The sequence below is a fragment of the Umboniibacter marinipuniceus genome (assembly GCF_003688415.1).
GTDB lineage: Bacteria > Pseudomonadota > Gammaproteobacteria > Pseudomonadales > DSM-25080 > Umboniibacter > Umboniibacter marinipuniceus.
In genome coordinates this window covers 515,406-572,848 of sequence record NZ_REFJ01000001.1, presented here as the reverse complement: position 1 = coordinate 572,848, position 57,443 = coordinate 515,406, and the positions used below count along the sequence as shown (strand labels likewise).

56 protein-coding genes (2 of these 56 cut by a window edge) are annotated in these 57,443 nt (G+C 49.7%); 23 read left to right on the top strand and 33 right to left on the bottom strand.

The window, feature by feature from the left end:
• Positions 1-1,003, top strand: partial view of an NADH:flavin oxidoreductase/NADH oxidase family protein gene (locus tag DFR27_RS02645; protein WP_121875900.1) — the 3' portion only. The gene continues 305 nt to the left of window position 1, outside the view; the window shows 1,003 of its 1,308 coding nt (coding positions 306-1,308); the start codon falls outside the window, past its left edge; the stop codon is at positions 1,001-1,003.
• Positions 1,004-1,083: 80 nt separating this feature from the next.
• Here DFR27_RS02645 and htpX read toward each other — a convergent pair whose 3' ends face one another.
• The 5 genes from htpX to DFR27_RS02620 all read right to left on the bottom strand — a co-directional run bounded on the left by htpX (position 1,084) and on the right by DFR27_RS02620 (position 4,607).
• Positions 1,084-1,959 carry a protease HtpX gene (gene htpX, locus DFR27_RS02640; RefSeq protein ID WP_121875899.1) on the bottom strand — a complete coding sequence of 292 codons (876 nt, stop codon included), beginning with the start codon at positions 1,957-1,959 and terminating at the stop codon, positions 1,084-1,086.
• Positions 1,960-2,067: 108 nt separating this feature from the next.
• Positions 2,068-2,499, bottom strand: coding sequence for a nuclear transport factor 2 family protein (locus tag DFR27_RS02635; protein WP_170150756.1), 432 nt, complete (start codon positions 2,497-2,499; stop codon positions 2,068-2,070).
• 32 nt (positions 2,500-2,531) lie between these two features.
• Positions 2,532-3,053, bottom strand: coding sequence for a DsrE family protein (locus tag DFR27_RS02630; protein WP_211327538.1), 522 nt, complete (start codon positions 3,051-3,053; stop codon positions 2,532-2,534).
• A 366-nt stretch (positions 3,054-3,419) separates the two neighbouring features.
• Positions 3,420-4,256 (bottom strand): glutathione-dependent disulfide-bond oxidoreductase, encoded by an 837-nt coding sequence (yghU, locus tag DFR27_RS02625; protein WP_121875897.1) that lies wholly within the window; start codon positions 4,254-4,256, stop codon positions 3,420-3,422.
• A gap of 78 nt (positions 4,257-4,334) precedes the next feature.
• Positions 4,335-4,607, bottom strand: a complete 273-nt coding sequence (locus DFR27_RS02620) for a hypothetical protein (protein ID WP_147434503.1) — start codon at positions 4,605-4,607, stop codon at positions 4,335-4,337.
• A 37-nt stretch (positions 4,608-4,644) separates the two neighbouring features.
• Here DFR27_RS02620 and DFR27_RS02615 point away from each other — a divergent pair, with 37 nt between their 5' ends.
• From DFR27_RS02615 to DFR27_RS02600, 4 genes are all read left to right on the top strand, one after another.
• Positions 4,645-6,390 carry a DUF4153 domain-containing protein gene (locus DFR27_RS02615; RefSeq protein WP_121875895.1) on the top strand — a complete coding sequence of 582 codons (1,746 nt, stop codon included), beginning with the start codon at positions 4,645-4,647 and terminating at the stop codon, positions 6,388-6,390.
• 73 nt (positions 6,391-6,463) lie between these two features.
• Positions 6,464-7,027 carry a hypothetical protein gene (locus tag DFR27_RS02610; RefSeq protein ID WP_121875894.1) on the top strand — a complete coding sequence of 188 codons (564 nt, stop codon included), beginning with the start codon at positions 6,464-6,466 and terminating at the stop codon, positions 7,025-7,027.
• Positions 7,028-7,089: 62 nt separating this feature from the next.
• The gene (locus DFR27_RS02605) at positions 7,090-7,731 is read left to right on the top strand and encodes a site-2 protease family protein (protein WP_121875893.1); all 642 of its coding nucleotides are present in this window, start codon (positions 7,090-7,092) and stop codon (positions 7,729-7,731) included.
• Positions 7,728-8,216, top strand: a complete 489-nt coding sequence (locus DFR27_RS02600; protein WP_121875892.1) for a mechanosensitive ion channel family protein — start codon at positions 7,728-7,730, stop codon at positions 8,214-8,216. The genes DFR27_RS02605 and DFR27_RS02600 overlap by 4 nt, the downstream gene beginning before the upstream one ends.
• Here the strand turns inward: DFR27_RS02600 and DFR27_RS02595 are convergent.
• From DFR27_RS02595 to DFR27_RS02585, 3 genes are all read right to left on the bottom strand, one after another.
• Positions 8,209-8,574 (bottom strand): sensor histidine kinase, encoded by a 366-nt coding sequence (locus DFR27_RS02595; RefSeq protein WP_170150755.1) that lies wholly within the window; start codon positions 8,572-8,574, stop codon positions 8,209-8,211. The two genes, DFR27_RS02600 and DFR27_RS02595, sit on opposite strands and share 8 nt — an antisense overlap.
• A complete protein-coding gene (locus DFR27_RS12560) occupies positions 8,535-9,377 on the bottom strand; it encodes a hypothetical protein (protein WP_170150754.1) in 843 nt (280 codons plus the stop codon). Before DFR27_RS12560 ends, DFR27_RS02595 begins: the two co-directional genes overlap by 40 nt.
• Before the next feature lie 472 nt (positions 9,378-9,849).
• Positions 9,850-10,080, bottom strand: coding sequence for a glutaredoxin family protein (locus tag DFR27_RS02585; protein ID WP_147434502.1), 231 nt, complete (start codon positions 10,078-10,080; stop codon positions 9,850-9,852).
• Positions 10,081-10,194: 114 nt separating this feature from the next.
• Between DFR27_RS02585 and DFR27_RS02580 the strand changes: the two genes are divergently transcribed.
• A complete protein-coding gene (locus DFR27_RS02580) occupies positions 10,195-10,473 on the top strand; it encodes a DUF3081 family protein (RefSeq protein ID WP_121875888.1) in 279 nt (92 codons plus the stop codon).
• 69 nt (positions 10,474-10,542) lie between these two features.
• Here DFR27_RS02580 and DFR27_RS02575 read toward each other — a convergent pair whose 3' ends face one another.
• Both DFR27_RS02575 and DFR27_RS02570 read right to left on the bottom strand, forming a co-directional pair.
• The gene (locus DFR27_RS02575; protein WP_121875887.1) at positions 10,543-13,074 is read right to left on the bottom strand and encodes a zinc-dependent metalloprotease; all 2,532 of its coding nucleotides are present in this window, start codon (positions 13,072-13,074) and stop codon (positions 10,543-10,545) included.
• A 187-nt stretch (positions 13,075-13,261) separates the two neighbouring features.
• The gene (locus tag DFR27_RS02570; RefSeq protein WP_121875886.1) at positions 13,262-13,477 is read right to left on the bottom strand and encodes a TIGR02450 family Trp-rich protein; all 216 of its coding nucleotides are present in this window, start codon (positions 13,475-13,477) and stop codon (positions 13,262-13,264) included.
• Positions 13,478-13,689: 212 nt separating this feature from the next.
• Between DFR27_RS02570 and DFR27_RS02565 the strand changes: the two genes are divergently transcribed.
• Positions 13,690-14,061, top strand: coding sequence for a DUF3127 domain-containing protein (locus tag DFR27_RS02565; protein WP_121875885.1), 372 nt, complete (start codon positions 13,690-13,692; stop codon positions 14,059-14,061).
• Positions 14,062-14,159: 98 nt separating this feature from the next.
• On the opposite strand, the gene nhaD is transcribed toward DFR27_RS02565, so the two are convergent.
• On the bottom strand, positions 14,160-15,389 hold the full coding sequence (gene nhaD, locus DFR27_RS02560; RefSeq protein ID WP_245962586.1) for a sodium:proton antiporter NhaD: 1,230 nt from the start codon (positions 15,387-15,389) through the stop codon (positions 14,160-14,162).
• Between the two features lie 273 nt (positions 15,390-15,662).
• On the opposite strand from nhaD, the gene DFR27_RS02555 reads away from it, so the two are divergent.
• From DFR27_RS02555 to DFR27_RS02540, 4 genes are all read left to right on the top strand, one after another.
• Positions 15,663-16,973, top strand: a complete 1,311-nt coding sequence (locus DFR27_RS02555; protein ID WP_121875884.1) for a DcaP family trimeric outer membrane transporter — start codon at positions 15,663-15,665, stop codon at positions 16,971-16,973.
• A 56-nt stretch (positions 16,974-17,029) separates the two neighbouring features.
• Positions 17,030-18,058, top strand: coding sequence for a glutaminase A (gene glsA / locus DFR27_RS02550; RefSeq protein ID WP_121875883.1), 1,029 nt, complete (start codon positions 17,030-17,032; stop codon positions 18,056-18,058).
• A gap of 70 nt (positions 18,059-18,128) precedes the next feature.
• The gene (locus DFR27_RS02545; protein WP_121875882.1) at positions 18,129-18,596 is read left to right on the top strand and encodes an SRPBCC family protein; all 468 of its coding nucleotides are present in this window, start codon (positions 18,129-18,131) and stop codon (positions 18,594-18,596) included.
• A 184-nt stretch (positions 18,597-18,780) separates the two neighbouring features.
• Positions 18,781-19,458 (top strand): DUF3313 family protein, encoded by a 678-nt coding sequence (locus tag DFR27_RS02540; protein WP_170150753.1) that lies wholly within the window; start codon positions 18,781-18,783, stop codon positions 19,456-19,458.
• A gap of 105 nt (positions 19,459-19,563) precedes the next feature.
• Here DFR27_RS02540 and DFR27_RS02535 read toward each other — a convergent pair whose 3' ends face one another.
• The 4 genes from DFR27_RS02535 to DFR27_RS02520 form a co-directional block, all read right to left on the bottom strand.
• Entirely contained in the window at positions 19,564-20,709 is a 1,146-nt protein-coding gene (locus DFR27_RS02535) for an ABC transporter permease (RefSeq protein ID WP_121875880.1), read from the bottom strand.
• The gene (locus DFR27_RS02530; protein ID WP_121875879.1) at positions 20,706-21,635 is read right to left on the bottom strand and encodes an ABC transporter ATP-binding protein; all 930 of its coding nucleotides are present in this window, start codon (positions 21,633-21,635) and stop codon (positions 20,706-20,708) included. The genes DFR27_RS02535 and DFR27_RS02530 overlap by 4 nt, the downstream gene beginning before the upstream one ends.
• Positions 21,628-22,590: an HlyD family secretion protein gene (locus tag DFR27_RS02525; protein WP_121875878.1), complete on the bottom strand. Its 963-nt coding sequence runs from the start codon at positions 22,588-22,590 to the stop codon at positions 21,628-21,630. Before DFR27_RS02525 ends, DFR27_RS02530 begins: the two co-directional genes overlap by 8 nt.
• A gap of 110 nt (positions 22,591-22,700) precedes the next feature.
• Positions 22,701-23,198, bottom strand: a complete 498-nt coding sequence (locus DFR27_RS02520) for a putative 4-hydroxy-4-methyl-2-oxoglutarate aldolase (RefSeq protein ID WP_121875877.1) — start codon at positions 23,196-23,198, stop codon at positions 22,701-22,703.
• A gap of 204 nt (positions 23,199-23,402) precedes the next feature.
• On the opposite strand from DFR27_RS02520, the gene msrA reads away from it, so the two are divergent.
• Positions 23,403-24,656, top strand: a complete 1,254-nt coding sequence (msrA, locus tag DFR27_RS02515; protein WP_121875876.1) for a peptide-methionine (S)-S-oxide reductase MsrA — start codon at positions 23,403-23,405, stop codon at positions 24,654-24,656.
• Here the strand turns inward: msrA and DFR27_RS02510 are convergent.
• Entirely contained in the window at positions 24,653-25,099 is a 447-nt protein-coding gene (locus DFR27_RS02510; RefSeq protein WP_147434501.1) for a hypothetical protein, read from the bottom strand. The two genes, msrA and DFR27_RS02510, sit on opposite strands and share 4 nt — an antisense overlap.
• Before the next feature lie 121 nt (positions 25,100-25,220).
• Between DFR27_RS02510 and DFR27_RS02505 the strand changes: the two genes are divergently transcribed.
• Entirely contained in the window at positions 25,221-26,351 is a 1,131-nt protein-coding gene (locus DFR27_RS02505) for a PQQ-dependent sugar dehydrogenase (protein WP_121875874.1), read from the top strand.
• A gap of 3 nt (positions 26,352-26,354) precedes the next feature.
• Positions 26,355-28,304 (top strand): TonB-dependent receptor, encoded by a 1,950-nt coding sequence (locus DFR27_RS02500; protein ID WP_121875873.1) that lies wholly within the window; start codon positions 26,355-26,357, stop codon positions 28,302-28,304.
• 4 nt (positions 28,305-28,308) lie between these two features.
• Here the strand turns inward: DFR27_RS02500 and DFR27_RS02495 are convergent, their stop codons facing one another.
• The 3 genes from DFR27_RS02495 to DFR27_RS02485 form a co-directional block, all read right to left on the bottom strand.
• Entirely contained in the window at positions 28,309-29,589 is a 1,281-nt protein-coding gene (locus DFR27_RS02495) for a sensor histidine kinase (protein ID WP_121875872.1), read from the bottom strand.
• On the bottom strand, positions 29,570-30,262 hold the full coding sequence (locus DFR27_RS02490; RefSeq protein ID WP_121875871.1) for a response regulator transcription factor: 693 nt from the start codon (positions 30,260-30,262) through the stop codon (positions 29,570-29,572). The genes DFR27_RS02495 and DFR27_RS02490 overlap by 20 nt, the downstream gene beginning before the upstream one ends.
• 82 nt (positions 30,263-30,344) lie before the next feature.
• On the bottom strand, positions 30,345-31,796 hold the full coding sequence (locus DFR27_RS02485) for a DUF4397 domain-containing protein (protein ID WP_121875870.1): 1,452 nt from the start codon (positions 31,794-31,796) through the stop codon (positions 30,345-30,347).
• Positions 31,797-32,088: 292 nt separating this feature from the next.
• Here DFR27_RS02485 and DFR27_RS02480 point away from each other — a divergent pair, with 292 nt between their 5' ends.
• From DFR27_RS02480 to DFR27_RS02465, 4 genes are all read left to right on the top strand, one after another.
• Positions 32,089-32,757 carry a lysoplasmalogenase gene (locus DFR27_RS02480; protein WP_121875869.1) on the top strand — a complete coding sequence of 223 codons (669 nt, stop codon included), beginning with the start codon at positions 32,089-32,091 and terminating at the stop codon, positions 32,755-32,757.
• Positions 32,758-32,839: 82 nt separating this feature from the next.
• The gene (locus DFR27_RS02475; RefSeq protein ID WP_121875868.1) at positions 32,840-33,139 is read left to right on the top strand and encodes a hypothetical protein; all 300 of its coding nucleotides are present in this window, start codon (positions 32,840-32,842) and stop codon (positions 33,137-33,139) included.
• Between the two features lie 7 nt (positions 33,140-33,146).
• A complete protein-coding gene (locus DFR27_RS02470) occupies positions 33,147-33,617 on the top strand; it encodes an arsenate reductase ArsC (RefSeq protein WP_245962585.1) in 471 nt (156 codons plus the stop codon).
• 105 nt (positions 33,618-33,722) lie between these two features.
• The gene (locus DFR27_RS02465) at positions 33,723-35,627 is read left to right on the top strand and encodes a S9 family peptidase (protein WP_121875867.1); all 1,905 of its coding nucleotides are present in this window, start codon (positions 33,723-33,725) and stop codon (positions 35,625-35,627) included.
• 125 nt (positions 35,628-35,752) lie between these two features.
• On the opposite strand, the gene DFR27_RS02460 is transcribed toward DFR27_RS02465, so the two are convergent.
• From DFR27_RS02460 to DFR27_RS02440, 5 genes are all read right to left on the bottom strand, one after another.
• Entirely contained in the window at positions 35,753-36,373 is a 621-nt protein-coding gene (locus DFR27_RS02460) for an LON peptidase substrate-binding domain-containing protein (protein WP_121875866.1), read from the bottom strand.
• A 58-nt stretch (positions 36,374-36,431) separates the two neighbouring features.
• On the bottom strand, positions 36,432-37,667 hold the full coding sequence (gene kynU, locus DFR27_RS02455) for a kynureninase (RefSeq protein ID WP_211327537.1): 1,236 nt from the start codon (positions 37,665-37,667) through the stop codon (positions 36,432-36,434).
• Entirely contained in the window at positions 37,657-38,532 is an 876-nt protein-coding gene (locus tag DFR27_RS02450; RefSeq protein WP_121875865.1) for an alpha/beta hydrolase, read from the bottom strand. Before DFR27_RS02450 ends, kynU begins: the two co-directional genes overlap by 11 nt.
• A gap of 102 nt (positions 38,533-38,634) precedes the next feature.
• Positions 38,635-39,069 carry an acyl-CoA thioesterase gene (locus DFR27_RS02445; protein ID WP_121875864.1) on the bottom strand — a complete coding sequence of 145 codons (435 nt, stop codon included), beginning with the start codon at positions 39,067-39,069 and terminating at the stop codon, positions 38,635-38,637.
• Positions 39,062-40,234 carry an iron-containing alcohol dehydrogenase gene (locus tag DFR27_RS02440; RefSeq protein WP_121875863.1) on the bottom strand — a complete coding sequence of 391 codons (1,173 nt, stop codon included), beginning with the start codon at positions 40,232-40,234 and terminating at the stop codon, positions 39,062-39,064. The genes DFR27_RS02445 and DFR27_RS02440 overlap by 8 nt, the downstream gene beginning before the upstream one ends.
• Before the next feature lie 135 nt (positions 40,235-40,369).
• Between DFR27_RS02440 and DFR27_RS02435 the strand changes: the two genes are divergently transcribed.
• The gene (locus DFR27_RS02435) at positions 40,370-41,512 is read left to right on the top strand and encodes a 3-hydroxyacyl-CoA dehydrogenase family protein (protein WP_121875862.1); all 1,143 of its coding nucleotides are present in this window, start codon (positions 40,370-40,372) and stop codon (positions 41,510-41,512) included.
• A gap of 269 nt (positions 41,513-41,781) precedes the next feature.
• Positions 41,782-44,223 carry a TonB-dependent receptor gene (locus DFR27_RS02430; protein ID WP_121875861.1) on the top strand — a complete coding sequence of 814 codons (2,442 nt, stop codon included), beginning with the start codon at positions 41,782-41,784 and terminating at the stop codon, positions 44,221-44,223.
• Between the two features lie 111 nt (positions 44,224-44,334).
• On the opposite strand, the gene DFR27_RS02425 is transcribed toward DFR27_RS02430, so the two are convergent.
• From DFR27_RS02425 to DFR27_RS02405, 5 genes are all read right to left on the bottom strand, one after another.
• A complete protein-coding gene (locus tag DFR27_RS02425) occupies positions 44,335-45,309 on the bottom strand; it encodes an NADPH:quinone oxidoreductase family protein (RefSeq protein ID WP_121875860.1) in 975 nt (324 codons plus the stop codon).
• Positions 45,310-45,416: 107 nt separating this feature from the next.
• Positions 45,417-46,595: an acetyl-CoA C-acyltransferase gene (locus DFR27_RS02420; RefSeq protein ID WP_121875859.1), complete on the bottom strand. Its 1,179-nt coding sequence runs from the start codon at positions 46,593-46,595 to the stop codon at positions 45,417-45,419.
• A 12-nt stretch (positions 46,596-46,607) separates the two neighbouring features.
• Complete coding sequence (locus DFR27_RS02415; RefSeq protein ID WP_121875858.1) at positions 46,608-47,531, bottom strand: SDR family NAD(P)-dependent oxidoreductase; 924 nt, start codon at positions 47,529-47,531, stop codon at positions 46,608-46,610.
• Positions 47,532-47,564: 33 nt separating this feature from the next.
• Positions 47,565-48,035, bottom strand: a complete 471-nt coding sequence (locus DFR27_RS02410; RefSeq protein WP_121875857.1) for a MaoC family dehydratase — start codon at positions 48,033-48,035, stop codon at positions 47,565-47,567.
• 141 nt (positions 48,036-48,176) lie between these two features.
• Positions 48,177-49,406: an acyl-CoA dehydrogenase family protein gene (locus tag DFR27_RS02405; RefSeq protein WP_121875856.1), complete on the bottom strand. Its 1,230-nt coding sequence runs from the start codon at positions 49,404-49,406 to the stop codon at positions 48,177-48,179.
• A gap of 400 nt (positions 49,407-49,806) precedes the next feature.
• Between DFR27_RS02405 and DFR27_RS02400 the strand changes: the two genes are divergently transcribed.
• Complete coding sequence (locus DFR27_RS02400) at positions 49,807-50,694, top strand: alpha/beta fold hydrolase (RefSeq protein ID WP_121875855.1); 888 nt, start codon at positions 49,807-49,809, stop codon at positions 50,692-50,694.
• Between the two features lie 42 nt (positions 50,695-50,736).
• A complete protein-coding gene (locus DFR27_RS02395; RefSeq protein ID WP_121875854.1) occupies positions 50,737-51,585 on the top strand; it encodes an SDR family NAD(P)-dependent oxidoreductase in 849 nt (282 codons plus the stop codon).
• 106 nt (positions 51,586-51,691) lie between these two features.
• Here the strand turns inward: DFR27_RS02395 and DFR27_RS02390 are convergent, their stop codons facing one another.
• The 4 genes from DFR27_RS02390 to DFR27_RS02375 all read right to left on the bottom strand — a co-directional run bounded on the left by DFR27_RS02390 (position 51,692) and on the right by DFR27_RS02375 (position 57,039).
• Positions 51,692-52,837, bottom strand: coding sequence for an acyl-CoA dehydrogenase family protein (locus DFR27_RS02390; protein WP_121875853.1), 1,146 nt, complete (start codon positions 52,835-52,837; stop codon positions 51,692-51,694).
• 28 nt (positions 52,838-52,865) lie between these two features.
• Positions 52,866-54,287 (bottom strand): MFS transporter, encoded by a 1,422-nt coding sequence (locus tag DFR27_RS02385; protein WP_121875852.1) that lies wholly within the window; start codon positions 54,285-54,287, stop codon positions 52,866-52,868.
• Between the two features lie 134 nt (positions 54,288-54,421).
• Positions 54,422-55,135: a Crp/Fnr family transcriptional regulator gene (locus DFR27_RS02380; protein WP_170150752.1), complete on the bottom strand. Its 714-nt coding sequence runs from the start codon at positions 55,133-55,135 to the stop codon at positions 54,422-54,424.
• A gap of 107 nt (positions 55,136-55,242) precedes the next feature.
• A complete protein-coding gene (locus DFR27_RS02375; RefSeq protein WP_121875850.1) occupies positions 55,243-57,039 on the bottom strand; it encodes an acyl-CoA dehydrogenase in 1,797 nt (598 codons plus the stop codon).
• A 141-nt stretch (positions 57,040-57,180) separates the two neighbouring features.
• Here DFR27_RS02375 and DFR27_RS02370 point away from each other — a divergent pair, with 141 nt between their 5' ends.
• A protein-coding gene (locus DFR27_RS02370; RefSeq protein WP_121875849.1) for a helix-turn-helix domain-containing protein crosses the window boundary here: on the top strand, positions 57,181-57,443 show its beginning. Its footprint extends 565 nt past the window's final position; the window shows 263 of its 828 coding nt (coding positions 1-263); it begins with the start codon at positions 57,181-57,183; its stop codon lies off the right edge, out of view.

The window sequence follows — 57,443 nt, the reverse complement described above, 5'->3', positions numbered from 1 at the left end:
CTGGGCACAAATTAGCCACGCAGGTAGGCAAACACAACGAAACATCAACCCTAAACCGAAAGCACCTTCGGCGGTAAAACTCGGGGTTCCTGGCGGACAATTCGGCCTGCCTGAACCCATGAGCATCGAAACCATTCAATCGGCCATACAAGGTTATGCCCATGCTGCAAAGGTTGTAGTGGATGCTGGCTTCACCGGGGTACAAATTCACGCGGCACACGGCTATCTCATTTCACAGTTCCTCAGCCCACGCAGTAATCTTAGGAAAGATCAATACGGCGGTTCACTAGAGAATCGTGCGCGCTTTCTTTTGGAGGTTGTTTCGGCTACGCGAGCGGCAATCGGCCCAAACATACCGGTTTCAGTTAAACTCAATAGCGCGGATTTTCAGCGCGGCGGGTTCAACTTTGAAGATAGCCTCGTGGTACTAAAATGGCTAGAGGCCGCAGGCGTCGATCTAGTAGAAATCTCTGGCGGTACTTACGAACAACCCAAACTGCTTGGCATACAAGGTATTGAAGATGAAGCTCCACAGGCCGTGGCTACATCTACTAAGGCCCGAGAGGCCTACTTCGTCGACTTTGCAAAAGCCATGCAATCTGAGGTCACTATCCCCCTTATGGTAACCGGAGGTTTCAGAAAACGCGCCGTGATGGAAGCCGCTTTAGAGGACGGTAGCGCCGATATCATTGGTTTAGGTCGCCCACTCTGTGTGGTCGCCGACTCACCTAAACAACTTTTAGCGGGCAGAGAGGAATTGGATCGTTTTGAGCAATCGCTCTCGCTACTGCCTCAGTGGCTCAAATTTCTTGAGCGTATAACAACGATCCGAGCCATCGCCAGCTTTGCCGTTCAGTATTGGTACTACCGTCAAATAGCCGCTATTGGTGAGAACGGTGAAGCGGATAAAGATTTGAGTGTTTGGACAGCAACCAAATGGCTGCTAAAACAGCAGAGCGATTGGATAAAGCGCCGAAAAGCGCTGCTGTCGAAGCAAGACTAGCGCCAGGAAGGTGTGTTACCAGCCAGCAACAAAAAGAGCGAGCTTAACCGCTCGCCCTTGCAGAGACTAAATAGCGTAAACTAAGCGCGGTAAGCGCCAGCATTCAATGCCGCTATGCGCTTATCTAATGGCGGATGGCTCATCAGTAGTTCCGTCAACGTTTTCTTACCATTAATCCCAAAGGCCATTAATGTGCTGTCGAGTTGAGACTCTTGACTGGTCTTTAAACGCTGCAGCGCTGCAACCATCTTATCCTTACCCACCAACGAGGCCGCGCCTGCATCCGCATGGAATTCACGGTGGCGGCTGTACCACATGGTGAGAAAACTGGCGAAGAAGCCAAGTACTAACTCAAGCACCATGGTAACCCCGAAGTAAACGAGCCAATTGGTGCCTCCTTGCTGCCCGTTGCCGTTTGAAGCCACGATATTCGCGACAATTCTAGCTAGGAACATCACGAATGTGTTCACCACACCTTGCATGAGTGTCATGGTGACCATATCGCCATTGGCAATATGACTGACTTCGTGGGCAAGTACTGCTTCGGCTTCATCTTGGGTCATGGCACGCAGCAAACCGGTGGACACGGCAACCAGAGAATCATCACGCTTAGCGCCAGTCGCGAAGGCGTTGATATCAGGCGCGTCGTAAATGGCTACCGTTGGCATGCCAATGCCAGCCTGTTTTGCTTGACGTTCAACCGTGCCGAGCAGCCAGCGTTCAGTATCATTGCGCGGCGCTTTGATTACCTGCCCGCGAACCGAGCGCAGCGCCATTGACTTCGACATCAAGAGCGAAATGAACGCCCCGCCAAAACCGAAGACTGCCGCCAAAATCAGTAGGCCAGATAAGCTACCTGGCTGAAGATCTGTGGTTGCGTAGATAATATTCAACACCAAGCTCAGTAATAGTATTACTGCTAAGTTGGTGGCTAGGAACAAAGCTGTGCGTTTCATCGTTACCTCGAATTATTTCTGATGACTGTCATCAACATCTACAGTCTAAGGACTAAAGTAGCGATAAATTAACTTGGGTAGCATTAGGAATAATGCGGATATGCACTGCTATTCGGCCGCCTTGGTTGCCTGCCATGCCGTAGCGTGCCAATTACCGTCTTGCTTGATCAACACTCCGGTATTGAAGTATCGCTGGGACGGTGTTTGAGACGCCTTCGAGTCATATAGCGTGAGTTCGAAGGTCAATACCACAGCATCGCCAAAGCTTCTAACAGTCACATTCTCAGCACCATACCACACCGTGCTTTCGTCCGACGCGGCGTTGCTGTCACGCATTCCATCAATAATGGTAGCCTTACCGAAACGAGTACCTGATGAACTCGTGTAAATTAGCTCGTCTGCCCAAAACTCGTTGTGTACCTCTACATCATTCACACCATTCAAAAACCAATTCAAGCGAGCTTCAACGTCACTCTCTACCGAAGCATTCACTCCACTCGCTACGCTAAGCCATACCAAAGCGATGAAACATTTAGCCATGTTATACATATCTATTGAACCTCAATTTTCAATTAAAAAGGGTTTAGCGTGTAACCATCCTGCTGGAGCTGAGCGTGAGCGGCCATGGCCGACAGTGCCATCTCCACACCGGGGATAAGTTGCTCCTGAGTCACACCTAAGTGAGTAGCAGATTGCCCACAAACAATGACACGAACACCCTGTTCGATAAGCGCCAAAATTAACGGCGCCGAACCATTCGCTTCACCTGTGCGCTGTTGATAAACAGTGTTACGTTGAACATCGTAGGTAGCCGAACCATGAATGACGACCGCAAGCTGAATACGATCTTCGCTAACGCCATGCCCCAGCAGCATATTATTCATTCTTGCGGCAGAATTAATATACGGTGAGAAACTACCCGTTTCCGCGCTATCCGCCACATCAAAAGCTACCCGAAAGTTCACCTCTTCAGCAATTGGCTGAGCAAGATCGATTTCATAGTACCGGCCAAACTCCTCAATAGCCCCAGCTGATACTTGACCACTCATTACTATGCATAGGGCGAGGATTGAGATATTAAATCTGAGCTTCATGTCCACTCCTTTGATTGAAGAGTTGATGATTCACCTACCGGTGCATCCCATATGACCAACAACTTTTAGTGAACCATTAGCATAACGCTGGATTAGGCCGTGTGATAGCCCAGCTGACATAAAAAAGCGCCAACCAGAAACTGATTGACGCAAGGAGTATGAATGAAACTTGGGACAAACTAAAAAAAGAGCGGAGCGATCCTTGCCCCTCTTAGCAATGCGGAATCCTTACCACACTGTTAAATTAGCATAACCCATTAGATTCAAATGAAACTATAGCCAATGGCTTACAAAGGGCCGTACCGGACAGTACTGACATCACCACTCTCATCCTTAGCCTATGGTGTTGCTAACGCTTACGATGTCTCAGCGAAAGTCTGCTGAGCTATGTCTTTCCAGTACGCGCGTTGCTTCATCACCCCACGCTCTGTTAACCCGCGTGCCGCGTTGAACCGCAGGACGCGCGGCGATCTCATCTGCCCAGCGTTTAACATGCTTGTACTCATGAACGCTTAAAAATTCTGCGGCGCTATACAAACCACCTTGAACTAGCACACCATACCAAGGCCAAATGGCCATATCGGCAATGGTGTACTCATCTCCGCATAGAAACTGGTTGGCCGCTAGCTGTTTATCTAGTACGTCTAGCTGACGCTTAACCTCTAACGTGTAGCGGTCAATGGGGTACTGAAATTTCTCTGGGGCATAGGCATAAAAATGACCAAACCCGCCGCCTAAGAACGGGGCGCTTCCCATCTGCCACATTAGCCAGCTCAAACACTGAGCGCGCTGTTCCGGGTGAGTAGGAATAAAAGCGGAGAACTTCTCTGCCAGGTGAATCATCATGGCCCCTGATTCAAAAATACGGAATGGCTCATCGCCGCTTTTGTCAATCAACGCCGGGATTTTCGAGTTAGGATTAATTGCTACAAAGTCTGAGCCAAATTGTTCGCCTTCCATGATGTTTACGGTGTAAGCATCGTATTCGGCATCCTTGAAGCCCGCTTCCAATAATTCCTCAAAAAGCACTGTGACCTTCACGCCATTTGGCGTAGCGAGCGAGTACAACTGAAAAGGGTTATTCCCCTGGGGTAGCTCGGCGTGGTGAGTGGCTCCCGAAATAGGCCGATTAATGCTGGCAAACTTGCCGCCATTCTCAGCGTCCCACTGCCACACTTTTGGAGGGGTATAATTGTTGCTCATAATGATGGTCCTTTGAATATTTGTCATTGAAACATAAGGGCTCAAGGCGAAGAGTTAAAGAGCTGCTGCGGTAATTCCCTAGCAATATTGGTTAGTGTAGGCAATATTAGCGATGGGTGGATAGTTAGCGATGGGTGGATAGTTAGCGATGGGTGGATAGTTAGCGATGGGTAGATAGTTAGCGATGGGTAAATAGTTAGCGATGGGTAAATAGTTAGCGATGGGTAAATAGTTAGCGATGGGTAAATAGTTAGCGAGCGGGGAAAGACTATCAAGCTCTGTCACCCATCCTAGCGCTCGCCCAACCATTGCGCTGTATTCCCAAGTACCTTCGCCACTCCCACACGCCATGATGATTTATGGCGAATTCTGATACTTTAAGATCTTGATGTACCCCTCCCTGAAAGAGCAGTACACTGAAAATAAACAGGATTTGATCATGGCATCAACGGCAAAAATTCTCTCAGTTATCGCAATAATCCAAGGCTTAGCTGTACTCGCGTTGAAGCGATCCATAGAGGCTGAGAGTTGGCTGGTGACGATTCCTAGCCTCCATGTAGCGCTTTGGACAATGGTGCTCACCATCCCGTTGCTAAGCTATTTACTGCTAGATAGCCACAATTGGCGTAGAAGTATTAAGCCCATTGGATTCTCCGGCCTGGTTTTTGGTTTGCTTGGCGCCTACACAGGCTATGAAATGGGTCCTTACAAGGCGTTCCCGGTAGATTCTATCCTCATCATCTACATCATCTGTATCTTCCTCCTTAGCTTTAAGGTTTCAGTGTTCTGTCGCACACGGTGGCTGAACGGCACGAATGATTATTCTATGCTCTTGAAATTTTCATGGCGCCACGCCTTCCTAGGAGCTGGAAGCCTATTGTTCACAGGCGTTTTATGGCTGGTGCTCGCTTTGTGGGCGGGCATCTTCAATATAATTGGCATCGACTTCTTCGAAAAACTCTTTTACAAAGACTGGTTCGCGTTACCAGTAACCACAGTTTCTCTGGCCTCGGGCATCCTAATCTTCAGACAAATCGACACCCTAATTGATACACTTACCCGCTTCTTTCGTGTGCTATTGCAATACTTGTTACCGCTACTCGCTGCCGTGTCGGCTATGTTCCTCTTATCACTCCCCTTCACCGGGATGTCATCCCTTTGGGGGAACGGCTTTGGCACTTCTCTCGTGCTGTGGATGAACGCACTACTCCTGTTTTTTTGCAACGCGGTGTTCCAAGGAGATAGCGCTCCAATTTACCCAAGCTGGCTCCGAAAACTGCTCGCTATCATGTTACTTTCGCTGCCAATTCTTAGCCTACTTGGCGCCTATGGAATGTGGTTAAGAATTGACCAGCACGGCTGGACGATCGCCCGCTTTTGGGGGGTAATTACTACACTATTTTTACTCTTATTCAGCCTTGGCTATGGCCTGTTAATTAGTCGCTATCGCGTAACCTGGACACAACATCTTGGTAGGGTCAATGTGCCTATGGCCTGGATACTCTGCAGCGTACTCGTTACGGTAAACTCTCCGCTCATTAACCCTCGAGCCCTTGCGCTTGAAAGCCAGCTCAGTCGCGCGGCCCCGAGTGACCAACTTAAAAACACTGACTGGAAATACATCCACCGCCATCTTGGCCGAGTTGGCGACCAAACAATTGATACGGTGCTGTCGAACAACCCTCAGCTGACTCGAGATGAGTTGCTACAGTTAAATGGCGAAAATAATCTGCTAGTCTCTGAGCGCATCGTTCTGTTGGGAGGGCTCCCGGAACTACCTACCAACCTCGTCACTGCGTTGAATGCTCACTTTCAACCCTCGGCAATGCGATTATTTGTAGCGAAGGTGGCATCGACACCTGACAATCCGGAACGCTTTCTCGCTGCCAATGAATCCGGTTATAACTGGACTGAGATCGTGTTAATGATACCCACCGATAAAGGAGACTATATTGTTGAGCCTTTAGAGAAGACCTGCGCCATGACTGAAGAGCGTCTCATCAAACTCCTAGAGGTCAGTGAGATTGAGTCCGACGTTGAGCAGCGTGAGATCATCAGAGTTGGAGAGTTAATTCTTCAACGCCAACATAACGTAAACAGCTCATGCTCCAACACCGATGACTTGGCGGAGTAGCGTGTTAACCAAGATAGATTGCACGCTCTTGTGGTGGTAAGCTTGAAACTATCATTTGAACAGGGATAGCTAAATGACACATCAACACCGCCCAACTTGGGTCACGCTCGTGGGAATTTTGACCCTTATTTTTGGCTTATTTTCGCTATTAGGTGCGGCCCAGGAAATCGCCGTCCCCCGCTTCCTCGATATGCAGCAGGAAGTGGTGATGCACGTCGAAGAGATGGCTCAAGAGAGTGCAGCAGATGGAAGTGCTGAAATTGATATTACCGTTGATGGCGAGCAAACAACCGTAGATGTTGATGAGATTATGGTTTTTGTTGTGCACCTTTTTGATGTCCCCGAATGGTTCGAAGACTGGGCTTTTAGTATTGGTATCATGAGCCTGGCCATTGCATTGCTCTACTGTATTGCCGGTATCATCCTGCTAATGGCCAACGAAATTTCGTTACCAATATTTTATACGGCTTTGACATTATCAATGCTGTGGGAAATTTTTCGAATAGCCATCTTCGCCCAAACGGAAGCACCGCTTCTGCTGATGCAGATTCCGATATCAGTTCTCAGCCTGCTTCTGGACACCATACTACTGGTAATTGTCTTGGCGGCTAACAAAACAAGTTTCGCCAGAATTTAGTCACCAATTCGCAAGCTGAGCTTGCACCATCGCAACTGTTAGCCATAGGAACCCACCGCAGTATGTATCAGCTTATTCTTGAGGGGCACTACAGTATTTTTCTGTTGATTGTTGTGGCGCTAGTGGTCTCACTCACTTTCCATGAGTTTGGGCATGCCGCCATGGCTAAATTTTACGGTGACGATACGGCACAAAAGCAGGGGAGATTGACCCTCAACCCCGTTGCTCACATTGATCCACTTGGGCTGCTGATGGTTGTTATTTTGGGCTTTGGCTATGCGAAACCAGTTCCCACCAACCCCCGCAACTATACCTCTGGATGGGCGCAACTCTGGATTGCAGCGGCCGGACCGTTGATGAACTTACTCATCGCCTTCATCACTGTAAATGTCTTTATGCTAGCCATTCAGGGGGAATGGGCCTGGGCTCAGGGGGAGGGGCCGCAGTATTTCTTCATTTACCTTGCTACCATTAACCTCATTTTGATGATCTTTAACCTTATTCCCCTCGGCCCTTTGGACGGACATTATATTGCTCCGTATCTACTGCCTTCGGGATTACGTAAGCCCTATGTGCTGTTCAATGCACGTTATGGATCAATGTTATTCTTAGGTCTTATTATTTTGAGTGTCCTCGGCGTACCGGTGTTTAGCTACGTTTGGCAGCTGGGGCAATTTTTACTCCCGCTACTGGTGATTGTATGAATGCTTGGATTTCCGCAGCCGTTATCTTTGCTGCATTTATTGTTTTGAGTCTGATCTTCAGAGCGATATTTAATCGTTTAGGGCGGCACAGCGATGCGTCCACCAGCGAAGTTTTCAGGTTACTTGCTAACTCGCAACAGACTATTTTGATATTCATCGGTTTGGTACTGGCGCTCTCTGAGCTCGGATTCGATATTTCAGCGTTAGTCGCTGGCTTGGGTTTAACGGGCTTTGCGGTGGGCTTAGCGTTGAAGGACGCTATTTCAAATTTAGTATCGGGGATGATGCTGGTAGTTTATAAAACCATCGAACTCGGTAATGTGATTGAGCTATCAGGCGTAAGGGGTGAGGTGATCAATATCAACTTACGTTACATCACGCTGAATGTTGAAGGGGTACATCATTTAATCCCTAACGCGATATTACTCAACAGCAAATTAGCCATTATTGATCCGAAGACAACACTTTCTTCGCAAGCTACTTAGGTAGCCAGATTGAGACCCGTAAACCGCCCTCTTCCCGGTTGCAAAGATTGAGCACACCGTGATGGGCTTCGACAATCTCTCGAACTAACGTTAAGCCAATTCCTGAGCCACGCTGTTTAGTGGAATAGAAGGGAATGAAAGCTTGCGCTAGCACATCATCCGACATGCCCTTGCCGCTATCAAGCACATTGATTTCTACCCCTCCTCGTTTGCGCAACACACTAACTGTAACGGGATCCTCAGCAGACGAGGCCTCACGGGCGTTAGTGACCAAGTTGATAATCGCCTGTTCAAGCTGAGAGGCATCAAATGCGCTCTCTAAGCTCGCGTCCTCACACTCCAAATCGAAGTGCTGCAAAGCCTGTAATCGCTGCAAAAAGGGCTGCCACTGATGATTGGTTTTCTGGGCGAAGGCAAACGTGCGAATTTGGCATAGCCCAGAACGAATTGATTCAAATGATCGGCGCGATCTCCAAGCGTCGTAAACACTCTAGTGAGTCGGCTATCGTTGCTGGTTTGGGTAATCATCTTCCCCGAATGTACCATTGACATGATAGGCCCCAGAGAATTGTTAATTTCATGACTAATTACTCGAATGACCTTTTTCCAAACGGAGACTTCCTGCCTATTGAGTTCCTCGGACATATGCTTGAAGCTTAGCATCGTGGTCTCTTCAGTATGAATACGAACCACCGCCTTATCAATGTGCCAGCTCTGACTGATCCGTTCGCCATCCTCTTCCGCTGTGACCGAAAATAGCCCCTTTGTCATCGTCTTGTCTGCGTCGGCAAAGGCAGTTGGAGCACTGTTAAGGACGTCCTCAACCAGCGCCCCCTCAATTCGCTTGCCCTGCGCAAAATAGCTTCTTGCCGCATCAACCAGCAATTCAATTTGCCCCTCTTCGGTAGCGAAGAGTGTGGGCGCATCAGACGCAATCATTCGGCCGGTGGCGGCGATATCACGCTCAAACAGCCCCTGGCTAACCGTAGCGATAAGAAGCTGGTCGCGATCAACCGATTGCTCAGCCGCGTCATTACTCCAAACAAAGCCGTTGAGAACGATTACAGCAAGCAGTCCAATGACGCCCCAGCGCACACCAGCGCGCTGATGCCACTTCTTCGCTTCAATGATTAGATCTTGTTCTGCAGTATTCTTTATCATGAAAAATCTCCTACGATGTTTTCAACAAAGCAATACCTGTGCCAACTTTAGAAACACCCAGAATCATTGGCCTTCAGCAGATAGGCAACCACCCAGCAGTGTCCGCGGACAGGCAAATGTGTCCGCGGACACTGGGGTCGGACACTTCCTACTCGCCCGAAAATCAGATTGTGATAATTAGGACACCGATAATTCGCGGAACGTGCAGTGTACGGTGGGCTGTGGGCTGCGGGCTGTGAATTGGTTAACCAAGACGGGGAACCGCGCGAAGAATTGTGGTGTGACTGACGGAGAAGATGAGTGAGAATATTGATCCAGCCTGCCGGATCTAAGCGTAGTAGCCCTAGAAGTTTAGCTGAGAGTATTCGTGCTTTTGTTGATTGAGGAGGACCGAGTTCTGCGATTGGCAACTCGCCCGCAACGCCCTGCGACGGTATCCCAGCGGTCGTGCTACGATATCCCAACGGTCGTACTACTTTATTCCACAGGCCTTAGTGAGTTTTGGATAGGTCAATGGAAGTACAAAAGTACCACCTACCTCAACTTGCGGGACACCACGAAGCCCCTTACGGGCTAAAGTCTTTGCCGCGCGGCTATTCTGATCAACACGCAGTTCGGTGTAGCGGATGCCATGACCGCGAAACCACTTTTTTACAGCCGTGCAGTGCGGGCAACTCTTAGTAGAGTAAAGTGTTACATTCATGGTAGATGATTCTACACTTAAATAAGGCCAAGCTGGCAAGAGATTAGCTCTATCCGCTTTGAAGATGGCTAAGACTGATGTCCAACACACTACTCACCAACGAGGGAACTCGATATGTCTCTTTCACAACTAAATCATGACCCTAAGCTGGACGTCATGAAAGCACTGCGAGTGTTCAATCATGTTATGGATCATGGCGACAAAGAGGGTGATGTTCGTCATTTTATGGGGCTGTCGGCAAGCACTGACTTCGACGGCTACACCATGTACTTAAACAGCCATCACGCCAAACTCACTGTCTTCTTCCACAATAAATATCAACTGGAGTTTGCCAAAGCAGAAGAGCTTGATGAATTTTATACACTGCTTGATCGAGTGGCCGAAGTCATGTGAATTCATCGTAATCATCATATAAAAAAACGGCGCCTCATGGGCGCCGTTTTGATTCAAACGTCTCGCGCTTTAAGCGTGAAGACCTCGCTCAATCAAACTAACCAAATTAATTGAGTGCGCTTTGGTAGAACGATTAACACTGCGATTCTTAGCAAAATGTTCTTTTAGTTCATGTAACTGAAGAACGGCCATTGATACCGCCTGAGTAGGGAAAGCACCCTCTTCATTTTTAGCAATTTCAACCAAACGATTTACGTACTCAACCTGAAGGTTTTGACGCGTCGTGTTGATATTCCCTGACTTGTCCTCTGAGAAGATGGCACTGTTCAATTCATCCATCATTTCATCAACGGTGAAGGTGTTACCATAAAGCGTGGTATCAACCAGACGCTGAAGCACAGCAGGGTGTAGCAAATGATCCAGCAAACCACTTTGACCTGCTAGGATTGCCCCATGCAGTTTAGGATCTTCCGGGGCACCAAAGTTATTGAAGCCACGACGCATACGCTGAGCGTGAGCAATCACTTCAGGGTTCATTTCCATCGCGTCCGGTGCGAAGTGATACTTAGCGAGTAAAGCCATCGCTTCACGCTGACGCGCCTCAGCGACCGGCTCATAAGGTTGTGTGGCGCCTTCTTGACCGCGCAACGCTCGGTCCACGTAAACACCACCCACATAACGTGAAGTCACGTTACCAGCCGAACGCCATTCGCCCATCATGGCCTCGATGGCTACAACAAGATCGTCATAGCTCTGACCATTCTCAACATCAGCAGGCGACATGTTGTCTAGCACATCACGAACCAGCCCCATGCGCAGTTCGGAGTATTTTACCGCGTCATTTGACATGTCATAAATGTTAACGCGCGGATCAATACCCCAACCCGGAGCGCGCATATCATCGGCATCATTACCGAAGATTAAATCATCAGCAGTGGACTTAGCGAGGTGCGCTGCCATCGCCGCTGGGTCATTTAGCTCTGGTGAGTAGGAGAACTTGATGAACCAGGCGTCGTAAGGACCCGGTGTAACCGCGTAGAAACGAGTCTGCTCTGAGCCGCGTGGAGCAAAGTTAACGGATGGATAGTCCATGACCGACGCGGCCAGACCCTTTTCGTTAACCACCTCAAGGTCAAAAGACTCCTCAGGAGATAGATACTGAGTTGCCTTCATGTTGTGGTTCATACCCAAGGTGTGGCCCATTTCATGAAGAATCAAGTAGTGCATAGAATCGTGAACAATTTGCTCAGTCATTTCTGCAGCGGTCATACCCTCGGCCGCAGCGAAATCAGCGAACGCAAACGCGCTAAGATTCGCCGACTGCATGTGATTGCCAAGCGAGCAAGTGTGACCAGCAAGATGGTCTAACTGCTTGCTAAGATCTTCTGGCGAGTTCATTCCCTCGGCTAACCAACGTGAGATAATACGACGACGGTTGAGGAATGAAGCCTCTAGCATAATATCGGCACCGATAATCTGACCCGTACGTGGGTTCACAAAGCTCGGGCCGTAGCCGCCGAATGGAGGAGTAGGCGATGAAGTCCAGCGCAATACGTTGTAGCGGATATCGCCCGCATCCCAATCTGCGTCATCTGGCTGAATTTTGATTTCTACAGCGTTAGAGAAGCCTGCCTTTTCAAACGCTTTGTTCCACTCTAAGCCAGCCGACATGATAAGTTCACGCCACTCAACAGGAGTGGTGTTTTCAATCCACCAAACAATAGGCTCAACAGGATCGGAAAGCTCAGCGCTTGGATCCTGTTTGACCAAGTTCCAGCGATGGACAAGATCACGGTAAGGAGTAGATGACGTTGAAGTCAGATCCGTTACCTGCGTATCAAAGGTACCAACACGTGAATCTGCGAATCGAGGCGTAAAATCATTATCTGGCATTGCTACGAAGCTGTGTAACATGCGGATAGAAATAGCGCGCGAATCAGTAATATCTTCGCTCCAGCTAGGCTCGCCGCCAGAATACACATACTCAACTTCAAAATCAGTGTTATCAGGATAGCTGCGGATAGCTAGCACCTTAGACTTATCACCGTCTAAACCACCGGTTACCGGGTTGTCTGAGTCACTGACTTGCTGAAGACTTTCGCTTAACAACAAACCATCAATATTGACCAGAATATCGCCCGTTTCTTCGTCTTCGGCAACAATCTCAGCTACCGCCAAGATAGCATTTGAGATGTTCGCATCGGCAGCACGAGACAGTGCGTTATCTGGATCAAAGTAAAAGGAGGTGTTCTGGGCCACGAACTCGATACGGTTGTAGTAACGTTCTGCGGTGAGAACACTGTTCCCTACGTAAGCGCCAGTAAACTGACCAGCTTCAACAACGCCATTCGCGGTTTGCGCGGTATAGATAAACTCTTCCGACAGCTGATCTTCATTAATTAATAGGTGAACTGAGCCGGACTCCGGATCGCGGTAAGCCGTGAAAAAGCCTTCAAAAACTTCCGCGTCTTCAGTTAATGCCGCAATAGATTCTTCATCCAAATCTGGGGCTGGCGCGGGGCCATCGGAGCAAGCAGAGAGAACGAGTGCCGCAGCTGACAACGCCATTAGACGCTGAAGCTTCGCATTTATTATGTTCATAGGTGACCTTTTTGTGGGGTTAGTTACCCATCAAAAGTAACATAGGAAACCTTTGCTTGTCATGGATCTGGGGTTGAGCACTAGTATAAACCACAGGTGCCAAAGTGATTAAGAATAGACCAAATTCGCCCTAGGGACTCGTGCTAATTAATGGCGAATATGAATGGAGTCATCGTGCCTCCCAGCGCTATAACCAACCTTGCTGCCATTTAGTATTGTCCTTTAGGCTGCGCCAATCAATCGCCTGTACCCGCCCTGTCATCACTGCCTCCAGCTCACACAATTCAACTCTCTGGTCTTCGTCATAGCACACTCGGGTTACCATAAAGTGCCTCTCTTTGTTAACCGGTTCGAGGTGCGTCCATTTCGACTTCATCAGTGCTTTGGGGCTGAGTATATTCATGGTGATTTCCTAGGTAAGACTGTGTCTTTAGTAACGTTCTTTCGCGGGGAGTGGATCACTTCCGAAGTCCCTGTTACTAGAAAAGATGGACCGTTGTTTTACAGCGAAGCGAAGAGTTGAGGAGTAATAACCACCGAAAAGTGGCTACTAAAGCATCCCTAAACGCGTTACAGTATCAGCATTAGTTAGACTCAAATTAGCGAGATAGATTCATGTCAAAAAGTTTTGAAGTTCAAGGTCAGATCCATAGCATTGGTGACACTACCGAGTACGGTAATAATGGTTTTACAAAGCGCGAATTCGTTATCCGCGTAACCGGTGAAGGAGAGAATCCTGCCTACCCAAACTACCTCGCAATGGAGCTGATCAAGGATAAATGTGCGCTAATGGACCAATACCAAGTTGGTAGCGACATCACCGTTCACTTTAATTTGTCAGGACGCCTATGGTCTCAGCCAGGCAAACCAGAACGTTGTTTTAACAGCCTACAAGCATGGCGAATCGAAGGGCAATCACAAGCTGCACCTCAAGCCGAGCCAGGGCCTGCTGATTTCGGCCAATATGACGAAGACATTCCGTTCTGAACTTTGCCCGGTTCAACCATCGCAGCGCTTGTAATGAAGATGCGATTGCGAAGTAACAAGACAACAAACCCCGCCTTCGAGCGGGGTTTTTCATTGTATTAGCTTAACCAGAGTACCGCTAAGTAGCCCGCACTATAGGCCACGAACAGCCTTGGTATATAACGCGCGTAAGCCATAAAGGTCAGCTCCTTCATGCGACTCATCGCCACAATTCCAGCCGCCGAGCCAATCACTAGTAAAGATCCTCCTACCCCTACGGCGTAAGTAAGACCAAGCCACTGGGTAATGCTGAGAGTTGGTTCAGATTTAAGCAGCGCGGCCGTCAACGGCACATTATCTAGCATGGCCGAACTGATACCCATAAAATAGCTGGATAGTTCAGGGCTCAAGGCAAAAAACAGCTCGGTAAGATAGACAAGCACGCCAATTTCTTTCAATGCACCCACAATCAACAGGATCCCTAGGAAAAATAGCAAGGTATCAAACTGGATCTTCCGAACATACTCGAGCAGATGAATTTCGTGGCGATACTTATTCACGAACCCCCCTATTAAGAACATGACTGAGAGTCCCGAGAGGAAGGTCAACACTGGCGGAATCGCGAAGAGAATATTTAAGATCATGGTTGATACAATTGTGATGAAGAATAGGATCGCGATCACGACATCTAAACGCTGGGACTTATCTCGGAATAATTCCGCTTCAACACGCCGGTTAGTGCCTCTCATCATTAATACCACTAAGACGATTACGCCAATCAGTGTTGGCAGCAGCAGTTGTAGTAGCTGGGCCATAGATAGATGACCATCGCTAAATATCATCAGTGTTGTCACGTCGCCCGTGATTAGAATCACGCCACCTGAATTCACCGCGAACACCGCCAACACGGCTAGCTTTATCCGCTCCTTGTCCGAGAGTTTAAAGGCCGATACCACACTCAATGACACCAAGGTAGCCGTGATGTTATCCGCTAACATTGATAGCAGCACGGCAAAGACTGCCACTAAAATAATTAGCCGATTGAAGGAAAGGGCTCCGGGCATCAACTTTAAAACGGCGCCGGATATAAGGCCGCGAGCATTTAGAAATGCAACAAAAGTCATTGTAGCCATAAGAAACAGCCATAGACTGGCGATCTCTAACAAATTGTGATCGAAGCTCTCCTGCAAACTGGCTGACTCGCCCGAGGCACTGGCTTTTACATAAAGTAGTAGCCAACTCGCGCAGCCAAAGAACAGGGTGCTTTTTGCTTTATCGATGTGCGTGACTTCTTCACACGCAATGGCAATTAAAGCAATAATTGCCATAACAATGATGACTAATTCCACGGGGTTAAATATACCTTCTTTTAAATGGCGCTGTGGGGGATAAATTCGGCGCGAATCATACGCCTGACGGACTCCTTTTTATAGCGCTAGCCAACAAATACCATCTGGGCCCAACCATCTGGACGCTGACTTGGCCTTACTCGCCCAACCAAACCATCGATAAATGTTGCGTAAGGTCAATTTTTCAGGATTGTTTTGCGCTTAACTTTCGCGAAAAAATCAGTTTGGTCTACGCTGAAAATTAGGTAGTTCATAATAAACAGGAGAGACCCTATGGCCATCGCGAGCCACCTAATTACTGGCGCCACGCTGAGCTTGCTGGCTCCGTTAGCACTCGCACAGCAAAGTTCCTCAACCGAGGCGAGTCAGGCTAAACCGCTGTCTTCGGGAACTGAGCAAGGATTAGAGACTGAGATGGTGCTACCTGCCCCTACTAACGGTGCTACGAGTAGCTCAGCGCTGGTTGGTCAAGACAGCTTTAGGCTCTATGGTCATGCCATGCTCGACATGGGCTTTCAAACTAAACAGAGTGACCCCGATTGGCCAGATGTCCTTCGCCCTACCAAGCTTCCGTCATTCGAGAACGAATATTCCAATGACGGTCATTTCTATTCTGGGGTACGTCAAAGTCGATTAGGTTTTGCTAGTACTAGCCCTACCGCCTACGGCGAGCTAAAGACCATTATAGAGTTTGATTTAGTTGGGGTGGGTGACAACGCCGGCAAGACCGCCTTTCATCTATTGAAGGCGTGGGGCGAGTTCGGGGATTTCGGTGCCGGCCAGTACAACAGTGTATTCATGGACGCAGATCTATTCCCCAACACCATTGAATACTGGGGCCCCAGCGGCATGGTTTTCTATAATAATGTTCAGGTTCGTTGGACGCCGTGGCGTGATGGCGATTCACGTTTCGCCGTTTCCATTGAGCGACCTGGCGGCTCCGGTGATGGCGGTGAATTTAGTGATTTCATAGCTACCCGAGGACTTATTGGTGACTTTGAGCTTCCCGATATTGCGGCGCATTATCGCTGGGCGGGTGATTGGGGGCATGTCCAAGCCGCGGGCATACTACGGCAAATAAAGTGGAAAGACACAAGTCGCGACAGCAATATTGACCTAAGCGGCGAAGAGACGGGATGGGGCCTAAACTTAAGCACCAATTACTTCCTTGGTAGGCACGTAATCCGAGCATCAGCTGTTTACGGTGAAGGCATTCAAAACTACCTCAATGATGCCAGTGCAGATATCGGTGTTCGGCAGCCCGCTGGCACAGCACCAAGCGACATAACAAGCACAACCATTCCGGTACTCGGAATTGTCGCTTTCATCGATTTAAATTGGAGCCAGCAATGGACCAGTAGTATTGGCTATTCGATGCAGGATAATGATCTACCAGCTAGCGCTAGTGCCACCGAATTCAAAACGGGCCAATACGCTTTGGCAAATTTGCTCTGGCACCCCGCCAGCAATATTTTCATGGGCCCGGAAATTCAGTGGGCTCAGCGCGATAACTATGGCAGTTTCTCGAGTGAGGATCTGCGCATCCAGTTTTCCGTTAAGTATAGTTTTTCAAAGACACTTTAGACCAAGCTTGCTTGGCTTATATTAATAGTTAGTAACAGGTTTCGGAGAAGGCATTCATGGATATACACATCAAAAGGCTTGCTGCAAAACTAGCGCCTGCGTGCTTGGCGTTAATTGTTGTCGCCAACTACGCTATCGCCGACTTCAGCGATGAGGCACTGCAACGGGCAGTGGATGAGGCTTATGCCGAATTTAAGGACGACCAGCGTGGCGAAAATGCGGATTACATTCCGATTCTTGCCGAGGTCCCAAGCGACTTATTCGCGGTAGTCATTGCCACGCGCGACGGCAAGCTATTCACAGCGGGCGATATTGAGTATCGGTTCTCTATCCAAAGTGTTTCCAAACCATTTACTGCGGCGTTGATTATGAATCAACAGAGCCCTGAAGTTATCCGAGAAAAGATTGGTGTAGAGCCTACGGGTATGCCATTCAACAGTAAGTTAGCCCTCGCGGTGTACGAACAACGCTCGGTTAACCCGTTGGTGAACGCTGGCGCGATAGCCGCCGTCAGTCTAGTTGAAGCAAATGACGAAGCCCAACGCTGGGAGCTTATCCACCGCAACATAGAAGGCTTCGCGGGCAGTGAACTGGCCATTCTCGACGAAGTATTTGAATCAGAATACAGTTCAGCATCTAGCAATAGAGGTATTGCCAATATTCTCTTCAACGATAACCGCTTGTACGCGGATCCCGAGGAAAGCCTCCGCGTGTATACCATGCAGTGCTCAATTGGTGTGAATACGCGAGATCTTGCTGTCATGGGCGCAACACTTGCGAACGGCGGTGAAAATCCTATTACTGGTGAACGCATGTTGGCCGCGGAAGACGTTCCTGAGCTACTGGCCATAATGGCCACGGCTGGTTTTTATGATGAGTCTGGCGAGTGGATGTTCAGTGCTGGCTTACCCGCTAAAACGGGTGTGGGTGGCGGTATTGTAGCGGTAGTCCCTGGTAAATTTGCCATCGCTGCCTTTGCGCCACGTTTGGATGAGGCTGGGAATAGTGTCCGTGCCATGGAAGCGATCCGTCATATATCTAGCGCCTTAGGTGTGGGGGTATTTGGTGCCAATAGCTATGACTAGGAAACCAATCTCGCTAATTGTTCGTATCGGATTTTAGACGCGTACCAAGCCGCTGAAGGAGCTGCTCAAGATGAAGGAACTTGTAAACGAGGTTGTTCGTATAAATGCTCCCGCTAGCGTAGTCTGGGACTTTATTAGTGACATCGAGCATTGCGCTACGTGGCTAACAAATGTTGACAGCGTCAGTATTCTCAAGCGGGGAGACAACGGTCTAGTTGGGCTTCGCTGGGAAGAAACACGAAAAATGTTTGGCAAAGAAGCTACCGAAACCATGTGGATCACCCGAGCTGAACCGCTCAATTTTTATCAGGTGGAGGCGCACAACCACGGCGCCAAGTACTTCTCCAAGCTTTCGATTCAAGTTAAACCCGGCGGTTGCGAATTAGCCATGAGCTTTAGTGCCAAAGCGGTGTCGTTTAGCGCCAAGCTTTCTTCGCTACTTATGGCCCCGCTAATGAAGTCTTCAGTCAAGAAAATGGTAGCTAGAGACTTAAGTGATATAAAGCACGCCGCTGAACAACAAGCCGAAGCCGCTTAATTAGGCATTTGCCAAAACCCATTCAGCACCGCCAATCCCAAGGTGAGCTGAGTACGCGCTGGCAACTACTTTCACTTGAATGGCTAGCGAATTACCCTTACATTGGCAACGAATGAGCCTTTTTAAGGTCATAGGGATAGAAAACAAGAGACAAGGCGTCTCTGATCATTGGAGGAAACACATTATGCTAAAGCAATTTCTTACTGCCGGTATCATGGCCATTGCGGTCTCGGGGTGCGCGAGCGTTGGTACGCCAAGCGAAACCATTAGCCCTGTCATTCAAGCCAATCAACTCGTAGGGCAAGAAAGTAAGCAGTTTGACGTCGCCTTTGCTAAGAATCCTTACCCTGAGGTGACCAGTGTGTATTTCGAGCCAATGGACCTCACCAATGTAACCATTATCCAACCGGACAGTTCAACCAGTATAACCAGTCGAGTTAATCGTGATTGGGTGCTAACAGACCGTGATGTGGAGTGGCTGCAGGAAGCGTATGCAAAATCTGTTGAGAACTCGTTCTCGGCCAGCAACATTACTGTGGCAGCCACCGCCGACGAAGCCGACGCGGTAGTTAGCGCAGACTTAACTCGCATTAAGCCAACAGCACCTAAAGATGACTCAAGTCGAAGCCCAGGCTCACGTTACTACACCAAGTACTCGGGCGAGATGGATGTTCGTTTCACCGTGGTCCAAGGCACTGAGACAATTCTAGTGATTGAAGACCGTCGCGACGCGGGGTTTGATACTGGCACAGCATCCATGAACAATCGTACCTCAGTGCAGTTTGACGTACGCAACTTGTTTAACCGCTGGGCCATTCGCCTCGGCAAGCAGATGGAAGTATTGGCTGAACCCGGCGCCTAAGTCATACCTAGTCTGAATCTCAAGCCGGCCTCGTGCCGGCTTTTTAGTCTTTGAGCTTCTGAAGTGGTCACCAAGAACTACGCGACCAAGGCGCGGTGCGTGCTATTAATCAAGACGCTTCTTGAACCGGTATGACGCCACCAACAAGCCAGCCATACTAAATAGCGCTAACCAAATAAGATCAGCACGCAGTTCAAATAAACTTGCGTCGCGCAAAACAACGCCTCGAATTACCCGCATAAAATGCGTAGCCGGTAGTGCTTCAGCTATGGTCTGAGCAGCTTTCGGCATGCCCTCATAGGGAAACATAAAACCCGATAACAGAATTGAAGGTAGTAAAACGAACACGGTCATTTGCATAGCTTGTAGCTGGTTCACTGCCACGGTTGATATCACTAGACCCAGCGCGAGACTTGCCGCAATAAACAATCCGGTTGCGACAGCTAAGTCGAGCAGAGAGCCGCTAACCGTAACAGAAAACACCCAGTAGCCAAGCCCCAAAATAATACCTACTTGAATGAAGCCAATAAATATATAGGGCACAATTTTGCCGATCATCAGTTCCATGGAGCGAACAGGTGTATTGATCAACATCTCCATGTTACCTCGCTCGCGCTCGCGAACGATGGCCGCTGAGGTAAACATGATCATCGTCATGGTGAGAATGACACCTACCAGACCCGGCACCACATTAACCGCCGTTCGCTGCTCGGGATTGAAGTACAGTGTTACTTCAAAGGTTGGTACTTGTCTATTGGCTGGCTGACGAAAGAGCTCTCGCAATGGCATTGCCCTCAAGCCTTTTATCGCACTAGCGATAACGGTATCAGAACCATCCACCAACCAATGGGCGATAGGTCGACTGGTTTCTTGATCCGTTGACGAGGGTGAAGCCAACCCCGCAGCTTGGTGACGAACAAGTCGATTATCCACATCCCTAGGAATAACGAGCGCGGCTCTTACTCTGCCCTCTCGAATGGCTTCCTCTGCCGCGGATACCCCATCAAAATAGTGCGTGACCTCTACCACTTGGGTAGCGCTAACAATTTGAACCAAGGTTCGAGATAGGGCTGTACCACTTTGATCCACCACGGCGACTGGAATATCGCGAATATTGGTATTAATGGCAAAACCGAATAACAAAAGCTGGATCAACGGGATCATGATGACCATACCAAAGGTCATTTTATCTCTGCGAAGCTGTAACAATTCCTTCGATACAATAGCGTAGATTCTAAGCAAGGAGTTCATTGTCGACTCCCCGAACCGCCGGTACAGTTGACGAACACATCTTCGAGTGAAGGACGGGCAAGCACTACTCTATTCTCAAGCTGAGGATAATGCTTAGTCATCCATTGCAGCGGATCGGCCTCCTTTTTGTCTACCAGTACCCTCAAGTGGGCGCCCAGTTGCGCCGAGCTCTGAATCATCGGGTTTAGTTCTAAAGCCCGCTTTACACCACGCAGATCCGATCCGCTCACCTCCACGACATTAGCACTCATTTCGTCCATCAGCCGTTGCGGAGATCCGTCCACTCGTTTTATCCCAGCTTCCAAAATAGCTAATTGATGACAGCGTTCGGCCTCGTCCATGTAGTGAGTGGAGACCAAAATCGTAGTGCCCGAATCGCAGAGGTCAAACAACTTTTCCCAGAAGTCTCGGCGATTTTCGGGATCCACTGCCGAGGTAGGTTCATCAAGGAAAAGTAGTGGAGGGCGGTGAATCGTCGCGGCGGCGAGCGCCAACCGCTGTCGCTGTCCTCCGCTCATGGATCCGGCAAAATTATCAGCCCTCTCGGTGAGATCGTAGTCGGTCATCAGCTGATCAATACGCTGCCGACGTTCCGCTCTGGACAAGCCATAGATTGATGCCACAAAGTGCAAATTTTCTCGCACCGTTAGATCGTCAAAGAGTGAGAATTTTTGAGTCATATAGCCGATCTTGGACTTGAGCTGATCGCTATTTTGTAGGACTGACTGACCAAATAGTTTAGCCTCACCCTCTGAGGCAGCTAATAAACCCGTTAGTAAGCGTATCGCCGTGGTTTTTCCGCACCCATTGGGCCCAAGGAAACCGTAAATAGAGCCCTTTTTGACCTTTAAATCTAGGCCACTAACGGCTGCAAAGTCACCGAATCGTTTGGTTAAGCCGCAGGCCTCAATCGCCCATTCACTCATTAATAATGGCCCCTTCAGGCATTTTCACTTCCACGGGCAGTCCGGAGGGTAGATGTGCATAGTTTGCAGGTAGCTGAACTTCAGCTACATACATCAGCCTACTTCGCTCATTCTGAGTTAATGCATAGTACGGAGTAAATGACGGCTCACTACTGATCCAGGTCACCGCGCCGAGTATACTGTTGGCCACACCATCCACTTCAACTAAGAGCGAATCACCGACTTTAATGGCGGCTCGGTGAGTCTCTGGTACATAGACTCGGGCAAAGGGGGCATCACCTGCCAGTACAATTGCAACGGGACTTCCCTGTGTAACACGCTCTCCCAGATTCCAAGGAAGGTTATCTAAAATTCCCGTCCTCGTGGCGCGAACACTTAGATCTTCGAGTAATTTTTGCTCGCCTTCTAATTTTGCCTGCGCCGCGTCAAGCTCCGCCTCAGCGATACGAAGATCTTCCTCTCGGGTACCGTTTGTTAGTTGGCGTAGGCGCTCTTGTGCACTTTGCAAGGACGCTTCGGCCGAATCACGTCGAGCAATTACATGATCAAGTGCTGCTCTGCTTTGCATCTCGCGGTCTACTAAGTCTTTTGTTCGAAAATAGCTTTGACGCGCATCCACTACAGCAGCTCTAGCGCCAGTGACCTCCGCTTGCGCCGCAGCCACTTCCTCAACACGCGCACCGCTTCGAAGTTTATCCAGCTGAGCCTCAGCACGAAGCACCTCTGCTTGGGCCGCGGCAACCTGAGCTGCTTGGATTCGACTATCGAATTGGACTAACAAATCTCCCTGTGTCACCGCTTCACCTTGACTCACGGGCAAGGCGATAATCACCTCCTGAGCCGGCGCAGTGTGAGCGACACGCTCTCGCTCAAGATTCCCCAAGGCAACTGATTCGCCCTGCTCATCGCACCCCGTAACCAGCAGGACAACACCCAATACAAGCCAGCGCCTCATACTTTTTCCTTTGCAATAGCCATCACGATAACTTAAGTAAAGCACAAGGCAATTGACGGCGAAACCTAGTAGCAAAGTTTCTGCTCACCGCTTCGATTGTTCAGATAGAACTAACTGGCGGCTAAAGTTCTACCAATAAGCGCTGGCACAACCACCACTCCATTGGTATCGGCTACGAGATAGTCCCCAGGCTGGATCTGAATGCCTCCCACTTCTAACGTTATATTCACCTGCCCCGCTCCGCGACGATCGGTCTTGAGTGGAATACTAGCTAGAGCTTTAATTCCTAAAGGAAGCGTTGAGAGGATTTCTACATCTCTGACACAACCGAAAATCACCACCCCTGCCCAGCCATTCTGTACAGCGTTGGCCGCAATGAGATCGCCCAGCAATGCTCTGCGCATCGAAGCGCCACCATCGACTACAAGTACGCGCCCTATACCGGGCTCTGCAAGCTGTTCCTTCACCCTCGAGTTGTCTTCGAAACACTTAATAGTGACCACCTCACCGGCGAAACAGTCCTTCGCACCGTAATCACGAAAAGCGTTGGGCGTAATCACTTTTACCTGTTCAGAATATTGGTCACATAAATCAGGGGTTGAAAGCATGGCAAGTTCTCCTTGTTTACTAAGAGAGTGAACCACTGAAAACAATTCGACGAATTTTTATGGTGAATGACGCCTATTTTCGTTGGTTCATGTTGATTGCTTTTCATTGCCAGCGACCGCTGAGAATACGGTATTTACGTGGTGGAAATTACCGTAGCGAATCTACGCTGGGGCTACGTATTATGGCTGTACAAGGAGATTATCATGCTGTTGAAAAAATGCTTACTGCTCATTGGATTAGCTACCTCAATAGTGGCTCATGCTCAAACCCCTGCCTCGGCAGAAGCCACCGAGAACATCCAAACTATCGTGCTGGGTGCAGGCTGCTTTTGGGGTGTCGAGAAGCGCTACGAAGCGATGCCTGGGGTATTAGATGCTGAGTCCGGCTACGCCGACGGCCAGGTAGCACCTAATTACCGAACTATCACCCAAGCGAGTAATCGATTTAACCCCAACAACCATGCCGAGGTAGTTAAGCTTAGATTCAATGCCAATGCTATTTCTGTTGAAGCATTAATTAAAGCCTTTTACGAACAACATGATCCCACCCAAGGAAATCGCCAAGGCAATGATATTGGCACCCAGTATCGCTCTATTATCCTCACCACCACACCGCTACAAAGCACCGTTGCTCAGAGATTAACCCAGGAATATCAAGCGCTGCTCACTAATGCCGGTTATGGCGAGATAACCACGCAGATTAAACCGCTAGAAAGCTTCTATTCAGCGGAGGAATACCACCAAGACTATCTGGCGAAGAATCCCGAGGGCTACTGTCCTGATCACAGCACCGGCGTTCGTTTTAGTGGCAATACCACAGAGTTAGTAGACAATGAGGCACTGCTCAGCGGCAAACACATTGTAGTGATTGATGCTGAGTTTTACTGTCCATATTGCGAGAAATTTAAGACCGAAGTGGCAAACGATTACCAAGGTAGTATCCCAATGACCTTCCGCTTCGCCCACCAACTTGATGGGCTAAGCATTAACACTCCCACCTGGGCCACTCCTACCATACTCTTTTTGGAGGACGGCAGCGAAGTGTTTGCTCATCAAGGTTTTTTGGGAGAGGAGGATTTCTATCGAGCCCTTGGCGCCTTTAAGCTAGGTCAGAGTGAAGCCTTCAACGTGGCCTTCAATGAAGGGACGGATGCCGCGTTCTGCAAAGCTTACGATCTTTTCAAAAATACCCCTGATGGACAGTTCGTGGATACCCTTTCCGGCGCCCCACTCTTTGACACCCGAGATCGATTCAATTCTGCTACCGGTTGGTTGTCATTCACTAAACCCGTTGATGGTGCGGTGACCGAACACACCGATAATCGCTATGGCATGCAACGGACTGAATTGCGCTCGGCTTCAACCGGCATTCATTTAGGACACGTTTTTGACGACGGCCCCAACGGCCAGTTGCGATATTGCATCAACGCCACCGTGCTGGAGTTCGTGCCCCGTTAGTCAGTAACTGTTGCGGCTGGGGTGTTAAGATAACTGAAAACCAAGCCGCCTAGTGCTCCCGCGGCGCACTGGGCAGCCCAACCTAATAGCGTTCTGGCACCCGTAATTAAGGTCACACCAAGTAATGGTTCCATCGCGGCAATCATCACTATAAAGGCAATCGCGCCGCCGAGGGGAAACCAAAGTTTGGGAAGCGCTTTGAAGCGGTTCACAAAAGACATAAACCAAAAGGCCAAGAGTAAACCAATCAAGATGACTATGCCGTAGGTAAACGCTAAGCCTTGAAGGTCTAACCATGACATCCTAGCGCGATCGCTAAACGGAACCACTACATTAACGGACTCGAGGCCAGCAATGACAAACTGTGTATTAAATAGCGAGGCTAGGATGAAGGTCACCAGGGTACTCGTTAAAAATGCAAAAAGCGTTTGTCGATTAGGCATATTCTATTAAGCTCTACACATAAAATAATTAATGAATTGAATACTCTACGCTAAAAAACCATGTTTAGGCCAATCCAAATTATCTGGCCTCAACCTAGCGAATTGATAAGGGGATAACACCATGCTACGCCAATTTATTCTTTCTACGTGGGTAATTACCACCGCCGCGCTCGCCCAACCACAGCTATCGCCGGCGCCCAGTGACGTACCGACTATCGCCAATTACGATGTTGAAGAGCTGGCCGAAGGCTTCAATCAGCCTTGGGGACTTAGCTTCCTGCCCGGCGGCGCGATGTTGGTCGCTGAGCGAAGCGGCACTATTCAGTTGGTGAGCAAAGATGGCAAAAACCGCGTCGCGCTTGAGGGTGTTCCCGAAGCGTTCGTCAAGAGCCAAGCAGGCTTTTTCGAAGCACTCCCCCACCCCAACTTCGCCGCTAATCAGTGGGTTTACCTTAGCTATGCTTGGGGCTCCAACGATGAAAACGGACTGCGTGTTGCGCGGGCGAAGCTGGTTGGCAACGCATTAACGGATCTAGAGATACTGTTTACCGTAAGCCCCCTTAAATCAGGGGGTGCACATTACGGCGGACGAATGACCTTCCTCCCGGACGGCACGTTAGTCTTCGGCACGGGTGAAGGTTACAACTACCGAGAACATTCTCAGCAGCTAAATAGTCTCATGGGGAAGATTATTCGCATCAATGCCGACGGCTCGATTCCTGCCGACAATCCATTTGTTGGTCGTGACGACGCGCGGGCAGAGATTTGGAGCTACGGTCATCGCAATCCACAGGGAATTGTCTTTGATACCAATACCAACGTATTGTATGTCCATGAACATGGCCCCAAAGGTGGTGACGAAATCAATGTGATTGAAGCTGCGCTGAACTACGGCTGGCCGGCTATCACTTACGGCACGGAATATTCTGGCGCCCAGATCACCCCCTATACTGAGTTGGATGGCATGGAACAACCCATGTTCTACTACGTTCCGTCTATAGCCCCTGCTGGCTTTGCACAACTTCAAAATTCTCAGTTTAGCGCCTGGGATGGTGACTTTTTGATTGCCGCATTAGCGGGCAAAGAGGTTCGCCATGTAGACATGGAGAATGGTCAGGTGGTTGGTCAGCATCGTCTTCTCACCGAGCGTGAAGCACGTTTCCGCGATGTTCGCCAAGGCCCCGATGGTGCCATTTATGTACTAACTGACTCAAGCGAAGGAAGCATTCTTCGCCTGACGCCGGCGCAGTAACTCATGATTAATCTGTTATTACTGACCGCTGCGATTGAAGAAGTCGTTATCACTGGAAATCGAAATGGCGAACCGCTCGCTGAACTCGCCGCCTCGGTTTCCGTATTGCAGGGCGAGGCACTTAATGCTGGAGCTACTACACGAATAGACCAGATATTGAACCAAGCCGCTGGGGTAAATCTACAGAATACGAATGGCCAACAGCACCTCACTGCAATTCGCTCGCCAGTTCTCACTTCTGGAGCCGGGCAAGGCAGCTTTCTCTACCTCGAGGACGGCTTAGCTCTGCGCGCTGCAGCGTTTGGCAACGTTAATGCCATGTTAGAATCAAGCTGGGAATTAGCCGATGGCATTGAGGTCTGGCGTGGACCAGGCAGTGCGGCCTATGGATCTAACGCTATCCATGGCGTAATTAATGTGCGCAACGAACAGCCAAGCGGCCAACAGTTCTCCGTAAGCTATAGTGACTCTTCGTCATCCATTCGAGCTCGAATGAGTAGCGAATCTGGTTTCCTGAAGGCCTACGGCTTAAATGATGAAGGTTGGCGCGATAGTACCGGCGCCCATCAAGCCAAAGCGCTTATTGGCGGTACGTTGAATTCTGATAACTATGAGATGGAAGCTAGTCTCGCCGCACACTCCCTCGATCAACAAACGGCCGGCTTTATCTTTGGCGCTGACGCTTACAAAGATGACAACTTGATTTATACCAACCCCAACCCAGATGCCTACCGGGAAGTGGACGGATTTCGTGTACGTAGCCAGCTAACCCTCGGCAATTCAGGCTTTTCAGTGACACCTTATTATCGCGAAGTAGAGAGTGAGTTACTCATGCACTTCCTGCCCAGCCAAGCCATAGAAAACGCTAAACAGCAAAGCGTTGGCTTTATGTCAAACTACCGCGCTGAGGCTGGCTCAACCACCTTTCATAGTGGCATCGATATCGACGCTACCCGCGGCTCGCTTCGCGAAGAACAGTTAATCCCAGACGTTTTTTCATATACGCAAGGGATGCACTACGACTACCAAGTAGACACCACCACACTAGGCTATTTCTTTCAGTTGAGCGCTACGCACAAGGAGCGTTTAGATTGGCTGATCGGTATGCGCTATGAAGCCAGTCGCTATGACTACGAGAACTTCATGACATCCGGGGTTGATGGGCGTTTTTACCGGCCCGAAGACAGTGCAGATAAGTTTGAGCTGTTTATGCCCAAGTTACGCGTAAATTATCGCCTCAACACGGAACAAAACCTTTGGTTCCGCGTCGCAAGAGGGGCACGAGCACCGCAGGCCAGTGATCTTTATCGACTACAGATCAATCAAACCGGAGGCAGTGCTGGCAAAGAGGTCATAGACAGTGTCGAGTTTGGCTGGCGCTATAACCTCGCTGATTTATCGCTCGCAGCAACTACATTTGCCATGCGCAAGCGCGGGGTATTTTTTCGCGATGCCAATGGATTTAGCGAAGCCAATGGTGAAACCGAACACCTTGGCCTTGAGCTAGAAGGTAACTGGCAGTTTACAGAGGGACTACTGTGGACTGGAAGTATGAGTTATGCGAACCATACCTACGCGTTCACTCGAGCAATCAGCGGTGGTCCAAATACCACCGAGAGCATTGTCTCCGGCAATCAGGTGGATACCGCGCCAGAGTGGCTAGCAAGCCAACGTTTAAGCTGGCGCATCAACGATGCTTTATCAACTGCAATGCAGTGGCAGTTAGTTGGCGCTTACTACATGGACGCAAGTAATCAGCATGAGTATGACGGTCACCAACTTTGGTCCGCCTCCGCTGACTACCAAATTCATGCTGACATCCAAGTATCGCTGGGTGTTGAAAACCTCTTAGATACTCGCTACGCAAACAGAGCGGACTACGCTTTTGGCAATGAACGGTATTTACCAGGACGACCAAGAACGGCCTCGGTGGGCATTGACTGGCGCTGGTAGCTGATCAGAGGAACTTCACCACAATGGTGGTGCCAGCCTCTTTCTCGCTCGCAACGTTAATGCTCCAGCCAAACTGATCGCAGAGGCGCTTAACAATAGATAGCCCAACACCAAAGCCCGAGCGAGAATTCTCGCTCTCCGCTTTCCACGGGTCAAAGAGACCGGGCAGTTTTGCTTCACTTATTCCTGCACCCGTGTCAATGACACTCACAGCATTATCTTCTATTACGATTGTGACGGCGCCAGCCTCGGTATAGTTAACCGCGTTCTTCACCAAATTGGAGAGGACAATTTTTACCGCCGTGCGAGATGAATTGATCACTAGCTGCTGTTGGTGACGTACACTCACTATCAGGTTTTCACTGCCGCGAATCTCCTGAAAGGTCCGAGCTATCTCATCTACCAGCTCGTTGACGCTGACGGTTTGATATTCAGTGTTCGTTTCTCGTTCTCTTGCCAACATGAGGAAGGCGTCGGTAAGTTCTTCCATATCTACGCAAGCACGATCAATACGATCAACGTGACGAGCTTGGATGGGGGTGATCTCGGTGGTGCTACGAAGCATATCAACCGCCATTGAAATAACCGTAATAGGGGTTCTTAATTCATGGCTAGCATCTCGAGTAAAGGCGCTTTCTCGTTGGATAAAGCGTTCGTTACGGTCAATAAACCTAGACAGTGTCTCGGCTAGTTGTAGGACCTCTTGATCCGCATAATTGGGTAACTCAGCCGCTGAAATACTCTCCGAATTTGGTCTTTTTGGATCAAGCTTAGCCACCGCATTAGCGAGCGCTTGGGTAGGTGAAATTGTTCGCCGAGCCAGCAAGTAGGAAGCCCATAAAGCGAGGTATAAGACCAGTAACACGCAGGCCAACGGCAGAATTCCATAAAGCGCGATTAGCCCATCAACACCCGAACGATTGAATAGCAACACTAAGCGTTGCTCACCTCGCTGCTCGAGGAAAACGGCATTAAAACTCCCACCGCCGAGTTCATGGTAACCTTCCAGTTCAGTGATCACACCGGGTGGAATTTGCCGCTCATCGCGCGGGAGTAAGTAACCGGTAAGATTAAGCGAATTCGCCATGGGTGCGTTAGGTGACTCTTCCAACAGCGCCCAATAATGCGCGGATTCACGTTTCAGCGCCTCTTCAACTAGTACGTTGGACAACAACCAATTAGTCACCCACAGCCCCATCAACGCCGCTAAGGAAATGACCCCAGCTTGAAGGATAAAGTTGATAAAGAGTCGTTTACCTAGTGATTTAGGTTGTCGGATCAACAATGCGATAACCTCCTGCCGTACTATGTTGGATGAGTTTGTCTTCGTAGGGACGATCTAACACTTTTCGAAGTGCGTAAATATGCGAGCGCAACGCATCGCTATCTGGTCGGTCCTCACCCCAGAGCTCTCTCTCCAATGTTTCACGACTAACATAAGCTGGAGACGCTCGAAGTAGGCTAGCCAAAATTTGATAGCCCGTTGGTGTCAGTCCAATAGCCTTGCCGTTGCGGGTTACGGTCATTTGCTCCAGGTCGAAGTAAACATCGGCACATCGTAACACCTCACTAGTTGCCTCTGGCCCCAGTCTGCGGGACAGCGCATTGACCCGAACTTCGAGTTCACGCATCGCGAAAGGTTTTACCAGATAGTCATCTGCGCCCACCTCAAAGCCAAGAATTTTGTCGTCAAGCGAATCACGCGCCGTTAACATAATGACTGGTGTACTCTTTTTAGCTACCTTGCGCAGCTGCGTGCACAGTTCTATCCCATTAAGCCCTGGTAGCGACAGGTCCAAAATGATCACTTCAAATTCTTGCGTAACAGCCAAGTGAAGACCGGTTACCCCATCGGCAGCAAAGTCGACGGCAAATCCCTTCGCGGACATATAGTCCACGATCATCTCAGCAATGTCCTGATGATCTTCGATAACAAGCAATCGTTTACGTTGCGACATAATTTTCCGACCGTTACAACAACGGCTGAGACGAAGACGCCTCAGCCGTGTTATCAGTTTTACGATGAGTTAAAACGTTCTACTAGTTACTAAGAACAATAACACCAAAGTCAGTTGGAGTACCAGCTGGCTCCGCTGGACCGCGAGCAATCACCGTAGAGACGCTACCGCCATCAAGCTGAACTCCTTCTAGGTTGATGGCTACCATTCCACCCGCCACTACACGGATATCATAAGCGCCCGGTGCTACGGCTACGTAATCAGTAATACTGCCAAAGGCGAACTCATCAAGTAACGGATCCCCCGCTGCTTGGCTCTCAACCTGAACCACTGAGTACTCGCCCGCTGCGGTTACATAAACATCTACATCGCCCGCTGCCGGAGCGCCATGAACCACCTTTACACTAGCCTGTGTGGCAATAGCACGATTCGCATCGCCTGTAGGTAGTAAAGTGAAAGCCGGCGACGAAGTCACCCGACCTGTCGCAACAACACTATATTCCATTCCCGCTTCAAGCGTGACAGAACCCGAGGTGAAGACTGAGCCACCTACACCAGCACCATCAGGTGAGACATCGAATACGTAGTCACCGCCAGGAACTCCAGCGTAGTTACCAGCCACTGGGAAGATATCGGTATAATCAAAGCTCGCGATCAACTCCGCTGGCATGTCGCCAAGCGCCGCAGACGTAGCCCATACTTCAACGGGGCCACCAGCTGCAGAAGCCGCGTCCGGAGAGGCATGTACTACGCGTGCACCGGCTGTCGTCGCGGCGTCGCGAATCTCTACCGCATCAGTGTCGTTAGCGACCAACAACTTCACCGGGGAAGCGTCTGACTCTACCTGATTTTCGGCCGCAATGGCGGTTACCTGTAATTTCTGACCCGCAAAACCTGACAGATCAACGGTGCCTGAATCAAATACCACAGTACCGTTTACGGCAGCGCGAATACGAACTTCGCCAGCAGCAACCGCGCCGACATCGACAGACTCTTTAAACTCAAAGTTAAAATTTGGTGACATATTGGTAATGTCATCAGTTGGAGCAGTGAGGAAGATGTCCACTGCTGGCGCCAACGGCGCAGCGTGAGTTACCATCAAGCTTACCTGCCCATCCTCTGGCATCGTTTCTGACGAGCCGACAACCAATGGTTCGATATCAGCCACTGCGCCCACGGCTATAACGGTAGTCATATCGTCTTCGGCAATCGCAAACTCATCTACGGTGATGACCTCAGCGTTACCACCGGGGATAATGCCTTCCACGGCCAAGTCATAGAAGCCTACGGATAGCGAAGCAAAACCCGAGCTCTCCGCGTAATCCAATTCACTGATAGCTGCTTCGCCATCTACGAGCACATTTACTGCTGGTGCGTCAGGAGAGGCGTGAATGACACGAATGCTTCCAGAACCCAGCTCAACTTCGACATCCGTAACGTCGTCATCGTCATCATTACATCCGCTAAGTACTGCCATTGAAGCAATAACCGCAGTAGCTAATAGCTTTTTCGGAAAAGTAAATTGTTGTTTCATGAGAACCCCCTATAAGTGAGGATTGCACTATTAACGAAGCGCCGTGAAGAGGGCGTCAACGCTACGTGAATAAAGCGTGAATATTCGTTATCTACTTAGCCAATTACCTTTAAAAACACCACTTAGATCACAATTTTAGCGGTTTTTACGTCAATAATTCTTAGCCCTAATGGACTAATTCAACTCATTATTCCTAGTAGATCGAAAGCGAAGAGTGCAAAGACGCTACCAACACAGTATTCTCTGGTGACTATAAAAACAATTTTGGTCACTACTAGGGGTATAAGTAAGTATGCATCTAACCGCTCTGCAGTCATTGCTGATTGGCATGATCGTCGTATCATCGCTCGCATTTCTCTCTGTCTGTAAACGCGACTCCGTGGCAAGGCTGATGCTAAAGCCTTTGACTACCCTACTCATTACGCTACTCGCCGCCAGTTTTATTGACCAGCTTAGCGGCCCATTTCAATCTGCCGCGCTCCTTATTACTGCCGGACTCATCTTCTCCCTCGCGGGTGATATTTTCCTGCAGCTGCAGACCAAGTGGTTCCGGTTTGGACTAGCGAGCTTTTTAATCGCACACTTAGCCTATATCTGCGCTATCGGCATGCCCGGAGGCAGCGCTCCTTTTATCGGCGGTCACTGGATAGCAGCAGCCATTGCGCTCTGCGGCTTAGTTGCCATCTATACGCCAATGCACAGGCACCTAGCCCGTGAGCGCGTTCCGGTAGCACTCTACGCAGTGGTCATCGCTGCGCTATTATTCGTGACGCTACTTCAGTGGCTAAACGGCGGAAGCCTGATCTTGCTAGTGGGTGTGATCCTGTTTTCAATCTCGGACTCACTACTTGCGGCTAATCGTTTTGTGCGGCCATGGCCGAGTGCGCAATATCAAGTGATGTCAACCTACTATAGTGCTCAGCTATTGATTGCTCTTAGTCTTGCTGAACTGACTGGATAATATGAGATGCTGCGCCTTGGTACTGCCGCCATAGCCTGATAAGATTAAACGATAAACAATAATTTATAGGAAAGTTAACGCTATGAATAAGACCATCATAAAATCTGGTTTGGTGATTGCAGCCCTGGCCGGATTAACACTACTTCCAGGTTGCGCAGGCAAGGTTGATGGTCGTACCGCTTGTGCAAATAGTGTGGATGCCGCCTGGAATGCGCTGAACATCGCCGAGACCGAGGGCTTTGCAGGTAGCGTGAGCTACTCAAAGGCAGCGTCGCTGCTAACGGCCGCGAAATTTCAACAAACCATCGAACGCTTCGATAGCTGTGTAGACAAAGCACAGCGAGCGAGTAACTATGCCGTTGCCGCCCAGCGCGGCGAGTAAAAACCGAATGATGAAACTGTTAATTGTCTGCACCCATAACCGCTGCCGCAGTATCTTGGCGGAGGCCATCGCTGCGAAATTACTCGCTCCCGATGTTCAAGTACGTTCGGCCGGTAGCGCGGCTGAAGGCAAAGTTCACCCGCTGTCTTTGCAGTACTTGGCGCAACGCGGCTATGAGACCAAAGACCTCCACAGTGAGTCGTGGGATGCACTAGGGGACTGGCAGCCTGATATTATCATCACGGTCTGCGATAGCGCCGCTAACGAAGCGTGCCCCCTGATTCTTGGGCCCGCCGAAAAGGTCCATTGGGGGTTAGTCGATCCGTCGAAAACAACCTCTGACACGGCTCAGTGCGAAGCGAATTTCATGGCAACGATTGATCTCTTAGAAGATCGATTCGCTCAAGCGAAGGCGGCCTTTACTGTGGATATTACTGCAGAGCAACTTGCTAATTCACTGCGTAAACTCCACCACTGAGATTGGTAACGCAACGGCTTCACGCTGATCAATCAATTGGTTTCACATATCCCTGTTTCTCACTCTATACTCCTAGCTCTAGGTTCATTCAGACAGGGAGATCATATGAGCACCTATCGAGCTACTTTTCTTAGCGTGGGATTACTTAGCAGTCTTATATTAGGAGGCTGCTCTAGCTCAGAGGAACCACCGCAGCCAACCGTAGACTTTGCAACCTATAGTGCAGAAGAGTTCTATCAAACCACCAGTCAATTTGGCGCTTCTATTAACGCCTCGGCGGATGCTGTGCTCACCACGTCCGATGCTTCAGGCGTCTTTAACGTTTATCGCCAACCTTTAGATGGCACGCCGGCTACTCAGCTGAGCTTTTCTTCTACTGACGCCATCATGGGAATTTCTTGGTTTCCCGAAGATGATCGAATTCTCTACAGCGCGGATAATGGCGGTAATGAACTCAATCATCTCTTTGTGCTAGCTGAAGATGGCAGCGTTACCGACCTAACACCGGGTGAAAATCTCAAAGCCAGCTTTATGGGGTGGTCGGATGACAAAGCGTTCCTATACGTTGCCACCAATGAGCGAGACCCTAGCTCCTTCGACCTCTATAAGGTGTCTTTAAGTGGCTATCAGCGCGAACTCATCTTTCAAAATAACGAATCGCTAAGCCTTGAAGCGGTCAGTCCAGACGGTCAATTTGTCGCGGTAGTAGAAACGCTTGGCAATACGGATAGCGCGCTTTATCTCATCGAAGTGTCTGAGGAGGAGAGCCGCGCAAGAAAGATAAGCGAACACGAAGGTGAAGTGAATTACAGTGTCTTCAACTTCGGCCCAGATAGCCAAAGTCTTTACTATTCAACTAACCAGCATGGCGAATTTGTTCAGGCTTGGCGCTTTGATATTCCATCACTCTCGCATCATGTTTACTACACGGCAGATTGGGATGTGACAACTATTCGCTTCACCGGCGATGGTCGCTATCGCGTAGCAGCCATTAACGAAGATGCGGTTACTCGAGTTGAAATTCGTGATCTCGAAGACGATGCTCGGGTAGACATCCCTAACCTACCGGACGGCAACCTATCTGGATTCCAGGCTTCTGCCGATGGTCAGCATATGACCTTTTACGTGGCCTCTGACACCTCACCAGCCAACCTTTATGTCTATAGCGCAGAGTCCGAATCGCCGGTTGCCCTAAGCGCCAACCTCAACCCTGAAATTGCCTCTGAAAATTTGGTTGCTAGTGAAGTGGTCCGCTTCAATAGTTTCGATGGTCTGGCGATCCCCGGTTTATTGTATAAACCCGTTAATGCCTCCCCGAATAATCGTGTACCTGCGGTAATCTGGGTTCACGGCGGCCCGGGTGGTCAGAGTCGTGTTGGCTATAATCCAATGATTCAGCACCTGGTCAATCACGGCTACGCGGTGTTCTCAGTTAATAACCGAGGCTCATCGGGTTATGGTAAAACCTTCTACCACCTCGATGATCTTCGTCACGGTGAGGATGATTTACAGGATATTGTCTTCGGAAAGAAACACCTTCAGACATTGAACTGGATTGATCATGACCGCATTGGCATCATGGGTGGCAGCTATGGCGGTTATATGACCATGGCTGGCATGGCATTTACGGACGAATTTGCCGTTGGCATTAACATCTTTGGTGTCACCAACTGGGAGCGGACGCTAACCAGTATCCCACCTTGGTGGGAGAGCTTTAAATCGTACCTCTATGCAGAGATGGGTGATCCCGCTACCGACATCGAACGCCTTCGTCGGATTTCGCCACTCTTCCATGCCGACCAGATCTCTCGCCCGGTATTAGTGGTTCAGGGTGCTAATGACCCCCGCGTGCTGCAGATTGAAAGCGATGAAATGGTGGCCGCTATCCGCGCCAATGGAATACCAGTTGAGTATGTGTTGTTTCCCGATGAAGGTCATGGCTTCCGAAAGAAAGCGAATAGAATTACGGCCTCAGAAGCTTATTTGAGCTTCCTTAACGAGTATTTGTAATCGCCGGTGTAGAGGCATCGAATCGCCCTATCCTTCTAGCCTCGATAACCACTCTCGAGGCTAGAAGCATCCAGATAACCACCTACAGCGGCTTGGTTAGACGCCAGCGAGTCTCTTGTTAGAAGCTAGGATATGCGGTCCAAAATATCATCGAGCAGTGCCAAGCGTTGAATCGGTGAAGGTAACTCGAGTGCAAGCTGCAGATAATCCGGCTCCAACTGGAAGAATTGAAATAGATCGAAACTCGCATCACTGGCACTCTTTGCCTGCCACTCAGTTGTATTTAATACTTCGCGAAGGTGAAGCTCATCGCCAAAGCGTTCACTAAGCCTTGCCACAAGTCGCGCCTTGAGTCGTTCTGCTTCCGATTCATCGAAGGGGTCGTCCTCTAGTTCCTCACAGTGGACTAATCGGTAAGGTATTTCCTGCTGCACATTAATGAGCCGATAACGCTTGGAACAGTCTACAACCACCATCATTCTACCGTCATCGAAGGTTTGTAATATTTGTACCTGCCCACCTGAGAATACGTTACACGGCTCGAAGGTACTTTGATTAGCCTTTGGACCTACTGGGATGCGAGAACTTCGTAGCGCGCGCTTGGTGTGGCTAACGGCCACTGGAACATTATTCTCTACGCAATCGATAATCATTTTTCGATAGCGCGGCTCAAACACGTGTAACGGGTAAAGGCTGTTGGGTAAGGTGACTTGCCCGGGAATTGGAAAGAGCGCTAACACAGACATATGCTAAACCTTTGAAAAGTGTACAACGTCACTTGTACGCTACATTCCATAAATTCGATCAAGTCACCACTGATCGCTGGTTATTTATAGCCTGTGTCGCTTCGCCTGCACGCAAACTTTCCACCAGCTGGTCTACCGCAAAGCCGATATCCTGAAAGCTCAAATACAGTGGTGAGAAGCCGAACCGCAAAATATTTGGCGCCCTAAAATCCCCCACTACGCCGCGTTTTATCAGCGCCTGGCACAATCCGTAGGCATGCTCATACTCAAACGCCAATTGACTGCCCCGCTGAGTAAGATCTCTAGGGCCCACCAGGGTTAGTTTTTCCGCCGCCCCGCTCTGATGGAACTGTGCCAAGAACACCTCCATCAAGCTTAGTGACTTTTCACGAAGCTGTTCCACACTAATCTCTTCATACAGCGTTAGCGCTGCCTCAACGGCCGACATTGAGATCACCGACGGCGTCCCGCAGAGAAATTGAGCGATACCTGAGCTAGCGTCGTAGTTTGGTGAAAAATCAAAGGGTCTGCGATGACCAAGCCAACCTGATAGCGGTTGTTCTAGACTCTCGAGGTGACGCTTGGCGGCATAGATAAAGGCTGGGGCGCCTGGGCCGCCATTGAGAAATTTGTAACTACAGCCAACGGCAAAATCCACATTGCAATCATCCAGCGCTATCGGAACAATACCTGCTGAGTGCGCCAAGTCCCAGACCACTCGAATACCGTATTCCTGAGCCGCTTGCGTAATAGCCTTCATATCTAGTAGCTGGCCGGTGCGAAAGTTGACCTGAGTGAGTACGAGTACCGCTACGTCATCGCTCAAGCTGTTGAGAATGTCATCTTCATCCACACTCACCAACTCGCAGCGCTCGTCCATTAGTTTGCTTAACCCCTCGATCATATATCGATCAGTAGGGAAATTGTCTGTGGTGGTGAGTACCTTCGACTTTCCAGAAGACAAACTTAGCGCCGCAGAAATTGCTTTAAACAGATTAATAGAGGTACTGTCACAGCAGGCAATCTGGCCGCTCTCTGCGCCTAATATTGCCGCCAATTGATCGCCAATCCTCAAGGGTAAATCAATCCAGCCATGCTTGTTCCAACTGGCTATCAAATCGGGTTGCCATTGCGCCGTCACAACGTCCTGAAGCTTCTGGACTACGCGTTGCGAGACCGGGCCCAAGGAATTACCATCTAAGTAACAGCTGTCTTTTGCAAGCAGGAACTCGCTGCGATACTGGCGCAATGGATCCTGCTGGTCGAGGCGAGCTAGTTCGTCATTACTGATCATTTAACTGCTCCTTAACCTGTGCTAAGAAGCTGCGAAAGGTTTGCGTTTGAGGATGAAGCACATCGAAGTGACCGGCGTTTGGAATCGACGTTGACGGCACAGACTCAAGCAGTGAATAGCTTGACTCAACAATAGCGTCATCGGCGCCAAGAATAAGCGTTAGGTTGGCGCTCAGCTCCCGTTGCGATGGATCTGCGGCACGATAGTCCGCAGCATCATCAGTAGGCAGCCCGCCCATAAATAGTGAGGTAGCCCGCTGGCAGCTATTTGTGCCCATGGAGTAATCAGCCAGACGACTAATTGGCGCTAAGCCAAACACCTGTTTGAAGCGATGCGAATAATTGGCCTTGGCACTTATTAGCAGGGCTAAATGTCCCCCAGCGGAATGCCCACTAAGGACTGCTCTATCGAGGTTAAGCTGCTCACCAAAATCTTCCATAGCAGTGATGGCTGCTTCTACGTCTGAGAGCGAATTCGGCCATCCTCCGCCGGGTTCTCCAACTCGTCGATACTCAATACTCCAAACCGCAAAGCCCTGATCAACGAATGCACTCGCCATTGCGTTGGCATGCGATAGATCATACTCCGCTAACCAACAGCCACCATGAATAAATACCACCACTGGGGGGCGAACGATCCCTTCTGGCTGCCACAACTCAACAAATTGTGAAGGGGCTTCGCCATAACGAAACAGAGTAGGCTGGTGCGTTACGTCCAAACTTAGGACGTCTCCGAAGCTTACCTTGCTAACGGGTTCAATCGCCGGTGCGGTGTCACCGGAAATTGGACCACTAGCGAATGACGGTACCGTGGTACAGGACAGCGTGAATAGTATTAAGCTACGTATTAGACTTTGCCGATTCATGAGATTTTCACTGCAATGATTTACTCGCAGCGTAACAGACTTATATCAGTAGTTCGTCCGCATATTCCACAGGGCGGTGAGCGATCCTGCCGCTCACTTCATTCAGATCAGCGCCGCCACGAGCGCTTCTCTCATTTGCCCTTCAATAGGCTGAGGTTTCTCCGTTTCACGATCCACGAACACGTGCGTCATGGTACCGTGAGCACAAGCCTCTTCCTCGCCGGCTTTAAAAATGGCGACGCCATATTCCACCGATGAGTTGCCTAAACGATTAACTCTAAAGGCACCTTCAATAGCATCGGGAAAGGCAATGGAACGATGGTAAGCGCAAGATGAGGAAACAATATAGCCCACTATCGGACTCAAGGTAGGCTGAAATCCGCCCTGTTCAATGAGGTAGCTATTCGCGATGGTATCGAAATACGAGTAGTAAGTGACATTATTCACGTGCCCAAACATATCATTATCCATCCAGCGAGTGCTAATGGGTGCGAAGTGATGATACTCACTACGTATCGGGATTGGAGTTTTAGCCATTGTGAATACCTATAAGTGCCGCGTTGTATATGTTGAGCGCATCATCAAAGCTAACGGCTACGGGGTTATTGATCAAGAGGCGAGTTTGGAGCATTGCATCCTCAGCCAACATGGCTAAGTCCTCGGCGCTAATATTGAGTTCGCTCAGCTTAGTTGGGATTCCCAACGAAAGAATAAGTTGCTCCATAGACCTAATAAAGTTAGCGCAGCTTTGCTTGGTGGTGTCACCTGGCTGGCTACCTGCTAAGCACTCATTGAGTTCAGCATACCAATGCTCCGCAGCCTTGGCGTTAAAGCGCAGTACGTGCGGCAGCACCAACGAGTTACTCAACCCATGAGGAATGTGGAACCGACCGCCTAATGGATACGCCAAAGCGTGAACCGCTGCAACGGGCGAGTTTGCAAACGCTTGCCCTGCCAGGCACGCACCTAACAGCATATTTTGACGCGCGGCCAAATTGCTACCGTTAAAGGTTGCCTCATAGAGGTTGGCAGAAAGTAGCCTTAGCGCCTCTTTTGCCACCATATCAGAATAGGGATTCTTCTTGTGCACGCTGGTGTAGGCTTCGATAGCATGAACCATCGCATCGATACCCGTTGCCGCGGTGACCTGCGCCGGTAAGCCAAGAGTGAGCTTGGCATCCAATAACGCTACATCTGGATACAGTAGTTTTGACACCACACCGGACTTGGTGGTTTCACCGGTGGTGACAATGGCTACAGCCGTTGCTTCCGAACCGGTACCGGCTGTGGTTGGAATCAACACTAGCGGTAATCGTGGACCCTCGGCATTATCAATGCCATAAATATCGCTGAGCGACTGCTCCGAGTGAACGAGTAACGCCACCAATTTAGCGGTATCCAGGGAACTGCCGCCACCAAAGCCAATAATACCGTCGGCGCCCGCCGCAATCGCCGCCTCAACCGCTGCCATAACCAAATGATCGGGGGGATCCGCTACCACCTCGCTAAAGGTGCCGTAGCTAAGTGATTTAGCGGACATTGCGGTATCAAGCTGAGCTAACAGCCCCACTTGAACTATGCCAGGGTCAGTGATGATGTACGGTTTGCTAATACCTAGATTGGCACAAATTTCAGGCAATCGCGCCAGCGACCCTGGTTCGCTAATGATCTGCTTAGTGGTAGTGAATTCGAACGCTGTCATAGCCCGTGGATCCCTCAAAATTTAACGAAAAAGGTTAGCAACTGATGCCATTTCATCGTGTCGCTTAGGCGACTTGCCCATTGCTTTCGCACCGCTATTCTTAGCTATTGTATGAGCTAATAGAGAGAATCGCGAATGAATACCTTTTCTAAAGTGTGTGTTTTGGGTGCCGGTGATATGGGCCACGGCATTGCCGAAGTCGCATTACTTGCTGGTTACGAAGTTAATCTACGAGATATTAACGATACGGCGGTGAACCGCGGTGCACAGCGAATTCTAGACAGTTTTGACATCTTCGAACGCAAAGGAAAGATCTCCGCAGAGCAAAAAGCCGCAATGGTTGCGAAACTTCATTGTTTCACTGAACTGGAGCCGGCGGTGAGCGATGCTGAGCTGATCATTGAAGCCGTACCCGAAATCTTCACGCTTAAGCGTGACACCTTTTTAGCCATTGAGGCGGCGGCTGCACCGAAGGCTATTATTGCCTCCAACACATCCACCATGAGTATCAGTGAGATCGGCGCCACCTGTGCAAATCAAACTCGCATCGCCGGACTCCACTATTTTAATCCCGCGGTACTCATGCCAACGGTTGAAGTCATTAAAGCCAAGCATACCTCTGAAGAGACCATGATCAAGCTGGTTGACTTCTGCGAGCGCTGCCGCAAACAACCAGTCCGCGTGGAAAAGGACGTACCAGGCTTCATCGTCAATCGTGTTCAAGCTCCCGCAGGAATTCTGCTCAATGCTTGGCTAGACAGTGGAGAGGCTGACCCCGAGACCGTGGATGCCATGGTTCGATCCGCCACTGGTGCACCCATGGGCCCATTCGAGACAATCGATTACACCGGCGTAGACGTTAACGTTCATTGCTCGAACTACTACGCGGAAACGATTCATCCAGACTTTGCGGCGGGTACTACCATGCAGCAACTGATGAATGCCGGTAAGCTTGGCAAAAAATCAGGTGAGGGTTTGTTTAGCTGGGCGAATGGCAGGCCGGCAATCAATCTAAGTCAACGCAGTGACGAAATCGACATTGCCGACCTCTTCTTAGTCAATGCCAACGAAGCCGTTAGAATTGCAGCGCTGGGAGTTGCAAAGCACGATGATATCGACCGTGCTCTGCAGGGCGCAACGGGGAACCCTAACCCTCTCTTCGCACAGCTACGTGCGATGAATCACTCCGATGTTGTAGAACGCCTAACACTGCTGGCTTCGCGCTATAATAAAGCGGCCTTTACACCCTGCAAAGCGCTAAGCGAAGCACAGTACTAAAACTAGGCTTTGAGATTGCTTCAATAAAATTAGCCGCCCTGTCGCTTTTGTGACAGAGTGGCTAAGTAGCAAAAGCTAGGATATCCTTATCTAGCGCACAAGACGCTAGTTTTTACGATTTAATAACAATAACAAATGACGTAGATTCATCGGTTTAGCTCCACTTAGTATTGTAGTACCTACTCTATTCTACGGATCCGTAGGTAACACTGAGAGCCTTACACCTAGCCGATTGTCTTCGCCTTAACTACCACATCTAGGGGTACGCTATGGACAAGTCGAATTCTTACACCCAGTTTAGCCGAGCTATCTTAGCTTCAGCTATTGGTGCAGCATTAACTTCAACCGCTATCGCGCAGGAAACTGAAAGCAGCGCGCGCAACATCATGATGGAAGAGGTCGTGATTACTGCGCAGAAGCGTGAAGCAGCACTAACTGATACGCCTATCGCCGTCACAGCGCTTGGTGCTGAGCAAATGCAAGGCCTTGGTATCAACACTCCACAGGACGTTGCGGCCTTCACGCCAAGCATGTCTTACCAAGAGGAAGCGGGCGGTGGCGAAGGCAACCGAATCTACCTCCGTGGTATCGGTCGTGAGACCAACTCGCTAGGTACCGAGCCAGGCGTTGGTATTTACAACAACGGTTTCTACACCACCGAGTCATCGGTTCTCGCTTCAGCGCCGGATCGTGTTGAACGTATCGAAGTACTCCGTGGGCCTCAAGGAACACTCTATGGTCGCAACACTACCGGTGGCGCCATCAACGTTATTGCTAAGCGTCCGGGTGACGAGTTTGAAGCCGCTGTGCGCTTAGAGGCGGGCAGCTACAACAAGCAAAAGGCTTCTTTTACCGCTAGCGGCCCAATGACTGACGATTTCGGTTTCTTGGTTCACTACAGCAAGAACACTCAGGATTCGTACTACACCAACGTCTCCGGTGCCGACCCGATTGGCGCAGATGAAGAGTATTACGAAGCGCAATTACAGTGGAATATCAGCGATAGCATTGACTGGAACGTTCGTTACTTTGGTGGCAGTGTTGAAAACGAAACGCTGTCAATGCAACTTCAGGGCGACTACCGCAATCTTGCCAATGACCCGGCAGCACCGCATCGTTTAGGTGCACTGATTGTTAACCCAGAGCTCTTCGCACCGCTATCAAACAATCCGTCAAAAAATGACCCGTTTACTATTAGCACTGATTTCCAAGGTAAAGTAGCTATTGATGATCAGAATGCTTATCAGTCTACGCTAACCATGGACTTTGAAGGCGTAACCGTAAAACTATTAAACGGTTACCAAGAGTTCAGCTGGTACAGTGAAAAGGATGAAGACGGTACGGCAAGTCTAATTTCTTCTGTTGAGAAGATTGGTCAGAATGACAAGACTCAGCAGCACGAAATTCAATTCATCTCAAACGGTGAAGGCAGTGTTGAGTGGGCAACCGGGTTATTCTACTTTAACTCAGAAAACAGCCAGCCTTATGCGCTAGCAGATGCCAACAACCCTTACCTCGTGAACGCCGTTAACCCGGCAACTGGCTACATGCCTATTGGCAACCCAGATGGTAACTTCTACTACCAGAACGGTGAGATTGAAACCACCTCGATTGCCGCTTACGGTCAGCTTGACTGGCATGCTACGGATGCATTAACGCTAACTGCCGGTCTTCGCTACAGCAAAGATGAGAAAGTAGCCTCTGAACAGCAGCAGGTTATTTACGATTCTGGCCTTTGTCATGGCTTTGCTGACGCCCTGATTCCCTCATTTGTGTTTGGTGGTAACCCCTACGCTGATCCTTGTGCGAATGGTGCCATTAGCCCGGCCATCCCTAACCGTATTGGCCTACTTGTAGGCGGCGGTGCTGCTGAACATGACGCAGAGTGGGATGCCATTAACTGGCGCTTCAACGCCGCTTACGACTTAAGCGACAGCGCAATGGTTTACGGCTCGGTCTCAACCGGTTACAAGCCAGGCGGTTTCCGTCTAGGTGGCTTGCAGGATAATCCAGCTACACCTGAGAATGAAACAATTGTTGATAACGAAGAACTTACTGCCTTTGAAGTAGGCTATAAAGCTCGCTGGGGCGAAAGCTTCGACATTAGCGCAGCGGCATTCTACTACGACTACACGGATATGCAGGTTGAACTCTACCAGCTTAATCCAGCAACCGGCATCGTTGAAGATAAGCTAACTAATGCTTCTGATGCTTCAATCATGGGCCTTGAGCTTGAAACTACTTGGGCGGCTACTGATAATCTAACGCTTCTTGCTAACTACTCATACCTTGAGAGTGAAGTGGGTGATGAGCTGTTCATTGACGTTAAAACCAATACTCAACGCAATGTGGGCGGCAATGAGCTTAACCGTACGCCGAACAACAAAGCCACTATTGCTGGTTTCTACGTTCAGCCGCTAAGCGCCGGTGATCTTGTTTTGAGCGCAAACTACGCCTACACCGGTAGCCAGTACGTAAGCATCTTTAATGACGCTAGCGAACAGGTTGATTCCTACTCTACGGTATCGGCTCGCGTAGCTTGGCAGCCAGCCAGTGATGCCTACGAAGTCAGTCTATTCGGTGCAAACCTAACGGATACCGTTAGCTTCGCAAACGGTTGGGCTGTCAGTGGAGCTGATGATGGCGTCCGTAGCTACGGTCGTTCTATTGCTCCACGCACCTACGGTCTAGAGCTCGCCATTTTCTTCTAAGCGAACTAGCCCTTACGGTAAAAAGGCCAATCAACTGATTGGCCTTTTTTTATGGTAGGTAGGGTTTAAGACAATCTACTTGCCACCGCCTGCATAGATCAATGCCTTAACTCAAGGCGTTATCACAACCTTTCCCATTGCCTGTCGATTTACCAAGCGTTTGAACGCATCAACGGTATCAGCTAGGGCAAAGGTGTTAGTGACTAGTGGCGTCAATCTACCTTCCTCCACCATGGCCAAGAGCTCCATATGATTCTGTTGCGCTGCCTGCGGGTCTCTCCCCGCCCACGCACCCCACCAGACGCCCATAACTGAAGACCCCTTTACTAAGGTCAAATTAGCTGGAAAAGCGGGGATATCGCCCGAAGCGAAGCCAATAACCAGATACCTGCCCTCCCAACCGGTTGAACGCAGTGCCTGCTGAGCTAAATCACCACCCACTGGGTCATAGACCACGTCAACACCCTTTCCAGCGGTAAGCGCTTTAACGCGGTCCTTCAAACTTTCAGTGGCGTAATTAATAAGATGGTCTGCACCCACGGATTTGGCGAAAGCTAACTTCTCATCGGAACTGGCCGCCGCGATAACCGTTGCGCCCATCGCTTTAGCAATTTCGATACACGTTACGCCAACGCCGCCCGCTGCACCCAGCACCAATACCGTCTCACCAGGCTGAAGCTTGGCTCGTTGCTTCAATGCATAATAGGAGGTGGCGTAGGTAATGGTAAATCCAGCCGCTTGCTCGAAACTCATGTTGCTTGCCATTGGCTGAACTTGGGTACTTGGCACCACACAATATTCGGCAAAGGCACCACCTAATGGCGTGACGATGACACGATCTCCCACCTTCCAATGGCTAACACCCTCGCCAACTTCCGCTATCAACCCACTGGCCTCAACACCAGGAATGTAGGGAGTTGGCGGCTTGATTTGGTACTTCCCTTGGACCACAAGGGTATCGGGATAGTTAACACCGGCCGCCTTAATTTCAACTAGCACCTCACCCTTTGCAACCTTAGGCGAATCAACTTCTTCTAGCCTCAGGTTTTCAATCGGACCAAGTTCATTGCAGACAATTGCTTTCATCACCGTTTCCCCTCGTTATTATTGTTAGTGCTTTGGATAGCTACGCAAGTTGAGTCGATACAAAAAAGGCGCCCATTGGGCGCCTTCTCGAAACCAAATGGATTGGTTTATAGTACTTCAAATAAGCCTGCTGCGCCCATACCACCGCCAACACACATGGTGATGACAACGTACTTAGCTCCGCGACGCTTACCTTCAATCAGCGAGTGACCAACCATACGAGCGCCACTCATACCGTATGGGTGACCAATTGAAATTGCACCGCCGTTAACGTTCAGCTTCTCCATTGGGATTCCTAGCTTATCCGCACAGTAGAGAACCTGAACCGCGAACGCTTCGTTCAGTTCGAACAGACCGATATCGTCAACGGTTAGACCGTGCTGCTTAAGTAGCTTAGGTACCGCGAAGACTGGGCCGATGCCCATTTCATCCGGCTCACAACCCGCTACGGTCATCCCAACATAGCGACCTAACGGGGTTAGACCACGCTGCTCCACGAGTTTGGCTTCCATTAATACCGAAGCTGATGCGCCATCAGAAAGCTGACTTGCGTTACCAGCAGTAATGACACCACCATCGATAACGGTTCGCAGCGTTGAAAGACCTTCCAAGGTTGTCGCACGAAGGCCTTCGTCCGCAGAGCAGGTCACTTCATGGTAGCTAACTTCTTTGGTCTCGCGATCCATGACAGCTTTAGTGGTAGTCATTGGCGCAATTTCGTCGGCGTAAGCACCGGCCTCATAGGCTGCTGCAGTCCGCTGCTGGCTCATTAGGCCATACTCGTCTTGACGCTCTCGGGAGATGCCGTAACGCTGAGAAACAATCTCTGCCGTTTGTAGCATTGGCATGTAGATATCTTTATGCATGGCAACAAGATTCTTATCAACCGCCATGTGGGTGTTAACGTGTTCGTTTTGGACCAATGAAATTGACTCAAGACCGGCGCCGATGGTGACATCCATGCCGTCATGAATAATTTGCTTTGCCGCCGTAGCAATAGACATAAGACCCGATGAACACTGACGATCTAGCGACATACCACTTACCGAAGTTGGTAAGCCACCAGCGAGCGCAGCCAAACGACCTATATTGAGCCCAGTTGTACCCTGTTGCATCGCGCAACCCATGATCACGTCCTCAACCTCAGCACCATCGATACCAGCGCGCTCTACGGCGTGCTTGATGGCATGGCCACCTAGGGTTGGGGCGGTAGTCATATTGAACGCACCACGATACGCTTTACCAATCGGCGTACGTGCCGTTGAAACAATTAATGCATCTCTCATGATCGTCTCCTATTAACCTAGCTCGATGCCAAGGCTCTTTGCCGCTTTGGCAACGAATTTATTAGTTTGCATCCAACCAGCTTTAAGTTCCTGCTGATTAGTCGCGTCGTCAATTTTGTCCCAGTTAGCCAATACATTCTCTGGCGTCTGTTCTTCTGGCGTTAAGTAGATGCCGTCAGTTTCGTAAACAACGGTGCGCGCGTAGCCACCTGCACCGGCACAGAGAATGCTACGATTTGGGCCATCTTCAGCCACTAACGCAACCAATCCCGCCGTCACCGATTCTGGCGTCATCAAATCTAGTACACGCTGATCTGGAATAATGTCTTCCGTCATACGCGTGGCGGCCGTAGGTGCTAGACAGTTAGTCTTAATACCGTACTTCTCGCCTTCAATACAAAGGGTGTTCATGAAACCAACAACGGCCATTTTCGCGGCACCATAGTTAGTCTGGCCAAAGTTACCATAGATACCAGACGACGATGAGGTCATAACAATACGACCGTAGTTTTGAGCCTTCATGATGTCCCAAACCGCTTTAGTACAGTTAGCCGCACCCATTAGGTGGACATCTACTACCAGGTCAAAGTCTTCAATCGGCATTTTTCCGAATGACTTATCGCGAAGAATACCAGCGTTGTTGACGAGGATGTCAATTCGACCCCACTTCGCCATTACTTGCTCAACCATAGCTTGAACTTCGTCGAACTTGGCAACGTTAGCACCGTTAGCCATTGCTTCGCCACCGGCCGCTTCGATTTCAGCTACGACCGCTAGCGCCGCATCCGAAGAGGCGCCACTACCATCGCGAGCACCACCTAAGTCGTTAATTACAACCTTCGCACCACGAGCCGCTAATGCCAATGCATGGCAACGACCTAGACCGTTACCTGCGCCTGTTACTATGGCCACTTGGCCGTCAAATCGGATTGTCATATTCATTATCCTTAGATCAAAAAAATTGTGGAATTAGTTGGCTGTCTCTACGATGGTCATCGTAAGCCATTCAGCTTTAAGCGCAGGGCGCTCTTCGCCTTCAATCTCTACCGTGACATCCCAAGTATACAAAAATTGGCCGGGACGCTTCTCAACCACATCAGCGAGCACGCTACGCCCTCGAACTCGGCTACCCACCTTAACAGGTGAAAGAAAACGCACTTTTTCAAAGCCGTAATTCAATCCCATCGCCATCCCCTCAAGGAGAATGCCAGTTTGGTAGGAGATAGCAGAAAGCAGAGAAAGCGATAGAAAACCGTGGGCGATGGTGCCGCCGAATGGCGTCTTCGCTGCCGCTTCTGGGTCAACGTGGATGAACTGGTGATCGTGCGTCGCATCCGCAAATTGATCAACTTGCTCTTGAGTCACTGTCATCCATTCGGATACACCAGTTTCTTTACCAATATACTCGGGAAGCTTACTGGGATGAATTGTAATGGTCATACTGTTGTCCTTGTTGTCGGCACAGAAAGGTTCTGCACCGATTTTAGTAGCTTTGAGAGACTAACCCAAATTTCAACCTGGTTATATCGCCTAAGCGACACGAATATTCAACTGCCATTGAACCTTATTCAGGCATGTAGGCTAGGCCTTTCGCTGGTACTTTTTAAGCTCCGCACGGCCAACTACTAGGCGATGAACCTCATCCGGCCCGTCCGCCAAGCGCAAGGTTCTAGCATGGTGGTACATGCCAGCAAGCCGGTGATCCTGCGAGATACCAGCCGCGCCGTACATTTGTATCGCTTCGTCGATAATTCGACAGGCGATGATTGGCGCAACGACTTTAATTTTATGAATCTCAATGCGGGCTTCCTTCATCTCCATGGTGTCCATGGCATGAGCGGCCTTTAGTGTGAGTAGACGCGCTTGATCGATGTCCATCCGAGCGTTAGCGATAATGTCTATGTTGCCACCCAAGAAGGCTAACGGCTTACCGAAGGCTTCACGCGATAGGGCTCGCGTACACAGCATTTCCAAAGCTTGTTCTGCCATGCCAATGGCGCGCATGCAGTGGTGGATTCGCCCAGGCCCTAATCGCCCCTGAGAGATCTCAAAGCCTCGCCCCTCACCAAGAATAATATTCTCAGCGGGTACGCGGACATTGTTGAAACGAATGTGCATATGGCCGTGGGGCGCATCATCATCAGAGAACACCTTCATTGGGCGAACGATTTCTACCCCTTCCGCATCCATCGGTACCAAAATTTGTGACTGTTGAAGATGGCGATTAGGATTATCGGGATCGGTTTTCACCATCACTATCATCACCTTACAGCGAGGATCACCCGCTCCGGAAATGTAGAACTTTTCACCGTTTATCACCCATTCATTGCCTTCACGCTGGGCAATGGTAGAAATATTGGTGGCATCGGAGGAGGCTACCTCGGGTTCGGTCATAGCGAATGCCGAGCGAATTTCACCGGCCATCAAGGGCTCCAGCCATTCAGCCTGCTGCGCGGGCGTACCGTATTTGTGCAGGACTTCCATATTACCGGTGTCTGGGGCGTTACAATTAAACACTTCCGCGGCTAGGGTACACTTCCCCATTTCTTCCGCTAGGTAGGCGTATTCGACATTGGTTAATCCCGGCCCGTGGTCACTATTGGTTAGGAAAAAGTTCCATAATCCCTTAGCTCGCGCTTTTGCTTTCAGTCCATCCAGAATTTCCGTCATTCGGGCGGTATGAACCCAGCGCGATGGCGCATTATCCAACTCTTGCCAAAACTCAGCTTCAAGCGGCATAACCTCGTGCTGTATAAAGTGGGTAACACTTTCCAGAATAGGGCTCAGCTTGTTGGTAATTCCTAAATCCATCGTTCAATCCTCTATTGTTCTTATAATGTAATGAAAGTTCTTTGCACCGCTTTCTAGTCTCATGTTCGTATGACGCATGGCGCTCCCCTTGAACATACAGTCAGGGACTCGGATTCCTTGCCGTTCAGACCCACTTGACCTTAACGAGGAGGTTACTGCCTCGGTACTTAGCAGGATAATGACGATATAATAGCGGCTATTGACCTCGAGCATCACTGTGGTTTCTATCGGGTGCTAAATTCTTCGATTATCCAACAATTTAGTTGATATTCTCCTATCATGGAGGTGATCTCCTCAGTGGCTATGTCCCGCAAGCGACATTCGCTTCTGATTGAATAAGCTAGCCTGTGTAGATCTCAAAGTCACCGCTATAATGATGCCCAATAACAAGGTGTAACGTATGTCTAAAATTCAGTCTAATGGTGTCTCGCTTTACTACGAGACTCACGGCAACCCCGAAAACCCTGCGCTGCTGTTAATTCAGGGCTTAAGTATGTCCAGCGCCGCTTGGCCGCCGGAAATGATTGCCCAATGGGTAGAGAAAGGCTTCTACGTCATCTGCTTTGACAACCGAGATATCGGCAAATCTCAGCTGATGGACAGTTTAGGCAAACCAAACATAGCCTGGCAGATTATCAAATTAAAGTTAGGGTTACGCCCAAAGTCACCCTATTCCCTATTGGACATGGCTAATGATGCGGCCGGTTTACTTGATGCATTAAAGGTAAACCAGGCACACGTCATTGGCGTATCAATGGGTGGCATGATTGGCCAGCTGTTGTGTGCAGAACATCCGGACAAAGTGCTCAGCTTTAGTTCGATCATGTCTACATCCGGGAAAAAGGGACTCCCTGGCACACGCCCCGATGTGGCAGCACACTTGCGCACTAAACCTGCGTCAAATGAGCTACCTGACATCATCGCGTTTCAAAAGAAGTCAGCGGCGCTGCTAACGACACCTGAGCATCCGCTAGATGGCGAGGCCTTAGACGCGCATATCACTCGAGTGTTAACGCACGGAATGAGCGCCGCAGGAATCTTAAGACAAATCAGTGCCATTGTGGCTGGCCCAGCGCGAACACCTTGGCTTGCACGGATCAAGGCGCCTACCTTGGTTATTCACGGAGACGTTGATCCGTTGGTCAATGTTGAAGGCGGGATTGACGTAGCGAACACCGTTCCCGGCGCCAAAATAGAAATTATTGAAAATTGGGGGCACGACTTACCTCCTAGCATGTGGACAAGGCTGGTTGAGCTAACTGCTGCACACGCCCACAATGCAAAGTAACAAAGCCACCGAGCTTTCACTGACAAATAGAGATTCTAAAATATGAACAGTTTTGAGAACCGAGTTATTGCGGTGACGGGTGCCGCTTCTGGTATCGGCCGAGCCTTGTCACTTAAACTTACCCAGCTCGGTGCAAAAATTGCTGCCGCCGATCTTAATGATCAAGGCCTAGCAGACTTAAAGGCCGAGATTAGTGGACTGGGTGGCGAGTGTTTTTGCTTCAACTTAGATGTTTCCCAGCAGGCAGACTTTGCCGAGTTTGCCGCGGCCACGGAAGCACACTTCGGACAGGTTGACGGTATTATTAATAATGCCGGCGTCACACTTGTCAGTGCCGTTCGAGATATGAAACGAAGCGATTTCGAGTGGTTGATGAACATCAACTTTTGGGGTGTGGTCAATGGCTGTGACGCTTTTCTACCCTACCTGCGAAAGTCCGATGATGCACACATAGTGAATATTTCTAGTTTGTTTGGCCTGCTCGCATTGCCGCTACAAAGTGCCTATAACGCATCCAAGTTCGCGGTTCGCGGTTACACGGAAGCCTTGAAGATGGAAATGGCCGGCACTCCAATCAACGTCTCTGCGGTTCACCCAGGCGGCATCAAGACGGCGATCGCTAAAAATTCTCGGGTCAACGAAGCCTCTCTCAAGAACGGCAAAGCCGCACTCCTCAAGGACTTCGAAAAGGCGGCGATTACCACTGCCGAGGATGCCGCAGATATCATCATCGGCGGGATGCTCAAAAACAAACGACGAATCATTGTGGGCAAAGATGCTCGCTGGATGGATCGCTTTGTGCGGTGGTTCCCGGGCAGTTACGAAAAGCTATTTGGTTTTGAGAAAGGTGTATTAGCCAGACGTAAGCGTGAAGCTAAAGACCAAGAATAACATTACCCTCACGCTAAGCCGCTAGACTGATTCTAGCGGCTCACCTTCATTACCTACTAAGGCGCTTCGCCGTGTTAATCATGTAGCGGCGCCGGGTATAAGAACACTATCTGCCCAGTACGGATCGCGCCACAATTTCCTTCATAATCTCGGACGAACCGGCGTAGATGGTCTGGATACGCGCATCACGATAGAAACGTGAAATGACATATTCGTCCGTGTAGCCATAGCCCCCATGGAGCTGGACACCCGTATCAACCATACGAAGCTGCATCTCGGTTGCTGCCAATTTTAGCATCGCCGCTTCATCCACGGTCATCTCACCCGCGTAAAACTTGGCTTCGTATTTCTCCAACATCGCACGGCAGAGTTCGAGTTCAGTTTTTAGTTCAGCGAGTTTAAAACGGGTATTCTGAAATTTTGCAATGGGCTGCTTAAAGGCGTGGCGCTCCTGAACGTACTCACTGGTGATCTGCAGGGCTCCCTCCGCATGACTGATGGCCTGAGTAGCACAGCCAAGACGTTCTCGCGGCAGTTCATCCATAAGATGAACAAAGCCCTTACCTTCTTCACCCAATAATGCACTGGCTGGAATACGCATGTCTTCGAAAAATAGCTCAGCGGTATCACTACAGTGCTGACCCATTTTTTCAATCTTCTTACCGCGAGCAAAACCAGGTAACGAGGCGTCAACTAGGAAGAGAGAAATCCCCTTTGCACCGGCACCAGGGTCTGTTTTAGCACAAACAATGACGAGATCGGCATGAATACCGTTAGTAATGAAGATCTTTGAACCATTAAGAATATACTCATCACCGTCACGCACGGCAGTGGTTCGCATTGCCGCAACGTCGCTGCCGGCACCAGCTTCGGTCATTGCCAGCGCGCCTACCACCTCACCGGTAGTGAGCTTGGGCAGCCATTGATCACGTTGCGCCTGATTACCAATATTAAGAATATAAGGTGCTACGATGTTGGTGTGAATACCATAGGCAGTACCCAAGCCAAGGTAGCCGCGTTTGCACATCTCAATCTGAATTAACTGGCAGACATCGAAAGAAGCGCCGGCTGCACCGTATTGCTCAGGCATGTCCACGCAAAGCAGACCTGCTTCGCCCATAGTGCCCCAAAATTCACGCGGCATTATGTGCGCTTTCTCCCAGGCCTCGTAGTGTGGTGCCACTTCTTGCTCTAAAAAACGGCCAACCATGTCACGGTATAAATTGAGTTCTTCTGCGTCTGCGCGGAACATTGCTACCTCTAATATTCGCTATGAGCGCTCAGCTATTTGCTTCGCGCGCTTTGATTTTGTCGGAAATCTCTTTATGGGTTTCGGCGTCCAAGGCGTACTGGTTAGTAATCAAAGTAGTACCAATGAAGAGCACCATAATCACTGGACCGGCAAACCACGCTAACGCCCAAACAGCCTCGATAGGAACTTCTGAAGGATCAATACCTTTTGGGAAGCTGATAATGTCTAACGCAATACCGGCAATGAATGCCCCTAAGCCGTAGCTCGCTTTGGTTGCAAAGGCACGTGCGGCAAAGAATAGGCCCTCTTCGCGACGGCCCGACTCTAAATAGTGTTCATCAATCGTGTCCGTCAGCATTGAATCCAACAGAATGACGAAGCCGATAAACAGCGCCTGCGACAGACCGTTAACCGTAAAGATAAACAGCAATTTCGAGCCATCACCCATAGTTTGCAACACACCAAATAGGAAAAGGATGGTTGGGCTAACCGCTAGAACGGCACCGGCTGACACACAAATCGCTGCTGCCATCTTTTTATCAAAGCGTCTTGAAAGCGCTTGCGCCACCGTTGAGGCAAAAAGAATACCCACAACCAGAGATAGCGAGAGGATGCCCATGTACTCGGGGCTAAATCCAAAGATGTAGGTGCCCAAGTAAATCAACAACGTCTGGATGGTCCCAACCAACGCATTAAAGTAGAGACTAGAGGTAAATAACACGCGGAAAGATTGCTGCTTGAGTGTCTTGAATACGTTAACCACCGCAAAGAGCGCGCCGCTTGTAGTATTCACTTGATCATCACTTGGGCGTCGCAACTTCGGAATAAACTGACGTGTAGACAACACCGACCACAACATAGCCATCATACCTAATACCGCACAGAAGATACCGAAAGACGGGTAGCTCTCTGCATTCAAAAGGCCGTTTGCGTAAACTGCCGTGGCGGGGAAGAAGACGGTAAAGCCGAGCACAGAAACCACTAGTATCCCAGCGTAGGTAAACAGAACTCGATAGCCAATGAGCGAGGTACGGGCATGATAACCCTCACTCAACTCAGCGCCCAATGACAGATGCGGGACAAAAAATAGCGTTAAGGCAATTCGGACGGCAATGGCGAAGCCACCCATCCAGAGAAATAGCCCCGTTTGGTCCAAGCCCGCTGGCGGTGCAAAGAGCAACGCAATAGCAATACCAAAGGGAATAATCGCCGCAACCATAAACGGATGACGACGACCGAAGCGAGAGCGAATACGATCAGACCACTGCCCCACCATTGGATCGGTGATGGCATCAATCAGCAACGCTATAAGCGCCGCGGCACCAGCCAAACTTGCGCTCAAGCCTAGAACCTGGTTGTAGTAAAAGAATAAAAACGTATTGAACGCTGCTTGCTTTACACCGTCAGACAATTGTCCGACACCGTATCCCAGTTTGGTGGTTACTTTCATAATTGAACCTCTTGGCAGCTCATTGTGTGACTGCCTTTATTGTAATAGTGTGACCTGTGGGTTTTAGTCAAGTTCGACAATCTGCCAATCTAGCAGTGCCAGTGGTGCAAATCTGTCGCCTTCGGGACATTATCTCAGCGTTCCGAAAGCTCTATTTCCTCAGCTAGGCGCTCTATACTAGTAATGACATAACGATCGTCGCACATCACAACCAACGATTGATTCTGCCACTCTCGTAAAATTTTATTCACCCGCTGACGCGAACCCATACACAGGCGAGCTAAATCACTCTGACTCATTCTCTGAGGGATCTGAACCCCTTCAGAGACAACCTGGCCGGTCTCATCGGCCATGGACAGCAGTCGTCCCGCCAAGCGCGACTTGAGCGGATACAGTAACATCCCTGCGAGCAACTCGTAGACCCCACGCGCACGCTCCACCTGATACGCTGCAACATCACGGTACATCAATGGGTACTGCTCACCGAGACGGTTCACCACACTGCGATGAATTTTTAAAACCCATGCATCTTTCTTAACATGCAGATCAATGACCCGTGGTTTGTCGTTGAATAACGACGCTTCGCCCGCCCAGCTTTCAGTTTGTAAATCGGTCAGTGCGAATTCATCGCCATCCGCGGAGTTGACCGATGCTCGGACCCAACCAGTGAGAATACAGAAGATAGAATCCGTCCTCTGTCCCACCCCGAATACGTAATCATTGGACTTCAGTAATTCAAGTTTGGCGCCTTTGGCCAGCTCTTCATGTGCACTAGCGGGCAGGTTTTTAAACCAAGGTCCGCGCGCAATGATCTCGATGACATTAAAGCTGTCTTTGGAAACGGTCATAGTAGTGCTAGCAATCCTTAACGGTAACATGATCAGTTATCATACAGTGCTTCAGCAAGAAGGGCGAGACCCGCTGGTCACGCCCTTCTCCGTTGCGGAAGATAGCTTTAGAACCAAGCTTCTTGCATTTCGAAGGTAGTAGCGTTAAGGCTCTTCAACAGCTTGGCGCTGGTTGCGTTTTTAATCAGCTGATACTCGAAGAAGAACTTCATCGCCTGAAGCTTACCGCGATAGAAATTCTGTTCGTCCTCATGGCTCTCGGTGGCTAAGGCTTCCTGCGAAATAGCACCTTGGCGTAGCCAGATCCAAGCAAGTACTACGTTACCAAACATCTCGAGGTACTCAACGGAGTTAGCAAATACAAGATCAATAGGATGTTCGCCCATTTGCTTTAACAGCGTCATGGTGACTTCATCCAACTCTTCAATCGCTGCGAGTAAGTCGGCAGACTCCTTCGGGAAAGTGGTTGCGACCTCAGCGGCCAAATCACGCATCACCGTTAGCGTAGCTTGGTAACCTGCCATTTGGTTCATGGGAACCTTGCGACCCAATAAATCAAGCGATTGAATACCTGTAGTCCCTTCGTGAATGGGGTTCAACCGGTTGTCTCGATAGAACATCTCCACCGGATGTTCATTCATGTAACCGTGCCCGCCCATAACCTGAATAGCCAAGTCATTTGCTTTAGGACCGTACTCCGACGGCCAAGTCTTAATAATAGGCGTTAGGAAGTCCAACAACAGTGATGCGCGTGAACGCTCCGCTTCCGTTGGCGCCGTTTGTGAGTCATCGTAAAGCGCACTGCCGTATAAGCACAACGCGAAGGCACCTTCAGAATAGGCCTTTTGCGCTAACAGCATACGACGTACGTCTGGATGCTGAATAATGTTAACTGGCTTTGACAGCGGGTCTTTGTTTGATAGTAGTCGGCCCTGCGGACGCTCTTTTGCGTAGTCCAGAGAATACTGATAACCCGTTAGCGCGGTACAGGCGGCACCAGTACCAACTAAGATTCGAGCCTCATTCATCATGTGGAACATGTAGCTCAGGCCCTTATTTTCTTCCCCTACGAGGTAGCCTACTGCGCCGCCATCTTCGCCAAATGCTAGGGTTGTTGAGGTATGACCGCGACCGCCCATCTTGTGCCATAGGCCAGCCAAGTTAACGTCGTTTTTATCGCCCAATGAACCGTCTTCGTTCACCATATATTTAGGCACAATGAACAGGGAAATCCCCTTAATTCCTGCCGGCGCGCCCTTAATACGAGCTAGCACGAGGTGCACAATGTTGTCATTAAGCTCGTGGTCACCACCGGAAATAAAAATCTTGTTCCCCGTAATGCGATAATTACCGTCTTCATCACGAACTGCACTCGTAGTCAGATCTGCAAGACCTGAGCCAGCACTGGGCTCAGTCATCGCCATCGTTCCTGCGAAGCGGCCTTCGCGCATTGGCACTACCCATTTTTCAATTTGCTCCGGAGTACCATGCTCAGAAATCAAATTAGCGTTAGCGTTGGTTAATCCGATGAAACCCAGCGCGGTAGATCCTGCCGCTGAAAGGTAGGCATAGGCGGCTGATGCCACCACGTTAGGCAACTGCATTCCACCCAACTCAAAATCAGCTGTTGACGCACCTAAGCCACTTTCAACCACCGTATCCAGCGCTACTTTCAGCTCAGGGATCATATGAACGCGTTCACCGTCGAACGTAGGTTGATTCATATCCAGCTTCATCTGGATTGGTAAGAACTGATCTTCGGCGATACGGCGCGCGATATCGATGGTAGCATCGAAGGTTTCGCGGTTGTGTTCAGCATAACGTTCGCGCTGAGTTAAGGCTTCACAGTTGAAGAATTCATAAACCATAAACTCTACGTCACGTTGCGAAATAATAGGTGCCATCGGACTCTCTCCTCGTTAAATACGGATAACTTTCAATATTGGGCAGTCTGCGCGCCTGTGATACCATAGTCCATGACCTGAGGGGTCAAGCTCAGATCAAGCTCGAATGTTGCGCTTAAAGTCTTCTTAAAAGGATCTAATGTGTCAAAAGATAGCAATAGTTTCGGTCGACTACTGAAATTCTGGCGCCAGCTGCACGGATTCAGTCAAGAAGCGTTAGCACTTGAATTAGATTCCTCCACCCGACACATCAGCTGCTTAGAAAACGCCAAGGCTCATCCCAGCCTCCCCATGGTAGAACATCTCGCCACTGCCTTTTCACTAAAAGAACGTGACCGCTGTTATCTGATGCTCTCTGCTGGTTATACGCCTGAAGTCGCTAGCGTGGACTTCAATGACCCCAA

Excerpts from the sequence above, each read along its gene's own strand:
- htpX (WP_121875899.1), bottom strand. The coding sequence starts at position 1,959 with ATGAAACGCACAGCTTTGTTCCTAGCCACCAACTTAGCAGTAATACTA.
- DFR27_RS02635 (WP_170150756.1), bottom strand. The coding sequence starts at position 2,499 with ATGGCTAAATGTTTCATCGCTTTGGTATGGCTTAGCGTAGCGAGTGGA.
- DFR27_RS02630 (WP_211327538.1), bottom strand. The coding sequence starts at position 3,053 with ATGAAGCTCAGATTTAATATCTCAATCCTCGCCCTATGCATAGTAATG.
- yghU (WP_121875897.1), bottom strand. The coding sequence starts at position 4,256 with ATGAGCAACAATTATACCCCTCCAAAAGTGTGGCAGTGGGACGCTGAG.
- DFR27_RS02620 (WP_147434503.1), bottom strand. The coding sequence starts at position 4,607 with ATGGCGTGTGGGAGTGGCGAAGGTACTTGGGAATACAGCGCAATGGTT.
- DFR27_RS02615 (WP_121875895.1), top strand. The coding sequence starts at position 4,645 with ATGTACCCCTCCCTGAAAGAGCAGTACACTGAAAATAAACAGGATTTG.
- DFR27_RS02610 (WP_121875894.1), top strand. The coding sequence starts at position 6,464 with ATGACACATCAACACCGCCCAACTTGGGTCACGCTCGTGGGAATTTTG.
- DFR27_RS02605 (WP_121875893.1), top strand. The coding sequence starts at position 7,090 with ATGTATCAGCTTATTCTTGAGGGGCACTACAGTATTTTTCTGTTGATT.
- DFR27_RS02600 (WP_121875892.1), top strand. The coding sequence starts at position 7,728 with ATGAATGCTTGGATTTCCGCAGCCGTTATCTTTGCTGCATTTATTGTT.
- DFR27_RS12560 (WP_170150754.1), bottom strand. The coding sequence starts at position 9,377 with ATGATAAAGAATACTGCAGAACAAGATCTAATCATTGAAGCGAAGAAG.
- DFR27_RS02585 (WP_147434502.1), bottom strand. The coding sequence starts at position 10,080 with ATGAATGTAACACTTTACTCTACTAAGAGTTGCCCGCACTGCACGGCT.
- DFR27_RS02580 (WP_121875888.1), top strand. The coding sequence starts at position 10,195 with ATGTCTCTTTCACAACTAAATCATGACCCTAAGCTGGACGTCATGAAA.
- DFR27_RS02575 (WP_121875887.1), bottom strand. The coding sequence starts at position 13,074 with ATGAACATAATAAATGCGAAGCTTCAGCGTCTAATGGCGTTGTCAGCT.
- DFR27_RS02570 (WP_121875886.1), bottom strand. The coding sequence starts at position 13,477 with ATGAATATACTCAGCCCCAAAGCACTGATGAAGTCGAAATGGACGCAC.
- DFR27_RS02565 (WP_121875885.1), top strand. The coding sequence starts at position 13,690 with ATGTCAAAAAGTTTTGAAGTTCAAGGTCAGATCCATAGCATTGGTGAC.
- DFR27_RS02555 (WP_121875884.1), top strand. The coding sequence starts at position 15,663 with ATGGCCATCGCGAGCCACCTAATTACTGGCGCCACGCTGAGCTTGCTG.
- glsA (WP_121875883.1), top strand. The coding sequence starts at position 17,030 with ATGGATATACACATCAAAAGGCTTGCTGCAAAACTAGCGCCTGCGTGC.
- DFR27_RS02545 (WP_121875882.1), top strand. The coding sequence starts at position 18,129 with ATGAAGGAACTTGTAAACGAGGTTGTTCGTATAAATGCTCCCGCTAGC.
- DFR27_RS02540 (WP_170150753.1), top strand. The coding sequence starts at position 18,781 with ATGCTAAAGCAATTTCTTACTGCCGGTATCATGGCCATTGCGGTCTCG.
- DFR27_RS02535 (WP_121875880.1), bottom strand. The coding sequence starts at position 20,709 with ATGAACTCCTTGCTTAGAATCTACGCTATTGTATCGAAGGAATTGTTA.
- DFR27_RS02530 (WP_121875879.1), bottom strand. The coding sequence starts at position 21,635 with ATGAGTGAATGGGCGATTGAGGCCTGCGGCTTAACCAAACGATTCGGT.
- DFR27_RS02525 (WP_121875878.1), bottom strand. The coding sequence starts at position 22,590 with ATGAGGCGCTGGCTTGTATTGGGTGTTGTCCTGCTGGTTACGGGGTGC.
- DFR27_RS02520 (WP_121875877.1), bottom strand. The coding sequence starts at position 23,198 with ATGCTTTCAACCCCTGATTTATGTGACCAATATTCTGAACAGGTAAAA.
- msrA (WP_121875876.1), top strand. The coding sequence starts at position 23,403 with ATGCTGTTGAAAAAATGCTTACTGCTCATTGGATTAGCTACCTCAATA.
- DFR27_RS02510 (WP_147434501.1), bottom strand. The coding sequence starts at position 25,099 with ATGCCTAATCGACAAACGCTTTTTGCATTTTTAACGAGTACCCTGGTG.
- DFR27_RS02505 (WP_121875874.1), top strand. The coding sequence starts at position 25,221 with ATGCTACGCCAATTTATTCTTTCTACGTGGGTAATTACCACCGCCGCG.
- DFR27_RS02500 (WP_121875873.1), top strand. The coding sequence starts at position 26,355 with ATGATTAATCTGTTATTACTGACCGCTGCGATTGAAGAAGTCGTTATC.
- DFR27_RS02490 (WP_121875871.1), bottom strand. The coding sequence starts at position 30,262 with ATGTCGCAACGTAAACGATTGCTTGTTATCGAAGATCATCAGGACATT.
- DFR27_RS02485 (WP_121875870.1), bottom strand. The coding sequence starts at position 31,796 with ATGAAACAACAATTTACTTTTCCGAAAAAGCTATTAGCTACTGCGGTT.
- DFR27_RS02480 (WP_121875869.1), top strand. The coding sequence starts at position 32,089 with ATGCATCTAACCGCTCTGCAGTCATTGCTGATTGGCATGATCGTCGTA.
- DFR27_RS02475 (WP_121875868.1), top strand. The coding sequence starts at position 32,840 with ATGAATAAGACCATCATAAAATCTGGTTTGGTGATTGCAGCCCTGGCC.
- DFR27_RS02470 (WP_245962585.1), top strand. The coding sequence starts at position 33,147 with ATGATGAAACTGTTAATTGTCTGCACCCATAACCGCTGCCGCAGTATC.
- DFR27_RS02465 (WP_121875867.1), top strand. The coding sequence starts at position 33,723 with ATGAGCACCTATCGAGCTACTTTTCTTAGCGTGGGATTACTTAGCAGT.
- DFR27_RS02460 (WP_121875866.1), bottom strand. The coding sequence starts at position 36,373 with ATGTCTGTGTTAGCGCTCTTTCCAATTCCCGGGCAAGTCACCTTACCC.
- kynU (WP_211327537.1), bottom strand. The coding sequence starts at position 37,667 with ATGATCAGTAATGACGAACTAGCTCGCCTCGACCAGCAGGATCCATTG.
- DFR27_RS02450 (WP_121875865.1), bottom strand. The coding sequence starts at position 38,532 with ATGAATCGGCAAAGTCTAATACGTAGCTTAATACTATTCACGCTGTCC.
- DFR27_RS02445 (WP_121875864.1), bottom strand. The coding sequence starts at position 39,069 with ATGGCTAAAACTCCAATCCCGATACGTAGTGAGTATCATCACTTCGCA.
- DFR27_RS02440 (WP_121875863.1), bottom strand. The coding sequence starts at position 40,234 with ATGACAGCGTTCGAATTCACTACCACTAAGCAGATCATTAGCGAACCA.
- DFR27_RS02435 (WP_121875862.1), top strand. The coding sequence starts at position 40,370 with ATGAATACCTTTTCTAAAGTGTGTGTTTTGGGTGCCGGTGATATGGGC.
- DFR27_RS02430 (WP_121875861.1), top strand. The coding sequence starts at position 41,782 with ATGGACAAGTCGAATTCTTACACCCAGTTTAGCCGAGCTATCTTAGCT.
- DFR27_RS02425 (WP_121875860.1), bottom strand. The coding sequence starts at position 45,309 with ATGAAAGCAATTGTCTGCAATGAACTTGGTCCGATTGAAAACCTGAGG.
- DFR27_RS02420 (WP_121875859.1), bottom strand. The coding sequence starts at position 46,595 with ATGAGAGATGCATTAATTGTTTCAACGGCACGTACGCCGATTGGTAAA.
- DFR27_RS02415 (WP_121875858.1), bottom strand. The coding sequence starts at position 47,531 with ATGACAATCCGATTTGACGGCCAAGTGGCCATAGTAACAGGCGCAGGT.
- DFR27_RS02410 (WP_121875857.1), bottom strand. The coding sequence starts at position 48,035 with ATGACCATTACAATTCATCCCAGTAAGCTTCCCGAGTATATTGGTAAA.
- DFR27_RS02405 (WP_121875856.1), bottom strand. The coding sequence starts at position 49,406 with ATGGATTTAGGAATTACCAACAAGCTGAGCCCTATTCTGGAAAGTGTT.
- DFR27_RS02400 (WP_121875855.1), top strand. The coding sequence starts at position 49,807 with ATGTCTAAAATTCAGTCTAATGGTGTCTCGCTTTACTACGAGACTCAC.
- DFR27_RS02395 (WP_121875854.1), top strand. The coding sequence starts at position 50,737 with ATGAACAGTTTTGAGAACCGAGTTATTGCGGTGACGGGTGCCGCTTCT.
- DFR27_RS02390 (WP_121875853.1), bottom strand. The coding sequence starts at position 52,837 with ATGTTCCGCGCAGACGCAGAAGAACTCAATTTATACCGTGACATGGTT.
- DFR27_RS02385 (WP_121875852.1), bottom strand. The coding sequence starts at position 54,287 with ATGAAAGTAACCACCAAACTGGGATACGGTGTCGGACAATTGTCTGAC.
- DFR27_RS02380 (WP_170150752.1), bottom strand. The coding sequence starts at position 55,135 with ATGACCGTTTCCAAAGACAGCTTTAATGTCATCGAGATCATTGCGCGC.
- DFR27_RS02375 (WP_121875850.1), bottom strand. The coding sequence starts at position 57,039 with ATGGCACCTATTATTTCGCAACGTGACGTAGAGTTTATGGTTTATGAA.